This window comes from Pseudomonas sp. Soil_N_39 (assembly GCF_057655955.1).
This window is the reverse complement of sequence record NZ_JBDGLI010000003.1, coordinates 442,265-499,935: the sequence shown is the minus strand read 5'-3', so window position 1 is coordinate 499,935 and position 57,671 is coordinate 442,265. Positions and strand designations below refer to the sequence as shown.

The following is a 57,671-nucleotide window of genomic DNA, read 5'->3' as shown; positions in this document are numbered from 1 at the left end:
ACCATCGCCATATTGTTCGTCCCCGAACAATGCGTTGGGATCGGATTTCATGGTCCGGACTTCAAAGTTATTTGGGGTCAGAATACCGTTCATATCGCCCTCAAGCCGTCCCAGAGGAAACCATGACAATTTAGTCCCCAATGACTTGATGAATTCTTCAAAACGTTTCCCTACGTCGGCCATTGCCAGTTCACCGACCACAAAGTTGGCCTTGAAGTTATCGGCATCGCGCAAGTCGATGAAGACGTCGCCCAATCCAGTGACCCTCGCCTTGGTCACTGGCTGATCCATCCACAGTTGCGGACCGCCTACCGGCATTACCTTTAATATCCGGGAAACGAAAAGTCTGTTTCCCGAGAATTTTTTTGTGCTGACTATCATTCCGCCGATCATGTCCATGGTCAGGCGCGTCTTTGCCACCGGCAAGTCGGGATCGGAGATTTCGAACGACAGCCGCGGCGCCCCCAGTTTAAGATTAAACATATGCTCGGTATAAGAACCGTCTCCCCATCTGCCCTCCATGGTAACCGGTTCGATATAACCATCTTCGCTATTGAAACGCTCGACATACAATTGAAACAGCAACTCATTGGTCTTGCGTTGATCGTAAAGCGTTATCGCGTCCCAGCCATAAGTCAGGGACTTGCCTTGCATCTGGTTGACCAACTGCGTCAGCGTCAATTTACTCATGACTGTTCACTCCCATCACCAATAAAGTTACGTCTGCCTGTCGAGTGATGCCAAACCCAGGGCGCACGATGCCAGGCGTGTCATATGACAGACCGCGATATAAACATCACCACCAATAAATCCTGCAGTAGCTGAAGCCGTTCAACTACTTGCCGAGCTAGCGCGCTCTAACTGCTATTTCCCTCCTGCTCGCTCGATAAATAACCGGGCGGATAGAAGTAGACATAGGGCGTTCGTTCAGACAACAGTCCGTTTGCACTAACTGCCCGTAGGTGAAAACGGTTATAGCCCTGTACGTTGGCTGCTACATATTCTGTTCCGGTAATATCGGCGATTGGCACCCACCATCGATAAAGCCTGTACTTCGCGACGTGGTTGGAAGCATTCCATTGGAACTGGATGGGGTAATAATTATTGTGCGTCAGTCGAAAACCGGTTGGCATCGCCGGTCTCTCGAGTCCCGGATCAAGGGGAGGCGCATCCTCCTGCAGTATGTCCATCAGCTCTGCATACTTGCTCAGTGGCAATGGAATCGCGGCGAGGGCCTGTACATCCTGGAGTTCACCGGGGATCGTACCCGACACCACGATAAAACTGCTCGGCGCCACGGACGCCGGCTCCTGATAAACCCCGGTACGCTCGTCAAAAGTGCCTGGCCCGCCCAGCAGTTTCCAGATTACCCGGGAAGGATCGACCGGCTCCCCCCTGGGCCGTAGCTCAAACTGCACCGTGCCACTGGCCGGTTCACTCGCCTCGGAAATCCACAAGGGGGTGCTGACCGCCTGGTTGTGGATCAGGATATGGATGTGGCTCACCTGGCCATTGGACGTTTGCTTGACCTCGATCTTGTCCAGGGAAAACGGCACGTCATCGTCCGAGCTACCGCCAGCGGTATACGTTCTTTTGGTCGGTTCACCCTCTACCGGGGTCAATGTCGAGCCCCATTGCGGGGTCAGGATATTCCACGTCAGTGTGCCGTCGTCCAGGGATTGGGCAGACAATGTCCTGCTTTCGCCAGGGTTACAACTGTCGTACAGGGGGTTGGTCAGGATCATGCTGTCGAGTACCGACACCAGTGCCGAACTTTGCACGGGTTTGCCGTCCAAGGTGCCCCGCGCGGTCACCACAATGGCAAGGAAACCCTCGGGCAACTGGTCCAGGGGGGGCGCGGTAAAGTAGCCACTGGAGCTGATGACATGCGGCAGGGATACCCGGCTATCGATATCCCGTGCCGACCAAGTAATATTGGCCGGCGTCGGCGTCAAGCGGAATTGAAAGCCACTACCGGCCGCGACCGTCGAGTTGACCGGAGTGAGTTGAGTGTTGGTGCGCAGGGGTTCGATCTGACCAAATACCGCCAGATCGCCGGGAACGAACGCCTCGCTCAAGTGCAAGGCGTGATGGCTAGGAAACAGCAGATTACCCAGCAGGAAAGTCTCGATCGATGGAATGTCAATTTTGTTGACCACACCATGAAGTACCGACTTGACCCTGTCTTGAATATGGTTTCGGGTAACGGACTCCCCTTCCATGTTCCAATAATGACCGGCACTCCCGCTGAGGCCGGTATCGACCCCAAATAAAAAAACCTCTGGTTTGTTCAGCTCTACGTGTTGGCGCGCCTGATCCAGCGAGGCCTCGAGCTTCATCCCCATCTCGAAATTGCAGTGATAGCCAAAGTTGTACCGGTCATTGGTCGCCGGCACTTTGCATTGCCCGGCGACTTGGCCTCTCCAATAAATCGTCAGGCTTGCGCCCGTGCCATAAATGACCTGCAACCCTTTCCTGGCGCTGGCCTGCCAACTGAACTCATAGGCGAAGGGGTCCAGTTTGCTGTTGGTAAAACCATCGCGCTGGAAGGCGGCATCCCAATACAGATACGTCGCAGTATTAAAACCAATGCTGCTGCCACCGGCGATCGCTTCCAGCGTCGTGGCAATCTCATGGCTCTGATAAACGACCCGCAAGGCCAGCCCCTTGCCAATGGAACTCTCCAGTGCAGGCTTAAGGATTTTTTCCGCCAATACCTTGCTGGACAACAACAGTGTCCCGGTGTACTTGCTGCCGCTTTGGTCGGCCGGAATCAGGTAGGGCGTTTCGGAACCAGGATAACGATCACCGTCGTGCCCGCCCTGCAAGGTAATGAAAAGCATCAGCGCCCCCTCGCCATAGTGCTCGTCACCCAACAGGGCAAGCGGGTCAGCCTTCATCGCCCTGACCTCGAAGTTTTGCGGGGTCAATATCCCGTTCGAGTGCCCCTCCAGACGCCCCAACGGAAAGACCTTCAGCTCAGCGGGAATATTGTCATCGAAGTATTGCTTGAATCGGCTGCCGACATCTTTCATCGCCAACGGACCGAGCACGAAGTTCGCCATGAAGTTCTCGGCATTCTTCAGGTCGATCAGCACGTCTCCCAGCCCGTCGACCGTGGCCTTGGTCACCGGCTGGTCCATCCACAGTTGCGGACCGCCCACGGGGAGTACCTTGAGCAACCTCGATATGAAAAAGGGACCGCCAGGTTCCTTCTTGGCGCTGACAATCATGCCGCCGATCATGTCCAGGGTCAGCCGCGCCTTGGCCGGTAGCTTGGGGTCGGCATTTTCAAACGACAGGCGCGGCGCACTGAGCCTCAAGTCATAGATATATTCCTTGTACGGTGCCCCCTCCCCCCAGCCAATAATCATGGACATCGGTTCGATATAACCGTTTTCGCTGTTGATCCGCTCGATGTACAGCTGCATGAGCAATTCATTGGTCTTACGTTGGTCGTAGAGCACCACGGCGTCCCAACCACAGGTCAGGGACTTGCCTTGCATCTCGGCGACCAACTGCGTCAATGACATCTTGCTCATGATTCAATCTTCCCAGGCCCGTGAAAGGCAATGTGCGAAGTCAATCCAACAGTTTCAGTTGCAGCGGATTCTTGAACACGACGGTGGAATGCCCACCATCGAAACTGACACTGGCGCGCAAGGTGAACACCGAATTCGCCGCGATACCCGTCAGGTGCGTGGTCATCAGCCGAGCCGTGACACCGGTGCTCGTCTCGGCGGGCAAGACCGGACGAAGGGGAATGATGTCGCGCTCGGTAACGCTGCTGGCCGTCAGCCATAGCCGTACCGTTTGCTCGGTGGAAATGAATGACCAGCGACTGAGACTCAACAGGGCCCCGCCCGGCGGAATATCGGACAACTTCAAGGTCGCCGGCGACCCCACCTGCGCGCCTTCACAGGTGATATCCGGGTGGCTGGCCAGCTCGCGGATATACAGCTGCAAGGGCGGTTGGGCCTCCTGGCCGGAAACGCTATAGGTCACCTCGACCGTCTTGCCGAAGTTCGGTGGCAATACCGTCGACGGGACTTTGAACTTCAACGGGTTCGACGGCTCGGCCTCTTGCGCGTCATACGAGCCACTGGCACCAAAGCCTTTCCAATGGGCAATCACCACATCGTCGTCACCAATGGTGGCGGCCGAGGGAATGGTGATATAGGCACCGCTGATGGCCTGGATCGGGTTCAGCTCATCGCGGCCTTCGGTGACCACGCTGTTATCGACGGTCGGGGTCGGCAAGACCAGGGGCTCGCGGATCGTCAGTGCCAAGGGCACGCCGGAGCCGGCGGCATCGTCGCGCCCATACTGGTAACGCACGCTCACGGAACCACCCTGATTGTCGTGCAACCACTGGACGGGGATCGGCACCTCGATCCGACCACTGTCGATCATCGCCTGGTCGATCTTCAGGTACTGGATGGTGTTCTTGTTCGGCCCGCTGCCCAAACCGGTGCGCGTGCCATACACCAGCAAATCGTCTCCCGCGCGAATCCCCGGATAAGGCGTCACCACCACCCGGATGCCTTCAGGGAACTGACCGGGGTTGATGACGCTACCGGTCAGATCCTTGATGGTGGGCGCGGCAAGCTCAGCGGCACTGGGCGGGATGACCTGGATGATGCGTTGCGCCGACTCGCTATCGACCTGGGTGCCTGGGGCTGCATGGGTGATCTCGTAGTGCAGACTGATCGAGCCTCCACGCACCGCTACGGCGTTGGTTTTCAATACAGACCAGTTCAGTACCGAACCGGGGTTGTTGCTGGGGTCGGTATCGCTGTCGCTCAAGGTCTTGATCGGCAAATTGACCGTGGGGCCGGGATTACCATCGGCCCGGGTGCCCACCCACAGCAAGCGGACCACATCCCCATTGGCCATACCACCATAGGGCACGACGGCGACGGTCATGCTGCCATCGATCGTGTCGGGATCCAGTTGCAGGTCATGGGATTCCTTGATCTGCGGGGCGGGTAACAGGCCATCCCGGCCAGGGCCGGCCGGCGTATTGTTCGCCGTTTGCTCGTTGCTATTGGTCATATCGCCACCTTTCGAAACCATGCCGATACGTGAACGATTCATCCACGCAACTACCTGAGTTTTTTTATTTATACGCCTGCGCCATCCACTCAGGTACTAGCAGAACTACTAGGTTCCAAAGGTGCCGACCGGTGCTAGATTCGACCAGAAGGCAACCGTACAACCGCCCTTCAAGCCGCTCCGGTCAATAGAGGTATCCGACAATGAACTCGCGTAAATCAGTGTTGAGAGCGTGTGCCTGGATAACGCTTATTAGTTTCAGTGGTCTCGCCACCGTTGCGTGCGTTGCGCCCGAACGGGACAACTCTACATCTACAAAATCCTCCTTCGGGACCATCCATTTTCAGAATGATAAGGGCGAGGAAAAGTGCACGTTGCCCATACCAGAAACCGAGAAGAGGTTCCATTTCAACGACCCCGACGAATATTGCGAAAACAATATGGTTTCATATTTCTGGCTGGAAAACGTGCCCTCGGCAACCAAGATTCAATTCTATGAAAACGAATCCTGCTCGGATGGAATAACTGACCAAGACAGTTTTTACTTCAAGCTGAAAACCGTCAAGCAACCCACACACTGGGCTGGCGTGACGCTTTCCATCGATGCCTTGCGCAACCTGCGTCCGGGAGAGCTGATTGCGGGAAAAAATCTGCGCGTCGATCCCAACCCGCCCCTACCCGCCCCCCCGTCCGTTTTCGTGGGTACTGGCCTCGCCCACAAGAATCTCAACGAACGGCTTAGCTGCGTTCATATCGAACGCTCACAACCCGCCAACTGATCACCACCGTGGACTGACCGGCACCGCCATTGCTCTGTTTTCAACGAGGACAAGTTCATGACCACTCCGACCTCCGTACCTTCCAATGCTTTCAACTTCCTGAACTTTATCCTCAGCCAGGTCGACCCACGGACCGGACAATACACGTGCGCCATCTCCTTGCCCGAACTCAAGGCGAATAATCTCTGTGGCCCGACGGTGCCATTGCCTTTGAACTTCAATCCGCTCAACCGTACCGACAGCGGTTTCGGCAAGGGCTGGAGCCTGCAACTTTCGCACTATGATCCCAACCGCCGGATCATCTCGCTGTATACCGGGGAAAACTTCAAGGTCAACTCGGGACCGGATGGGATCGAGATTCCGGAGAAGAAACTCGACTCCTTTCATTTCCATGACTTGGGCAATAAGCGCTACCGGATCGAGCATAAGTCCGGGCTGGTGGAGATTCTCGAGGTCGGCCAGGGCCAGTTCGCCATGCCGGTGGAAATGCGCTCGCCCCAGGGGTATAGCGTGACGCTGGAATACGCCGCGTTCGGCACGACCCCGCTACTGAGCAAGATCCTTAACAGCGACGACACGGAACTGCTGAGCCTGACGCGCAACGGCAACCTGGAGATCAAGCTGTACCCCGGAAGCACGCAGGAAGCCGTGTTCGTATTGAACATCCTCGGCGGTGAAACCAGGAGCATCGACTTGCCCATCGAAGACGAGGGCCTGCCTACCGAGAACAAGGGTTCCTGGCGTTTTGAATACATCCCCCTGAGCGGCCTGACCCTGCTCAAGAAAGTCCATACCCCCTCCGGCGGCCATGAAACCGTCACCTACTCAGGCACCCACCATGCCTTTCCCGGCATGAGCGACCTCACCCTGCCGCGGGTACAGTCGCACAAGCTCGACCCGGGCTTTGACCAACCCGTCATCGAAACCCGCTACGAGTACGACCGCACCGGCAATAACTTCCTCGGCCATGGCAGTGGCGTCACTTGGAGTGACAATGGCCTGGACAACCTTTTCCGCGATGGTGTGGTGCGCAACTACCGGTATGAAACCAAAGAGATTCTCTGGGACGCCGTCAGCGACAAACCGGCGCGTACCACCCGTCGAGTGTTCAATCGCTACCATCTATTGGTGCTCGAAGAAATTTCGCAGAAAGCCAACCTCCCGGACAAGGATGACACCCTGCTGGTCACCGAGACCGAATACTACGCCAACCCGCTGGATGACTTCAGCGATCAACCGGCGTATTACCAACTGCCGAAAAGCATCACCCAGACCTGGCGCAACGCAAGCACGACGCTCCCTCGGTATAGCGAGGTGGTGACGCGTACCTACGATGATTTCGGCAACCTGCTGGTACAGGTCAATGCCAATGGCGTGACTGAAACCAGCACCTGGTACGGCTCTGAAGAGGAGGACGGTTGCCCGGCGGATCCGCAAGGCTTCGTGCGCCATATCAAGAGCAAGACCGTCACCCCGGCGCCTTCCGACTACGGCGATGCACCGACCCTGCAAACCCAGTATCGCTACGTCGAATACCCCGGCGTCGGCGGCATCGGACGCTGGCTGGCCTTGAACGACGAAACCCTGTTCCAAGTGGTGGATGAGCAGCCGCAAACCGAGTTGCGGTGTATCACCCATGAGTACATCAACACCCCGACAGAGCAGTGGCACGGCCTGCTCAGCAAAATGCTGCAAACCCTGCATGGCCAGGCCGATACCCTGACCACCACCGAATATGCCTATAGCATCGCCCCGGGCACCCGGACCGGGGGGATGGTCATGCACACGCAAACCACCCTGATTGGCTATGACGACCAACCCGATGCGCCGATTCGCAAAGTGATCCACGAAGAATACGCCTTGCCCAACGGCAGCAAATCCCTCAGCACCGATGACGTCGGTGCCGAAGTGCTCTACCGATACGATCACCTGGGCCGGGTCATCGAAGAAACCGCAGCGCCGAATACCCCCTACCAGGCCAGTCGTACCTATGGCTATACACTGGCCAACGGGCCGGAGCAGCAGGCGCACCAACGACTGCTGGACGTCAACGGCGTCGAGACCGTGACCTGGCTGGATGGGTTGAACCGCGTATTGAAAGTCGAACGCCAGGATGCCGATGGCTGGGGGGGCGATTCAACGGCGTTTCGCGAAACTTATCGAGCGACGTACAACCACTTGGGGCAACTGACCAGCGAAACCCGTACGGACTGGGAAGGCGCCAAGGACGTTGCCCTGACCACCCTCTTCGAGTACGACACCTGGGGCGAGCAATACAAGGTGATCGGTGCCGATGGCGTGGCGCAGGTCACCGAAAACGACCCACCCACGCAGACCCTGTGCAGCTGGAGCCAAAGTACCGAAACGCCGCCGAAGATCACCGGCAAGACCCGTATGACCCTCAACCGGTTTGGCAAGGAAGATAAAATCGAGGCCCTGGACGCTGGGGACGGGCTGGTCAGCGAAGTGCAGTTTCTTTATGACGGCCTGGGCAACTGTGTCGAACAAATCGATCCGATGGGTGAATCCACTCGCTTTGATTACGACCTGTTTGGTCGGGTCCAGACCACCACCCTGCCCGACTACACCGAGCTCAAGCGCACCTATGCCCGGCACAGCGGCGACGAACTGCCCGTGGGCCTGGACGTGATCGCCAACGGCACCACCACCTGCATGGGCCTGCAGATGTTCGATGGGCTGGATCGCCGGACCACCCTGAAAGTCGGCCCGCGCGTGCAGCAATTCCACTACAAGGGCGGGCAACTCCAGGTCGACACCCAGATCACCGCCAGCCAACAATCCATCAGCTACGAATACCAGTTGGGCCTGACCGGCAGCCCCGTGTCCAGCATCGCCCCGGACGAGCAATCGAGCTTCAACTACAACCCCCGGAGCGCACAACTGACGCTTTCGGAAAACACCCAGGGCCAGCACAGCTTCGACTACAGCTCCACCGGCCAACTGCGCCACGAGAGCTGGACGGAGAAACGCTCGGGCAAGTTATGGGAAACCCACTACACCCATACCCGGGAGGGTCGTCCGCTGTCCCGGGCGAATAACGACGGTTTGCCCTGCACCTACAGCTACGATGAAAAAGCCCGGCCCAAGACGGTGACACAGGGCCAGATCAGCGCCACCTTCGAATACGACAGCCTGGGCCAGATCAGCCTGATCACCACGCGCAATGCCCATAGCCGGCAGGAGTTGCAGACGCGGCTGACCTTTGACGACCAGGGCCGGGAAACCATGCGCCAGATGAGCTTGAGCGGTGGCCACCCGGACCGCACCATCAGCCAAACTTACCGGGCCGATAGCAAGCTGCAAAGCCGCCACCTGCAAGCAGGCGATGCAACCGAATTGCTGGAAACCTTCGACTACGACCCGCGCGGACGCCTGGTGCAATACAACTGCGAAGGCACCGAGTTGCCCAAGGACCGTTATGGCAATGCCATCGTTGAACAGCTTTTCGCCTTCGATGCCCTGGACAATATCACCGAGGTCTACACCCGTTTTGAAGACGGTAGCCGTGACGATATCGAGCGTTTTTTTGCAGGCGACGACGATCCCTGCCAACTGGTCAGGATCACCCATACCCATGAGGATTACCCCCGCAGCGTCGAACTGGAGTACGACGAGGACGGCCGCCTGAAACATGATGAAAACGGCCAACGCCTGAACTACGACAGTCAGGGGCGTTTACTGCGTGTCACTGACAGCGGCGGTAACACCGTCAGCCAGTACCGTTACGACGCGCACAACCACTTGCTGGGCGTCACGCGCCAATCCCAAGCGGAAACCTTGCGGTTCTACGATGACGACAGCCTGACCCGGACGGAACAAGGCGAGCGGAAAATTCACGTGCTCAGCGCCGCCGACCAAACGCTGGGCCAACAGCTGCAGGATGATCCCGAGCAGACATTGCTGCTGCTGACCGACGCGAAAAACAGCGTGCTGGCCGAGAGCGGCCAGGGTGAACTGCGCAAGGCCGTGTATGGCGCCTATGGCGAACGCCGCCCCGAAGACGACTTGCAATGCCTGTTGGGCTTTAACGGCGAAGTGCGCGACGAGCTCAGTGGCTGGTACCTGCTGGGCCGCGGCTACCGTGTCTACAACCCTGCGCTGATGTGCTTTCACAGCCCGGATTCACTCAGCCCATTCGATGCCGGAGGGATCAATCCCTACATGTATACGGCGGGCGACCCGATCAATTTTGTCGACCCCACCGGACATGCCAATCGTAAGATGAATTGGTTGGGTTTTTTGGGGGCGACGCTTTCAGCGATAGGCATCGCCCTTTCAATCGCGGCGGTGGTTATCGCCCCGCCGGTTGGCGCACTTGCCATTGGGGTCACGAGCACCTTCACCTTGGTGGGGGTCGGGTTCGGTGCGTACGGCGTCTATGAAGGCATCGCGGCCACCCATGCCACCCGACTGAAGGATCGGGAAAAGCATGCGTTGAGTTCGGTGATTTCTGGCGGGGTGGATGTGGCGTTTGGTTTGTGGGGGCTCTGGCGGGCCGTAGGCGCAGCGGCGAAAGCTGCGGAAGCAGCGGCTGCCCAGGCGAGTTGGCATGCCCAAGTGAAGAAAAGCTTTACAAACATACAAGACATAACGGGAGTCATAAACAAGATGAAACCTGATGACGGGGCCGGGGCTGCAGCCGCGGCCGTTGGTGCAGCCAATGAAGGATCAGGAAATACGGGGCTAATACTCAATCGTTTCAAAAAGCCCGCATCTCGGCAGGCCACTGCTCCCAATCAACCAACCCTAACAAGAGCAAACTCACTCCCCCCTATACCGCCCCCCGATTATCCAGGCTCAGGCCCAAGGCCTGTGCCGCCTCCGAAACCTAAAAAAAGCGGCGCCGTGGTTACGAGTGATGCAGGGAACAGTAGCGGTGGTGGCGGTGGCGGTGGCATGACCGCAGTTCCTGGGACAGCCCAGGGCCCCGACATAGGACGAAGGGGAGTTTTTGCTCCAATCCAAGGTGCAGATCTTTCTTACAAAACAGCAGGTATGCCATCCCAAGGAGTTGGAACACTCACAAAGCAATTTGAAAAATTGAGAACTATCATAAGAGCTCTCGGAGCGTAACCAACCCTGAGCACTCAATCCATTTCTGAAAAATCACCCGCGAAGCTACCTTCCGGGTGATTTTTTGTGCTGCAACTACGCAACCACTTTCAACGCCAAACTCTTAAAAGCAATATAACCCTGCCCCTGATCAAAACTCACACTGGCATAAAGCGTAAACGTGGAGTTAAGCGCCTGCCTGTCCACAAAGTCCTTGGCTATCTTGGTACTGAAAGTCCCGTCGACACCATGGGGTTCTCCTCGCAAAAAATCCGTACGCACGCCCCCCGCCATGGCCCACACATTCATGCGCTGGCCCCGGGCCTGGTAGATCCATTTTTCGATCTCCAGGTCCGCGCCCTCTGTGGGTACCTGCTGCTTGGAGATCGTCGCCGGCGAGCCCACCTGCGCCTGGCGGCATTGCACCTGCCCCAGCGCGTCGGCGGCGAAGGGGTTGATGGTCAGGGTGTAGATCGCCGAATGCTGGGGGGCATTGCCGACCCAGTAATAGGCTTCCACCGTGCGCCGGTCGGCGGCATCCACGCGGATATTCGCCGCGACCACCGCCGCGGGAATGGCAAACTCCAACCCACCGGCGCTGATCGGCCGTACCCCTTTGATGGAGCCGATACCGTCCTCGCCGCCCAGGCCGATGAAGTCCACGGTCACCTCGTCGCCGGGGTCGACCTCGGAGGCCTGCACCACCACGGTCACCCCTGAGCCGCCATTGAATGGGTTCAATATGCCGGTGCCGGTGGGCGAATTCGTCGCTTCCTTGACCGTGGGAAATTTGCGCGGGGTCGGTGGGCGAATGTTGACATCCAGACTCTTCTCGCGAGAAATGGAGACATTGCCTGCCCGATCGCTGACTTCATATATCGCGTACAGTTGACCATTGCCACTATCACGAATGACCCTGCCAGGAAATTCAACCGGCGCCGGCTGGCCGCTTTCGCCGCGATACAGCGTCCGCGAATCGACTTTATCGGCGGGCGTTACCGGAAACGAAACCTTGCTCCAGTACCAGGAGATGACATCACCAGGCGCTCCACCACCATATGCTGGAACATCCCCCATTAACTTGTCTTCGTTGGCATCCAGATACTGGCTGGTCACTTGGGTGGTGTCGAAAATCAGCCTGGGGTCACTGCCCAGGTCGGGGGGGATTTCGTCAATGGTAACCGTGAGTGCCTCAGAGGGATCCCAGTTTCCATTGAACAACGTCACCTCATAACGCAATTCATGCACACCATGTATGACGTGCTGCGCCTCCAGATCGAAAAACAAATCAGCGGGAGGCGGTTTGTCATCACTCCCAAATTCGCTCGGTGCCCATACCTTTTCATAAACCGGCCGGCTGCCGTTATTCCAATAGACGCGCAAATAGCAACGATCTGTTTCATCTTTCGGAATAGAGACCCAGGCAGGAATCTCAACCGTCAATGGTTTATTCGCCAAGTTAGCAGGCAACAAACCCGTTTCATCCCAGTCAGAACTATCAGGCAACAATACAGACACGATCGGCTTGTTCAAGAGCCGAGCGCGAGGATGGTTATCAGCCATTGCCGTTCTCCTTCGAGCAGGAAAGATCAGGTCGATGAAGAGACCATTTTATCCATTAGCCGTCACACAACGAGACACGTTTAACACTTCCCCCTGCAAATGTGTACTAACAGAACTACTAGGTTGACAAACAAGTTTTGACCCAGCCAACAAAGACGAAACGTCCTACAAAAAAAGTCTTACATTCCGATATCGACCTGTAAGAAAAATCCATAGAGTCCCGCCCCGCAAACTCATCACGGCTTATGGCAAAACCCTAAGCTCTGAGCTTGCCCGTTAAAGCCTGCTGCAGTTGCCCCAAGCACATAGCCGGTTTGGCAAAACATTCGCGGACAGTGCAGTTAATACCGGCTGTCCCACAAAAAATCCTACTTCCCTTTCAGGTCGAATCTCTTTATGAAGCAATCCTTTTACGCACTTCCATTGGGCATGCTGCTGGCCATGGCCGCCACTTCTGCCTCTGCCACCACCGGCACCATCAACTTCGAAGGGATGATCACCGACATCACCTGCCCGATTGAAATCATCAACCCGGAAACCGGCGCCCCAGGCAACCTGGTGCGTCTGGGACGCGTTGCCAGCAGTCAGTTCGCGACCATCGGTGACGAAGGCGGGCATCGCGATTTCGCCATGCGCGTAACCCCGGGTGCGGGCTGCACCTCGCCCACCAGCGCCACCGTCAAATTCACTGGCGTACACGGCGCGACGGGTACCGGCAACACCCTTCACGCTCTGCGTTCAGGCGGCGGTTATGCCAGCGGGCTGGGTCTGGCGATCAAGGACAACAAGGGTGTGCTGATCGGCTATGGCACGGAATCCGCCGACTATACGCTGGATGACACCAATCCGACCGACATGCGCTTTACCGCCGCCTATAAATCCACCGCTACAGCGGTGGGCACCGGTGCGGCCCAGGTTGAAGTGGCGTTTATCGTCAACATCACCTAACCCGCAATCCCCCGGCGCAAGCCGGGGACCTCGGCACGCGTCAGCTCCCTACTCGGGTGGCTAGGCCCAAGGTATCCGTTTTATGCAAAGCCCGAAAACTTCCTCTATTTACGCCAAAGCACGCACCGCTGGCCTGCTGGTTCTCGGGCTGTTCGCCCAGATCCCCAGCAGCCAGGCGGCCTTGAGCATCAATGGCACGCGGGTAGTCGTTACCAGCGACCAACGCAGCGCCGCGCTGATCGTCAGCAATCCCAGCCAGCAAACCTATGCCGTGCAAACCTGGGTCAATACCGAAAGCGACGACACCACCACCGCCGTACCTTTTATGGCTTCGCCGCCTCTGTTTCGCCTGGATCCAGGCAAGGAGCAACAGGTGCAAATCAATCGCCTTCCAAATGACTTGCCCACGGATCGCGAATCGCTGTTCTTCTTTAATGTTCAGGAAATCCCCCAAGCTGACAGCACCGAAACCAACGTGCTGAATATCGCCCTGCGCACGCGGATCAAAGTGTTCCATCGCCCCGTGCAACTCAAGGAAAACCCCAGCCTGCGCCTGAAGGATTTGCGATGGTCGCTCAGACAGGTCGACGGCCAAGCCTATCTGGCCGTCGCCAACCCGAGCCCGTTCCATGTGTCCTTCCTGCGTATTGAAGTCAGCGGCAAGGGCCAGCGGCAAGTCTTCAACAGCCCGGCCATGGCTTACCCGATGTCGAGCCAGACCTATAAGTTGGAGGAGATCAAACCGGCCACCGACCTGCAGGTGAGTTTCTCCGCAGTGGACGATTACGGCGCGCGTATCAGTCCAGCGCCCATGGCCATTGAACTGCACCCCTGACACCCCGCGCCTTTATCGCTGGAAGACCACCATGATCCATGCACCTGCACGCCGCCGGCCTTTGCGCCAGCGGCTCGCCCCCCTATTTGTCATTGGTAGCGCGGTTGGCTTATCCGAAGCGCGGCCAACGCTTGCCAGCCAAACGCTCGAATTCCAGTCCGGCTTCATGCACCAGAGTGGCGCTGCCAGCACACTGGCGCTGGACGTTCTCGGCCAAGGACAGGCATTCGTTCCGGGACGTTATCGGGTAGCCATCCAGATCAATCGCCATTACTTCGGTGAACGTGAATTGGACTTCCATGTCGATCCCGACCGGCAAAGCCTTTCGCCCTGCCTGGACGCCGGACTGCTGGAGCAATTGGGGATCAAGCTCGAGAGTTTTGCCTCGTCCCTGGAGGCAGCCTGCGTCGATCTGCCTGCATTGATCGCCGATTCTAAAATCGAGTTCGATGCCAGCACGCTGCTGCTGTCGCTCGCGGTGCCACAGATCGCCATGCGCCGTGACAGAGTTGGACAAGTCGATCCCGAGCAATGGGATGCCGGCATCAACGCCGCCTTCGTCAATTACCAAGTATCGGCCCAACAAGGCACCAGCCGTTATCGGGGCTCCACCAGCAGCGACGACTTGTACCTCAACAGCGGTCTCAACCTGGGTGCCTGGCGCTTGCGCAGTAACCATGCGCTGCACCAGAACACCGACGGTCAACGCGAATGGACCCAGGCTTACACGTATGCCCAGCGCGATTTGCCCGGCACCCGCGCCAATCTGACCTTGGGCAAGACCTTTACCGGTGGCGAAGTGTTTCGCAGCTTGCCGATCCAGGGACTGGTCATCGCCTCGGACATGGGCATGCTGCCCGACCTTCAGCAAAGCTATGCGCCGATCGTTCGCGGTGTGGCCCAGGCACGTTCCAAATTGGAGATCAAGCAGAACGGCTACCCAATCTATTCCACCTATGTCAGCGCCGGTCCCTATGAGATCGACGACCTGAGTACCGCCGGGGGTAGCGGTGAATTGGAGGTGGTGCTGACGACGGACGATGGCCAGGTCCAACGCTTTATTCAACCTTATGCAAGCCTTGGCAACCTGCTGCGCGAAGGGGTCTGGCGCTACAGCGCGACCATGGGGCGCTATTCGGCCGCTAGCGGCCTGGACGCCCCCTTGCTCTGGCAGGGCACCCTGGCAATGGGCAGCGCCTGGAGCACGACGTGGTATGGCGGGGCAATGGGCAGTGATTTCTATCGGGCCGGCAACCTGGGCCTCGCCCGGGATTGGGGCAGCCTCGGGGCGCTGGCCTTCGACCTCACCCATTCCAGCGCCGAGTCGGGGCGCGGTGAAAGTGTGCAGGGCATGAGCTATGCGCTGAAATACAGCAAGGCCTTCCAGACCAGCACCAGCCTGCGTTTCGCCGGTTATCGCTACTCCACGCAGGGCTACCGGGACTTCGACGAAAGCGTGCGTGAACGTAGCCGCGATGGCAAGTTCGCCGGTAGCCGCCGCAGTCGTCTTGAAGCGGCGCTGTTTCAGGACCTGGGGCCGGCCAGCTCGGTTAACTTGACGTTATCGCAAGACGACTACTGGGGCGCCAACGCACAACAACGCCAATTCCAGTTCAACTTCAATACTCAACACCGCAAGATCAGCTACAACCTGTTCGCCTCGCAGTCCCTGAGCGATGAGCGCAATGGCAGTCGTCGGCAGGCCGGCTTGAGCATTTCTTTTCCCTTGGACCTTGGCCATTCAAACACTGCGACCCTGGGTTTCCAGGACAATGCCGGGCGCTACAGCCAGACCGCACGCCTGACCGGCAGCGCCGATCAGAACCGACTCAGCTACAGCACCGCACTGAGCAACAGCGATGATGACCAGCGCTCGGCGACCTTGGCCCTCGGTTATCAAGCGCCCTTCGGCAGCGTGGGCGGTGGCTACACCCAGGGCAATGGCTATCGCAGCCTTTCATTGAATGCCAGCGGTGCACTCCTGCTGCACGGCGATGGCCTTGAATGGGGTCCCTACCTGGGCGAAACCATGGGCCTGGTGGTGGTGCCCGATACCCCAGGCATTGGCGTACTCAATGCCACCGGCGTGCGCACCAACGCCCAGGGCTACGCCTTGGCTCCGCATCTGCGTCCTTACCGGCAGAATCAGGTGGTGCTGCAAACCGACCAGTTGGACCCGGAGGTGGAGATCGACAATGGCGTCACCCATGTGGTGCCCCGGCGCGGGGCCGTGGTCAAGGCGGCCTTTACCGCGCGCAAGGTCAACCGACTGGTGCTGACGAGCCACACGCCAGCAGGCCAGCCCGTGCCGTTCGGCGCCCAGGTCAGCGATGCCCAGGGAGAACGGCTCGGCGTGGTTGGCCAGGCCGGACAAGTCCTGCTGACCACCACGGCCGAACCGCAAACCCTGGATGTGCGCTGGGGCAAGGAAGCCGGACAGCACTGCCAGTTGCAGATCGCGCCGCAAAGCATGGAACAGGCGCAAGGCTATCGGCTGCAGACACTCACCTGCACCGAGCCCATGACGCATTAATTCCCTTGTCGGGCGCCGCGACGCTGCGCGCGCCCTGACTCTTCAGGATTCGACAGATGAAATCAGCATCACGACGTTTGGCCGGGACCTTTGCCTTGGTCGCCGCCTGCCAGATTGAGGTGGCCGCGGGCGCCAGTTTCTGCCGCTGGGTGACTTCAGCCACCAGCATGACCTTCCGCCTCGACGCGGGCAGCGTCTATGTACCCCGGGACGCAGCGCCGGGGCATGTGATCGGGGAGTTCGACCGCGGCTTTTCGATGCCCAGTACCGAAGGCCAGATCATTCACTGCGAGAACGACCTGGGCTCGACCTTGACCTTCAACGCCGTCGCCAGCGCCCCCCTCTTTCCCGGCACCTTGCCGCCGGTCAATGGTGAGGACGTCAACGGCAAGGTCTTCATGACCGGGATCGATGGGATCGGTGCGCGCATCAAGCTGCAGCATCCCTTCGATGGCATCGCCGCCGATGCCTTTGTGCCGAGTACCGAGCCCACCGTTCCGTTCAACGCCTTGCTCCACGCCGCCGTTCCCGCTAGCGCCCCACTGCGCATCGACCGGCTCCAAGGCAAACTCACGCTGATCAAGACCGGGCCCATCGCCCCTGGTCCGCATACTTTCGACAAAGCTCTGTTCGGTACGCGCTTTTCCAACATCGGCAACGGTTTCGATTTCCAGTTGAGCGGTACCGTGCTCCAGGCACAGTGCGGCATTTCCAGCGTCAGTGCCAACCCGGTGCCTCTGGGTGACTGGCGCACCTCGGACTTCGGCGCAGTGGGCCCGGGCACCCCGGCGGTGCCGTTCAATATCACACTGGGTAATTGCGACGCCGACCCCGGCGACATCAACATCGCCTGGGCCAATATTCGTCTGGAGCCCACCAACGGCTCGGTGCCGATCCCTGGGGTGGAGGGCGGCTTTACCCTGGGCGCTGGTTCGGGGGCTACTGGCGTTGGGATCCAGATCCTCAAGGCTGACGGCGTGACACCGGTGCCCTTGCAACGTGAAGTGCCCTTGGCGACCATTTCACCCGGAACGACGGTACTGGACCTGAGTGCACGGCTGTATCAGACCGCTCCCAAGGTGGATGCGGGGGCGGTGAAAGGGTCGCTGAACTTTACCGTCAGCTTTCATTGAGCACATACGCTGCGCCGGCAAGCGGCTTGATCGGCCGTTGTCGGTGAGGTGTTGTAGCGTACGGATAGAGTCACTGGATTGAATAAAAACTAATCGAACGCACATAAAAAGGGCTGGAAAATCCAGCCCTTTTTTATTACTCAGCCCTATTACCAAGCATACGTAGCGCCGAAGTTGACGCCCCAGGGCTGCTTGATCTTATCGCCATGGCTATAGTCAAGATCGGCATGCAGCTGGACTTTGTCCGAGACTTTCATCGCCACCCCGCCACCCAATGCCAGGCGCGAACCGGACAGGTCATTATCGAAGGTAGTGTTGTTGACCTTGACGTCATTGCTCTTGGCAAACTCATGCACCACGGCTGCTTTCAGGTACGGCTGGAGGATTTGCCCACCGCCCAGGTCGATGTCGCGACCTACGGTGGCACCCGCAGTGCCCAGCAACGAATGGCTGCGGCTGCCATCGGCGCTCATGCCATTGTCCAGCGAGTAGTCCTTACCTTGTACCACCAGCGCAGCGGCCTGGACGAAGGGTTCGACAAAATAACCGTCGTCGAGCTTGATATGCCGACCAAATTCCAGCGTGGTACCCAGGCCATGGGTGTCATAGCGGCCCTTGGCCTTGGCGCCATCGCTGAGGGCGACATCGGACTGGTTCTGGAAGCGGTTGAGCTTGAGCACTCCGTCGAAGTAGTAACCGGTATCGGCATCCAGCCAGGTGGCGTAGGTACCGACATAAAAGCTGTCGACCTCACCCGAGGTACCGTGCTTCATTTGCAGATCCGAACGGCTGTAGCCGGCCAGAAGTCCGATCACCCACTGGCCATCGCCCAATGCCGGCACCGGGGTATCCACGCCCAGGGACAAACCCTGCTGGCTCTGTTTGTAAGCCATGCCGGAATCGGCGGAAACATCAAAGCGATTGCCATAGGCGCGCATCCAGCCGCCAGTCTGGCCACTGTTCATGCGCACTTCGCCCATGCGACTGCGCAGGGTGCTCAGTTCGCCATACCAGGCCGAACGCGAAGCATCGAACAATGCCAGCACCGAGGCGGTGCCCGGGCTGATCACTTTGCTGGCGGCGTCCAGGTACCAGTCATTGCCGCCGACCTGAAGCAGGTCATAGGAATAGGTACCCAGGTCAACCCGACCATTGAGCAGCGAAAACGAGGCATCGCCGCTGGCGGTATGCACCACATGGATCTGCTTATCCGACAGGGGGTCGTTGCCGCTGCTGGAGACATCCAGGGTGTGGCTGCCGGTGGCCGCTCCGGTTACGTCAAGAAAGTCGGTCTGGCCGGTGGCGAAATCGGTATGCATGATGAAATTGCCATTGCCGCTGAGGTTGTCTACCGACAGGCGCAGGTACTCGCCGGGTTGGCCAAACTGCACCGAGCCGCCGGCCATGCTCAGGTTCTGTAGCTGACCGTCGTCGACCATGATCCACTTGCCTTGGCTATTGAGAGCCAGGGTCTCGACATTCTGCAAACGTCCGGTCAGGGTCGCGAAGTTCTGCAGGGTGACATTGCCGGTGCTCCCGGCTTCGACGATCACATCGCCAACCAGATCGCTGTTGTCCACGGTTGCATTGGCGGTAGCACCGCCCGCCACATTGAGTAATACGCCATTGCCTCCGACCAGGGTCGAACCGTTCCCGATGAGGATCTTCGCCGCTTCTGCAGTCTGGCCAAAGTCATTGATTTCGATCGCCGCGCCGCTCAAACCCTCTACTCGGGTGCCATCCAGTTCCAAAGTACGCGGCGCAACTTCGGCGCCGCTGGCAATGATCCGGATACCGTTAACGCCGCCACTGATATTGCTGTCGCGTGCCACGACGGAGGCTTCGCTCATATTCAAGCCGACGCCACTGGCATTGACGGCGGTGACAGCGGTTCGCGACAACTCGAGCACACCCAGGCTGCTGACGCTGACGCCCATATTGCCACCGGTGATTGCACTGTCGGCAACCACGGCCCGGGAGCCTGCGCCTGAACCCGCGACGTAACCCACCGCCAGACCAGTATTTCCGCTGGTGATATTGCTGCCGTTGATGGTTGCGCTGCTCGCCAATAGCTGTACACCATCATTGGAACCCGTGGCGGTGACTGCTGAGCCATTGAGTGCAAGCTGGGAGCCACTCTGGACCAGGATCTGATTGGTCGTGGCGCCATTGGCCGTGAGTTGGGCATTGTTGCGCAAGGTGTAGCTTTCCGGCGGGTTTGTGCCGTCGATCACTACCGGGCTGCCACCGTCAATGATCAATCCAAAAGTGTGTTGACTGAACACCAGCAAGGGCGTGATGGAGAGAAGCTTCAAGGCCTGCGACAGCGGTCGCAACACAAAGGGTTTTACACAAGTCATGGCAAGCACCGTTGAGACATTTCGGTTTAACACCAGCGTCGTAGGCAACTTCCAACAACTACGTACGACACGGTTGAATAGGTGCCGCAGACTACAGATCGAACCCGACGATCTATGTAGGAAAAACCCTATTGCCATTGGGATTATTCCTTAAACCTTCTTTCATTCACCTGCCCACTGCCCTTCCATTGCCCCAGGACTATTTTTCTGTCCCGGGGCAATGGCTCTGTCAAGGTGTTGGGATATTCGTCAGATCGCACGTGGCCCCAATTGTGCCCAGGGCAATGGACATGATTTGATTAGTTTTCGCAGAGGGCTTTGGCACACCCTCGACCGGCGTGGTGTAGTCGATTTCCGCATAACTATACGGGCTCGATACTGCGTCGGCGGGCAGGACATGCCGATCATAGTCAATGAACCATTGGATGCCGGCCGTCTGCGCATTATCCGGAATGACTAGGGGTGTGTCCTTGCTCACAGAAGGAATCAGGGTCGTACCATCCGCCTGATAAACTCTCCAGCGCAACTGGATCGTTTCACCCGGCTCAAGATAGGTCGAGGGTGGAACGGTTACGCGATAACCGATCACTCCATTGACGGTGCGCAACATACTGCAATTGAGAAAGGTACCTGCGCCCAAGTCGGTGAAGAACGGCGCAGAGGGAATAACCCGAATAGCCTCGACCTTGACGGGGGTAATCAGGGACTCCCGATCATTGTTCGGAAAGTTGGCGTGACTCATCACATAGTAAACAGGCAACTGCGGATGGGCTCCGCCGGCAAGAATTTCGTCCCAGGTGATATTGATGGTGATGTCATCGCCAGGGTCGATCGAGCCATCGGACGTATACGTATGAGCTACTGCGACCCCCTTCCAATACAAGGTAAAGGTATCGCCATCGACAACCGGATCCGGCGCCTTGAACTTGGCCCTTGCTGGCGCATTGAAGTCCTGCTCGGGCAGTACATTATCTTCGGTGCCTGTAGCGCTATAGACTGTCACCTGATCCAGGAGCGGAGTGACCGGATTGGGATCTGGATCGTCAGGGTCGATCGGGCCGGTCATGGAAAAATCGACATTGATATTGATCGTCCGAGGATTCGGCCAGTAGTCAACCTGTGGCGCACGTTCGACCCGGTAACCGACCGGGACGACCTGCACCCCCCCGGCGGTAGAATTGTACTCGGCTTTTAAACGTGCCCAATTCACGGGAATCGAAATGACCGGCGGCAGATGCTCCCCCACGGGATAACCCTGCAGCTTCGCGCTGCCCCACTCGACGAAGATCTCGTCCTCGGGCATAGGATTGTCGTAGAGGGGAATCTCTACCCTGACCCCGGCCCAGGCATCCGCGCGATTGATCAGCGAATCAGCATGCAAAGGTACCGTATGGGGTTGCAGATTGGTTGGCAGCGCACCCAAGGCTACAGGCACATTCTGTACCCGCGATAAATTGCTGACATTGCCGGCAGGATCCATCAGGACGTAGGTCACATAATGAGTCCCCGAGCCGAAAGGCTCGATTTTGTCCCTCGTAACGGTTACTTTTCGACCCGGTGGCAACAGTCCAGAGAAGGCGGGGACAATAGTTTCACCAGGGTCCGGCGGCACGTCGCTCCAACCCACCGCAACGATGATCCGTGCTTTATCAGGATCACTGAAATCATCGATTTCACATTCAACGCCGTTTTCAGCAGCCAGGGTCGCGTCTGTAATGGGGCTCGAAGTGAACCTTATAGGCGGCGGAACGTCATCCGGATGATTATATTGCCTGTAGGGTGCGGTTTTATCCAAACGAATGGGGACTTCTATTGACCAGTCATGATTGGTGTAATACATCCTGACGTAATAACGAAAAAAGAACTTCCCTTCTTGCCCCTCAAATTTATCCAAGGCAATTTCTCGATTTAGCGGAAATGTAACACCGGTCAAATTCGAGAGCAGTTCCATGTCGCTGATGTCGTGGAACTCCGCCTCACTTTCACGTCGCCATTGCAATGTCAACTCCGAGAAAAACTCTGTGTTTGACGGGTTTGGTACGGGCCCCAATGGAAACTCTGGAATTTGCACGCGTATCGGCGCATCGAGCCTGGCTCTCGGAAGCAGCCCATCCGGATCGCCGGGGATCGCATCGGTAATGGTGGGCGGGGTCATGTCCCCGACACGCTGCCGCTCTGCCAATACCCGGCCATAAGCATGCCGAGCCTCTTCACCTTGACGTTTTCTATATACCTGGGTCATCGCCTGTTCTCACTCTTGAGTCAAATCAGGTTCAGCCATGGGCAGAGCCATGGTCGGGAATCGATTCAGCCACTTGATCGAGACAACAGCTCGCAGACACTTCGATAGTCGGGACCTTGAACAAATTAAGCGCCAGATTTTAACGAGGCGATACTGTCAGAGTTGACAGGTAGGCAGGGCAAATTCAGCTCAATACCACCCCCACCAACACCGCCACCTCCAGCAACTCCAGCAACGCCCCAGCCGTATCCCCGGTGCATCCCCCGAGCCGGCGCAGCATCATCCGCCGCAAGCCAACGAACACCGCCAAGGTCACGGCCAACGCACAGACACCCGCCCAACCCGCCACCAGCACGCCCCCCAGCGCGCACACCAACAACACCCACCACGCTGCACGCCGGGGCAGATGATCGGCAAGGGCCTGGCCCAACCCGCCGGCCCGCACGTAAGGCGTGGTCAGGAACAAGCCCAGCAACGCCGCACGCCCCAGCACCGGCACGATGATCAAGGCCAACATTTGCCCCTGTTCGATCAACGCCAGCAACGCGGTGAATTTGAGCAGCAGCACCAACACCAGAGTGATCACCGCGATGGGCCCACTGCGCGGATCCTTCATGATCAGCAGCGTGCGGTCGCGGTCGCCAAAGCCGCCCAGCCAGGCGTCGGCGCTGTCGGCCAGGCCGTCGAGGTGCAGGCCGCCGCTGAGCAACACCCACGCTGTCAGCAACAGGGCGGCGTGCAGCAACGGCGGCGCCCCCAACAGCAGTGCATTGAGCAACCACAGCACGCCGCCGAACAACAGCCCCACCAATGGGTAGAACAACAGTGAACGACCCAGTTGCTCGGGCTCGGGCATGCCGGGCAGGCGCACCGGTAGGCTGCTGAGAAATTGCAGGGCGATCCAGAAAGGCAACATCGTCAAACCGCCTCTTCGAGCACTGAACCTGCCGACACTGTCAGGGAAAACAGCGCGCCATGAGCGACTTCGACATTGAGCAACTGCTCCCGAGGCAGACCGCGGGCCTGGGCCAGCAGCAGGCGCATCACGCCGCCATGGCTGACCAGCAAGACCCGCTGACCGGCATAGGCCGCGTGCAGGCGTTCGATTGCCGTCAGGACGCGGCTGGAAAACGCCAGCACCGGCTCGCCTTCGGGGGGCGTGAAGGCATAGGGGTCAGCCCAGAACCGGCCCAGTGCCTCGGCGTCGGTATCCATCAGTGCCGCCGCGCTGCGACCTTCCCAGGCGCCAAAATGCAACTCTTGCAGGTCTTTGTCCAAATGCACTGGCAGGTTGAGACGGGCGCCGAGTTGCTCGGCGAAACGGGCGCAGCGCTGCAGCGGTGAACTGACCAGGCGATCCCAGGGCCCGCCTTGAGCGACAGCCGTGTGCATCTGCTCCCAGCCCTTGGTCGTCAAGGCGTCGTCGAGGCTGCCGCGCAGGCCGCCGCCCAGTTCGGTTTCGCCGTGACGCAGCAGGTCCAGGCGCAAGATCATGCCGGGCGATCCGCCACGGCCGCTTCGGCAAACGTCGCCATCTGCCCGTGAAGGTCACAGGCCAGGCGCAACAGTGGCACCGCCAACGCCGCGCCACTGCCCTCGCCCAGGCGCAGGCCGAGCTCCAGCAGCGGTTCGGCGCCGAGGGTTTCCAGCACATGGCGATGGCCCGGTTCGGCGCCGCGATGGGCGAACAGCAACCACGGCTGGCACGCGGGATTGAGCCGTGTGGCCACCAGGGCCGCGACGCTGCAGATGAAGCCATCCACCAGCACGGCGACGCCCTGCTGGGCACAGGCCAGGTACGCACCGACCAACGCGGCGATTTCAAAACCGCCGAGGTTGAACAGGGTCTGCAACGGGTCGTTGCCTTGGGCAGCGTGCAACGCCAGGGCCCGCTGGATCACCTGGGTCTTGTGGCTGACACCCGCGGCGTCCAACCCCGTGCCCGGCCCCACCAGATGCACCACCGGGCATTCGAGCAAGGCGCAGGCCAAGGCGCTGGCGGCGGTGGTGTTGCCGATGCCCATCTCGCCACCGATGAACAATTGCGTCCCAGCCGCGACCGCGCGCAGCACACTGTCGCGCCCGGCGTGCAAGGCCTGCTCGCCCTGGCTCACCGTCATGGCCGGGCCCTGGGCGAAATTCGCCGTGCCCGGCCCGAGGTTCAGATGCCGCACACCGGGCAGGTCCAACGATGGCGTGACGGTGCCCAGGTCGACCACTTCCAGGGACGCGCCCAGTTGTCGCGCCAGGACGCTGATGGCTGCACCGCCACTGACGAAGTTGAGCAGCATCTGCCCGGTGACCGCTTGGGGATAGGCCGATACGCCTTCGGCGACCACGCCATGGTCACCGGCGAAAATCGCGATCCACAGTCGGTCCAGGCTTGGCTTGAGCTGCCCTTGCAGGCCCGCCAGTTGCACCGCCACCGATTCCAGTCGGCCCAACGAACCGGCGGGTTTGGTCAGCTGTTGTTGACGGGCCGCAGCCATTTCCAGCGCGTGGGTATCGACGGGCTTGCACGGGTCCAGCCACCAGCGATGATTCATAACGCAGTACCTTTGAGAGTCAGGGGCAGGCCCGCGACGGCCAGCACGACGCGCTGACAACGTTCGGCCAAGGCTTGATGCAGCCAACCGGCTTCATCGACGTAACGGCGAGTCAGCTCGCCCAGCGGCACGACACCCATGCCGGTCTCGTTGCTGACAAAAATGATCTCCCCGGGCAGCACGGCCAGGCTGTCCAGCAGCGCTTCGCGTTCGGCGTTCAGTTGCTCGGTATCGTCGAGCATCAGCAGGTTGGTCAGCCACAGGGTCAGGCAATCCACCAGCAGGCATTGCCCGTGGGCGGCGTTTTCCCGCAGCACCCGGGCCAGGGCCAAGGGCTCCTCCACCAGCGTCCATTCGGCCGGCCGTCGGGCGCGGTGCTGGGCGATGCGCTGGTTCATCTCGCCGTCCAGGGGTTGGCTGGTGGCGATGTAGGTCACTGGCAAGCCAGTGTCCGCCGCGAGTTTTTCAGCCAAGCGACTCTTGCCGGAGCGGGCGCCGCCGAGGATCAGTTGCAGCATGGATCATTACCTTTTATTTGGCGGTGTGGTGACTGGCGCCATCGCGAGCAAGCTCGCTCCCACAGGTAATGCTGTTCACTTAAGGCCATCGACAAACCCGTGGCGAGGGAGCTTGCTCCCGCTGGGCCGCGAAGCGGCCCCATAACCTGCCAAATGCGGAGCATCAAACCACCGCTCCCGCCGGTTTACGACTGCTTCGCAGCCGAGCGGGAGCAAGCTCCCTCGCCACAGGTCCATCATTTTTCTTAAGTGAACCGCATTGCGCCCCCACAGGGGATTTATGTGCCCCCGCAAATCCAATGCTGGGACATTGGCTACGTTGTATTAGCGGTGTTGATGCCGGCCTCATCGCGAGCAGGCTCGCTCCCACAGTTGATCCAGGGTGTACATGAATGCTGTGGTCATCAGAGATCCAATGTGGGAGCGAGCCCGCTCGCGATAAGGCCAGCCCAGCTACCCTACCCCCCACAGAGCCCACACCGAGCCTGCTGTGTACACAAATCCCCTGTGGGAGCGGGCTTGCTCGCGAAGGGGCCGCCCCTGCTACCCTACCCCCCACAGAGCCCACACCGTGCCTGCTGTGCACACAAATCCCCTGTGGGAGCGAGCTTGCTCGCGAAGGGGCCGGCCCTGCTACCCTACCCCCCACAGAGCCCACACCGAGCCTGCTGTGTACACAAATCCCCTGTGGGAGCGAGCTTGCTCGCGAAGGGGCCGGCCCTGCTACCCTAGATCCCACAGAGCTCACGCAACAATCCAGTATCCAGATGCCGCTCCACCAGATCCGCCAACCGCTCGATGTCCCGCTCGCGCAAGCCGTGGTAGTCCACCGCCTGCACCTCCTGCAACCCCGCCCAACGCAACAACGCGCAACTGGCCGCCGGTGATTCGAACAGCCCATGCAGGTAGGTGCCGAACACCTGTCCGTCGAGGCTCTGGGCACCGTCGCAACGGCCGTCTTCCAAGTGCACCGCGGCGTTTTCCAGGGCCGGGCCGCTGGTCACTCCCGCGTGGATCTCGTAACCGCTGACCTCGGCCGCTTCCAAGGCCAATCGCCCGCGCACATTACGCAATTGCTTCTCGTGCTCCAGGGTCGTTTCAAAATCCAGCAGGCCCAGCCCGGCACTGGAACCGGCCGCGCCTTCCAGGCCCAACGGGTCATGGACGTGCTGGCCGAGCATCTGCAAACCGCCGCAGATGCCCAGCAATTTGCCGCCGTAGCGCAGGTGACGATGGATCGCCGTCTCCCAACCGTTGGCGCGCAGGTAGGCCAGGTCGCTGCGCACGCTTTTCGAGCCGGGCAGGATAATCAGGTCGGCCGGCGGGATGGGCTGGCCGGGGCCGACGAATTGCAGGTCGACTTGCGGGTGCAGGCGCAGCGGATCGAAATCGGTGTGGTTGCTGATGCGCGGCAAGACCGGCACCACCACTTTCAGCACTTGCTCGGCCTTGTCGATCTGGCGTTGATCGAGGCCATCCTCGGCTTCCAGGTGCAGGTCTATCACGTAGGGCAATACGCCGATCACCGGTTTGCCGGTGCGCGCCTCCAACCAGTCCAGGCCCGGTTGCAGCAAAGCGATGTCGCCACGAAAACGGTTGATGATGAAGCCTTTGACCCGCGCCTGTTCGCTGGGGGAAAGCAACTCCAGCGTGCCGACCAGATGGGCGAACACCCCGCCGCGATTGATATCGGCGATCAGCAACACCGGGCAGTCCACCGCCTCGGCAAAGCCCATGTTGGCGATGTCACCGGCGCGCAGGTTGATCTCGGCCGGCGAGCCAGCGCCTTCCACCATGACCACCGGATAGGCCGCGCTCAAGCGCGCGTGGGAGGCCAGCACCGCTTGCATGGCGATGGCTTTGTAATCGTGATAAGCCACGGCGTTCATGGTGGTGACGGCGCGGCCATGGATGATCACCTGGGCGCCGGTGTCGCTGTTGGGCTTGAGCAGCACCGGGTTCATGTCGGTGTGCGGCTCGAGTCCGGCGGCCTGGGCCTGCACCGCCTGGGCGCGACCGATTTCGCCGCCGTCGGCCGTCACGGCACTGTTGAGGGCCATGTTCTGTGGCTTGAACGGTACCACGCCCACATCCTGGCGCCGGACCCAGCGGCACAAAGCCGTGACCAGGGTACTTTTGCCGGCATCGGACGTGGTGCCCTGCACCATCACTGTGGTCATTGGGTGTCCTTGGCGTAGGCCTCGAAGGCCTGTTCGAGGCGCAGGAATTCGCTGTCGTCGGCCGGCAGCCCGAAACGCAGGCTGCTGGTGTTCACGAACAGGCGCAGGAGAATGCCGCGCTGGGCCATGAAATCGTGCAGCCCCTGGGCGTGCTCGGTGACCAGCCATTGGAACAATCCGCAGCCGCCCTGCGGCTTGAAACCGTGGCGTTCAAGCAACAGCGCCAGGCGTTGGCTCGTGGCTTGGCAGCGTTGGCGCTGGTCTGCGTGGGCGGCGCTGTCCAGCAGGCAGGCCTGGCCCAGTACCCGGGTCGGCCCGCTGACGACCCACGGCCCGACTTGTTCGGCGAGCAACTTGAGCAAGCGGCGCTCGGCCAAAACAAAGCCCAGGCGAACCCCGGCGAGGCCAAAGAACTTGCCGAACGAACGCAGCACGATCAGCCCGACCAGATGGGTGTGCGCCGCCAGGCTCAGCGCCGGCGTGACGTCCATGAAGGCTTCATCCACCACCAGCCAGCCACCGCGCTGGGCCAGGCGGGCATGCCAGTCCAACAAGCGCTCGGGCGCCAGGCTCAAGCCCGTGGGGTTGTTCGGATTGACCACCACCAACACGTCGAGGCTGTCGAGAAAGAAATCCACTTCCGCTTCCAGTACTTCGCGCACGATATAGCCACTGCGGCGCCAGGCTTCGGCGTGCTCGGCATAACAGGGCGACAAGACGCCGACCTTGCCGCTGCGACGCAGGCGCGGCAACAGCTGGATGGCCATCTGCGAACCGGCCACCGGCAGCACATCTAATGCACCGTAGTAGTCGCAGGCGGCCTGCTCCAATCCATCATCGGTTTCCGGCAGGCGCGCCCAGGCCCGCAGGGGAATGGCCGGAACGTCGAACGGCCAAGGCGCGAGGCCGCTGGACAAATCGAGCCAATCGGCCTCGGCAACGCCGTATTGCCGGGCCGCATTGCGCAAGCGTCCGCCGTGCTCAAGCATAGAACTCAGCTCCCAGGCAGAGAATCAGCAACCACAACCATACCCCGCGCTGGACCAATTGCCAGCCGCGATCAATGGAATCGGCACTCGCCGGCACGCCTTCGCCCAAGGGCGGACGTTGGTGCAGTTCGCCGTGGTAAACCGCCGCCCCGCCCAGCTCCACACCCAGCGCTCCGGCCCCGGCGGCCATCACCGGCCCGGCGTTGGGGCTGTTCCAGGTCGGGCCCTGGGTGCGCCAGCACTTGAGCGCCAGACGGGTTTTGCCGAGCAGCGCGTAGGTCAACGCCACCAGGCGTGCCGGAATGTAGTTGAGCACGTCGTCGATCTTCGCAGCCGCCCAGCCAAAGCGCTCGAAGCGCTCGTTGCGGTAGCCCCACATGGCGTCGAGGGTATTGCTCAGGCGGTACAGCACCACACCGGGCGCGCCGGCCACGGCGAACCAGAACAACGCGGCGAACACCGCGTCGCTGCCGTTTTCCAGCACCGACTCGGTGGCGGCGCGGGCCACGGCGGTTTCATCCAGTTCAGCCGTCTCGCGACTGACCAGGTAGCCGACACGTTGGCGCGCCTGCTCCAGGTCACCGCTGCGCAGCGCCCGCGCCACCGGCTCGACATGCTCGCCGAGGCTGCGCAGGCCGAGGGCACAGTACAACGCCAGGATCTCCACCAACCAGCCCACCATCGGCGCCCAGGACAGGGCCGTGGCCAGCAGGGTCAACGGCACCACCGCGATCACCCACGCTGTCACCCCGTGACTGCGCCAGCCACGCCCACCGGCGTTGAAGCGCTGTTCGATGCGATCGGCGAAACGACCGAACGCCACCAGCGGATGCCAGCGCCGGGGCTCGCCCAACAGCGCATCCAGCGCCACCGCGGCGGCACTGAGCAACGCCACACTCATGGGCTCACTCCCCAACGGTTTTCATACAGCAGTTCATGGAGCGGACGCGGTTGCGCCCAACCTTCCAGGGCGAGCATCGGTGCCGGGTAAAAGCCCTCGACCGGGCCCAGGCAGAGGATCGCCAGCGGTTTGGCCCCGGCGGGCAGGCCCAGCAGATCGGCCAGGGCCTGGGGTTCGAACAACGACACCCAGCCCATCCCCAACCCTTCGACGCGGGAGGCCAGCCACAGATTCTGGATCGCGCAGGACAGCGAGGCCAGGTCCATTTCCGGCAAGGTCCGGCGGCCGAAGATGTGTCGCTCGCGATCCTCCATCAACGCCGCCACCAGCACCTCGGCGCAGTCGTCGATGCCTTCGACCTTGAGTGTCATGAACTCATCGCTGCGCTCGCCCAGGGCCTCGGCGGTGCGAATGCGCTCCTGCTCCACCAGTTCGCGGATCTGTCCACGCAAGGCGCGGTCGCTGATGCGGATGAATCGCCACGGTTGCATCAAGCCAACGCTGGGCGCCTGGTGCGCGGCTTCCAGCAGACGACGCAGCAAGGCCGGCTCCACCGTGCCGCCGCTGAAATGGCGCATGTCGCGGCGCTCGGCAATGGCGCGGTAGACCGCTTCGCGTTCGGCCTGGGAGAAAGCGGTGTCTGTCATGGCCGCTTCGCGAGCAAGCTCGCTCCCACACTGGCAGGCGTTGTACTTGAGATCACACAATCCCCTGTGGGAGCGAGCTTGCTCGCGATATCGGCCTCAAGCCCGGGCGCAAACAACGCGGCAATCGCCCTGGGATTGGACGGAAAATAAAAGTGCACATAGGAAGCCGTCATCCGCCCCTGTCGGAAAACCGCCTCCGCCCCTCGCCCGCCATTCGGGCTATGACCACGGGCAATCGGTTCAACCTCGGTGCTGGTCAGGGAGTGATGATAGGTATGCCCACGCAGGTTGCCTTCCGGCAAATCCACCGATTGCAGCGCCAGGGCCGCCAGGCGCTTTTGCATCTGCGCATCGCCGGCCAGCAATCCCAGCAGTTCGGCGCGCACGCCGTCGACATCGGTCAATGAATCGAGCAGATACAACATGCCGCCGCATTCGGCGAGCAACGGTTTATCGGCTGCGTGGTGGGCACGGATCGCGGCCAGCATCGGGGTATTGCGGGCCAGCGCAACGTGGTGCAGCTCCGGATAACCGCCAGGCAGATAAAGGCTGTCCGCCTCGGGCAGTTCGCTGTCATGGATCGGCGAAAAGAAGCTCAACTGCGCGCCCATGGCCCGCAGCAGATCAAGGCTGGCGCCATAGGTGAAGGCGAACGCTTCGTCACGGGCCACGGCGATGCGCACCCCAGCGAGCCACGGCTCCACGGCGATCACCTCGGGCGCGGCGAACGCCACGGCGGGCGGCAACGCCACTTCACAACTGCTGGCCAGGGCCTCGGCCGCTGCGTCGAGGCGCAGGTCGAGGTCGTTCAATTCACTGGCCTGGACCAACCCGAGATGACGGCTGGGCAATTCGATGCCGGTTTCCCGGGACAACGCGCCATACCAACGCAGGCCTTCGGTCAGGCTGCCTTCGAGCAATTGTGCATGACGCAAGGTGCCGACCCGGTTGGCCAAGACCCCGGCGAACGGCAGATCCGGTTGATAACGGGCCAGGCCCAGGGCCAGGGCGCCGAATGTCTGGGCCATGGCCGTGCCGTCGATCACCGCCAGCACCGGCACACCGAAATGTCGCGCCAGGTCGGCGCTGGACGGCGTGCCATCGAACAGCCCCATCACCCCTTCGATCAGGATCAGGTCCGCTTCGGCGGCGGCTTCCCACAACAGCCGCCGGCTTTCCTGCTCGCCGACCATCCACATGTCCAATTGATAGACCGGCGCGCCGCTGGCCCGCTCCAGGATCATCGGGTCGAGAAAGTCCGGGCCGCACTTGAAGACGCGCACCTTGCGTCCCTGGTTGCGATGCAACCGGGCCAGCGCCGCAGTGACGGTGGTCTTGCCTTGGCCCGAGGCCGGAGCGGCGATCAGCACCGCCGGGCAGTGGCGAGCATCACTCACAGCTCGACGCCTTTCTGCGCCTTGATGCCGGCCTGGAACGCGTGCTTGATCATGCCCATTTCCGTCACGGTATCGGCCAGCTCGATCATCTCCGGCTTGGCGCCACGCCCGGTCACCACCACATGCTGCATCGGTGGACGGGCCTGCAGATCGCTCAGCACCTGGTCGAGGTCGAGGTAGCCGTGCTTGAGGGCGATGTTCAGTTCGTCGAGCACCACCAGGCCAATGGACGGATCGCTGAGCAACTGACGCGATACGGCCCAGGCGGCTTCGGCGGCGGCGATGTCGCGCTGACGGTCCTGGGTTTCCCAGGTGAAACCTTCACCCATGACATGAAAACGCACCTGCTCCGGGAAGCGGCGGAAAAACAGCTCTTCACCGGTGCTGTTGCGCCCCTTGATGAACTGCACCACACCGCATTGCATGCCATGGCCCATGGACCGGGCCAGCATGCCGAACGCCGAGCTGCTCTTGCCCTTGCCGTTACCGGTCAGCACCAGCAGCAAGCCGCATTCATTCGGCGAGTTGGCGATGCGCTCGTCGATCACGGCTTTCTTGCGCTGCATGCGCGCCAGATGGCGTTCGTCGCGATCAGACGTGTCGGTGCTGAGGGAGTCAGTCATGGGAGCTCTCCGTTGGGATTGGATAACGGCGGGCGGGCAGAAAAAAGACGGCAACAAGCCTGGCATCGCCCACCGTGATGCCGTTGGATGAATCAGGCCGGTCTCCGGGCTCATGAGCGGCGTAATGCCGGTCCGTGCGCCTTCCCATGTCGGCGACACAGTGGCTTAAGCACAGCGTTGACTCATTTACCGTTGCGGGGGCAGCGCCGGGTTCGTGTGCACTCACCGGCTTCCCTGTTTCACTCTGTCGAACACCGTCACAGAGCACCTGAAACAAGCGGCGAAGGTTAGAGGGTTGGGGGTGGAGCGTCAATTAAAGCCGCCACGGGTCATGCACCGAGCATTGGCCTCGATCAATAAAATGACGCCAATCTTGTGCCACGCTACGGCAAGTGATATCAAATAGGCATCACGACCCGATATCACAAGAACAAGAGGGCAAAACATGCAAGGCATGCTCATCAGCAATCCAAAACTGGAATTCCTGCGCCCGGTGCTGGAACGCTGGTTTGATTGTATCGACCGCTACAACGCCGTACGCGGCGATAACGACACGCCCTATTGGTTCGATGAACGGGCCAACCTCAGCTTGTTGTCGGCCGCCGCCTGGATGGCCGAGATGGTCACGCTGCAGAACGCGCCGACCCGCAAGCAGAATGAAGAAGGCGAACGCAACGTCAGCGCCGACCTGTTCATCGCCAGCACCGAGGAGCGGGCCTTCATCCAGGCCACCCAACGCTGGCCCAAGGTCAACAACTTGAACCTGACCCAACCGCTGTCGGAAGCTACCAGCGATGCCAAGCGCATCAGCTACGCCAGCGACCTGAAGCTGGGCTGCCTGTTCGTCTCGCCGCAAAAAGCCCAGCAAAGCGCGACCCCCGAAGAACTGCAGGACATGATCGACGACCTGCAGAAGGAAAACACCTGCGCCGTGGCCTGGTACTTCCCTTACGCCTATCGCAAGTTGCGCAACGAAGCCGGGCATTATCACCCGGGTATCGCCGTGTTGTTCAAACAGGCCCACGGCTGACTCAATCCACGCCAAAACTGTGGGGAAACTGTGGGAGAAACTGTGGGAGCGAGCTTGCTCGCGATAGCGGCGGGCCAGTCAGACCGCTATCGCGAGCAAGCTCGCTCCCCCCAGTGGGCTTATCTGCTGACACTCGTCCTGCAGTTGAACCATCGCGTGCCTACGCTTCTCTATGAATAACTACATGCATTCATAGGGAAGCCAGCATGCTCAAGCCACCGCACCTTCTGATCGTCGCCCTTGCCGCCGGGCTTGTCGCTTGTGGCGAGTCTTCCACCCTGCAAGTGTCCGATGGCACCGGCCCTGCGCCGAAACTGCCTGAACCAAACAAGACCCTGGTCCCGACCGTCAACATCGCCGAAGCCATCGGCTGGCCGCAAGGCGCCAAGCCAACCCCGGCCCAGGGTCTGCAAGTGGGCGCGTTCGCCGAAGGACTGGACCATCCGCGCTGGCTCTACGTGCTGCCCAATGGCGATGTGCTGGTAGCCGAAACCAATGCCCCGCCCAAGCCGGATGATGCCAAGGGCATCCGTGGCTGGGTGATGAAAAAAGTCATGGGCCGCGCCGGTGCCGGGGTGCCCAGCCCCAATCGCATCACGTTGTTGCGCGACGCCAATCACGACGGCATCGCCGAAACCCGCACGGTGTTCCTGGAAAACCTCAACTCGCCGTTCGGCATGACCCTGGTCGGCAATGACCTGTACGTGGCCGATACCGACCGGCTGATCCGTTTTCCCTACAAGGACGGGGATACGCAAATCAAGGCCCAACCGATCAAGGTCGTCGACCTGCCCGGGGGCACGCTCAACCATCACTGGACCAAGAACGTGATTGCCAGCCGTGACGGCACCAAGCTGTACGTCACCACCGGCTCGAACAGCAACGTCGCGGAAAATGGCATGGAGGCCGAAGAAGGTCGCGCCGCCATCTGGGAAGTGGACCGTGCCAGCGGCAATCACCGGATCTTCGCCTCAGGCCTGCGCAACCCCAACGGCCTGGCCTGGGAACCGCGCAGCGGCGCGCTCTGGACAGCGGTGAACGAACGGGATGAGATCGGTAGCGACCTGGTACCGGACTACATCACATCGGTCAAGGACGGTGCCTTCTACGGCTGGCCCTACAGCTATTATGGGCAGCACGTTGATACTCGGGTCGAACCACAAAACCCGGCCCTGGTAGCCAAGGCCATCGCCCCGGACTACGCCGTCGGCCCCCACACCGCCTCACTGGGCCTGACCTTCGCCGAAGGCAGCGCCTTGCCTGCACCGTTTACCGAAGGGGCTTTCGTCGGTCAGCACGGCTCCTGGAACCGTAAGCCCCACAGTGGCTATAAAGTGATTTTCGTACCGTTCAATGGCGGCAAACCGGTGGGGCAGCCGGTGGATGTGCTGTCCGGTTTCCTGAACGCCGACGAAAAAGCCCAGGGCCGGCCAGTGGGCGTGGTGATCGACAAGCAGGGTGGGTTGTTGGTGGCTGATGATGTGGGGAACAAGATTTGGCGGGTGTCAGGCAAATAAGGCCGACACACCTTTGTGAGCGACGCCCGAACTGTGGGAGCAAGGCTTGCCCGCGACGGAAGCGATGCGGTCTGTCAGAGATCGAGGCGCCTGTTTCGCGAGCAAGCTTTGCTCCCACAGATCAGGGCAACAACAACTCAGGGATTACGCGCCAGGTGCTCCGGTTGCAGCACACGCTTGGCACCCAGATAGGCCTTCTGCCAATAAGCCTTGGACAGGCTGTCGAGCTTGACCGTGCCACCCGTGGCCGGCGCGTGGACGAAGCGCCCCTCGCCGACATAGATCCCGGCATGGCTGACCTGGGAACCGCCGTTGGTGGCGAAGAAAACCAGGTCACCGCTCTGCAACGCATCCTTACCCACCTCAGGCGCCCGCATGCTGATCATTTCCCGCGTGGAACGTGGCAACGCGATACCGGCGGCGTCGCGGTACACATAACCGATCAAGCCACTGCAATCGAAGCCTGAATCCGGCGTGTTGCCGCCCCAACGATAAGGCGTACCCACCAGACCCAGCGCCCGGAAGAGCACATCTTCAGCGGCCGGGGAAAAGGGTTGCGAGGGTGCAAAGACCACCGGGGCCCGCACAACAGGTGCTGGCGGCGGGGTACGGCTGGCGCACGCACTGAGCAGTGCGGCGAGGAAGATGAGCGCGAGGCGGGCCGACGTCGACATATGCAGAACAATCCTGATCTGGATGCGGCTTTTCTGCCGTGGGCATGAAAACAAATCCGCCTGCGTAGTACGCAGGCGGATTGCCATCAATCAATGATCAAGGATTCTAGCGGCTATGCAGCAAACTTCAAGTAAGACTTTAAGTTTGCCTTACAAACTGTGTGCTTACTTACGAGCAGTGACCACAGTCGGTGCCATGGCGAGGGCTCGCTTGGCTTCGATGAAGGTCTTGCTCCAGTAGCTGTCGCCCAGGCTGTCGATCCGCACACCACCGCTGCGGCGGCTGCTGGAATGGATGAACTGGTTGTCGCCCAGGTAGATACCGGCATGGCTGACGCGACCGCGACGACCGTTGGTGCTGAAGAACAGCAGGTCACCGGGCTCCAACTGATTGCGCGCGACCAGTGGGGCATTCACGTTGATCATTTCGCGAGTGGAACGCGGCAGGTTCATGCCGGCCTCTTCGCGGAACAGATAACCGATGAACCCGCTGCAATCGAAGCCGGCTTCAGAAGTACCGCCAAAACGGTAGCGGGTGCCGATCAACGACATACCACGTTCCAGGATGCTGTCAGCCAGTACTGGAAGCTGGTAAGGCTTGCTGCCGGCGAAGGCTGCGAGCTCTTTGTCGGAGGCCATTTCTTCCTGGAACGCAACGGAGGAAGACTGAGCAGTAACGGAATTCTGGACCTGTGGTTGTGGCGCTTGCTGGGACACTGGAGAGTGGGCAGCGCAACCGAACAACAGGGTAACGAGTGCGAGAGGCACGAGGGGTGCGAAGCGATTTAGCATGGGCACGACCGTGGCTGAAGTAGTAAAGATGGCGAGACTATGCCCTCTATCAACCTCATTTGCAAATTCAATCGATGCAAATGTGACTTCTTGATTTCTCGTTTACATCTAAGCGCTTAAGCCCGGTTTGAGTGGGTTGCAGGCCTGCGACCCAGTAAAACCGCGGGCTTCGCCGCACCAAGAACAGGCCATGAGCCATCATCTGGCGACAGTTTTACCAGCCTAAAGTTTCTTTCAAGAAGGGAATGGTCAGCTTGCGCTGGGCCTGGAGTGAGGCCTGGTCGAGACGTTCGAGCAATTCGAACAAGGCGCTCATGCTGCGGGTGCCACGGGTGAGGATGAAATGCCCGACTTCATCGGTCAGGTGCAGGCCACGGCGAGAAGCGCGCAACTGCAATGCACGGAGTTTGTCTTCGTCGGACAGCGGTCGCATCTGGAAAATCAGCGCCAAGGTGAGACGAGACTTGAGGTCCGCCAGTTTCACCGGCAGCTCTCGCGGCGATGTCGAGGCGGCGATCAGCAAGCGCCGGCCACTGTCGCGCAACCGATTGAACAGATGAAACAGTGCCTCTTCCCAATCAGCCTTGCCGGCCACGGCCTGGAGATCGTCCAGGCAGACCAGTTCGTACTGTTCCAGGTTGTCGAGGATTTCAACGCCGCGATCCAGCAACTCAGCCAACGGCAAGTACACCGCCGGTTCGCCCAGTTGCTCGAACCGCAGGCACGCGGCCTGCAACAAGTGCGTGCGCCCTACCCCGTCCTTGCCCCACAGATAAATCAGGCTCTCGGTCCAGCCGGCGTCGGCTTCGCAAAGCCGCTCGACATAGCCGAGTGCAGCGGCATTGGCGCCTGGGTAGTAATTGATAAAGGTGGCGTCATCACGCAGACGCACACCTAGGGGCAGCTGAATCGGTTTCATGCTGACTGAACAGTTCCCAAGGAACCGTTAGTGGCCTCTGTGTAAAGTGCGCAAAGTTTATACCCGTGGCGCGGACCGCACAATGCGCCGGACCACGAGCAAAATCAAAGGTTTGCAGCGGCAAGGCCGTGGAGCGTCAGTTTCCCTGACACCCCGCCGGCCATTTGCCCTACAGATCAGGGTCTTCGGCGCCGCTGTAGATGTCCGAATCCTTGTACAGATCGTGCATATGGCGCACCAGCACCATGATCACCGCCGCCACCGGCAGCGCCAGCAGGATCCCGGTGAAACCGAACAACTCGCCACCGGCCAGGATCGCGAAGATCACCGCCACCGGATGCAGGCCAATCCGATCACCCACCAACAGCGGAGTCAGCACCATGCCCTCCAAGGCCTGCCCGACCATGAACACCGCCACGATGCCGACCATCGGGTACAAGTCGCCGCCGAACTGGAACAGCCCGGCAACCAGCGCCGCGCCAATCCCGATCACGAACCCCATGTAGGGCACGATGGCCGCCAGCCCGGCGATCAAGCCGATCAACAGCCCCAGCTCCAGCCCCACCAGCATCAGCCCGGCCGCATAGATGAAACCCAGGGCCACCATCACCAGCAACTGCCCGCGCACGAACGCCCCCAACACTTCATGGCATTCACCGGTCAGGGTCATGATGCGTTCTTCGCGATGACGCGGCAGCAGGCTGCGGATCTTGGCCATCATCAGGTCCCAGTCCCGCAGCAGATAGAAGGCCACCACCGGAATCAGCACCAGGTTCGCCAGCCAACCCATCAACGCCAAACCCGAGGCCGTGGCCTGGCTCAACACCACGCCGACAATGTCGGTGGTCTGGCCCATGTGCTCGCTGATGGCGGCCTTGACCTTGTCGAACTTCCAGAAACCGTCGGCCAAGCCCAATTTCGACTGCACCCACGGCACCGCGCTGTGCTGCAACCAGTCGAGCATCTGCGGCGCCAATTCGTACAGGCGCACCAGTTGCTTGGCGAGCATCGGTATCAGCACCAGTAACAGAGCGCTCACAATCAGTGTGAACAGCGCAAACACCGCCACCACGCCCCAGGTCCGCGACAGGCCGAGTTTTTCCAGGCGATCCACCACCGGATCGAACAGATAGGCCAACAACAAGGCAACCAGGAACGGCGTGAGGATCGGGTGCAACAAATAGATAAGCGCGAACAGCAGGGCAACCCCGCCCAACCAGAACCAACGCCGCGTATCGCCCATGAACCACTCCTAGCTATATAAAGAAAGACAACCTACCAGCGGAACCGCAAGTTGGCGGCCGGTGCTGGCGCTGGTGCCGCAACCGGGGTCGAGCCATCGGTGGCGGGCGGCGCCACCGGCACCGGCGCGAGGGCCTCACCGGCTGGAACTTCCTGCAGTTTTGCCAGGGCCAACTGCGCCTTCAATTGTTCGGCGCTGCCGTTGACCCGATAGACGATCCGGTCCCCTTCAACCCGCTGCAACTGCCCAGCGAACGGTTCGAGTAGACGCCCTAGCGCCGCATAACGCTCCAGGTTCATGCCCTGCACCTCCAACAGTTGCTCGGTGGCCACGCCCGGCTTGGCAACGAAACGCGGCGCCAGTCGCTGACTCACCGCGAGCATGACCGCATCGGCCAAGGCCGCAGGATCGGCGCCCTGGGCCGTGCCCTGCTCGCGCTGATCCCCCAGCCACAGGCGCCAGGTGCCATGCCACTGGCCGCCCTCTTCCTTGGCATGCACCGCCAGCAAGGCATCCGTCGCGTAGCGCTCCGAGGCATCGCGCAACGGCGCCGGGTCGCTGCCTTCCAGGTTCGGCGCGGTGGCGACGATCTGCTCGCTCAAATCCGCCAGCGGCAGGTGCAGTGCCAGGCCCCGATGCTGCGCGGCACGCCGCAGCGGCGTGGCGCTGGCCTGGCCGTCGCCCACCAGGCTGGAGCCCTCGGCCGAATCGTTCAGCCACCAGCCCAGGATCGATGGCCGGTTCGCGCTCCACAACGACAAGCCTGCCGAGCGCAATGCCCGATCGGTGCTCGCCGGGTCGAAGTCCACCTTGAGGCTTTCCGGCGGGCCGGCGTCGTAGCCATATTGAAGAATGATCTGTTGCGGGTCCTGGCGAATGGCCGCCAACCCGGGGTTCTGGGCCGCCTTGGCGTCGCCGGTCAGGCGCAGCACCAGCGTGTCCAGGGCGCGCAGCGTCGCCTGGTTGCGCTCCTCCGGCGTCTGGCTGGTGACCGGTTCGAGCACTTGATAGAGGCCATTGACGGTTTCGGCATGGCTCGCCAGGCTGATCAACGACAAGCAGGCCACGGACAAGAATTTCAACAAACGCATGGAAGATTCCCGGACATAACGGCTGGAACAGGCCGTGTGAAGAAGATTGAGCATGGCTGTGACCACAGCACCCGGCAAAACATTCACACCCCGGTGGAAGTTTCGCACGGTCATCACCATAACCGGTTACCGCTACACCTTATACAGAGGCGTTGCGCAGTACCAATATAAGAAATATCGGTTTTTTTCCGTGGATTATGTCCCTGCCCGTCGGCGCGAGGATGGCCGCTGCCCCTCAAGCCTGATAAAATCGCGCGCCTTCGCAGACCGGCAATGGCTGGGCTCCCGGAATAATTCGTACAACGGTTATTCAATGGCCCCGGCGTCGGTCGTTACCCAGAAATCCCCCCTAAAGGCCTGGATCATGAGCAAGCAACCCTCCCTGAGCTACAAGGACGCCGGTGTAGACATCGACGCCGGTGAAGCATTGGTCGAACGCATCAAGAGCGTCGCCAAGCGCACTGCGCGTCCGGAAGTCATGGGCGGCCTGGGCGGTTTCGGCGCCCTCTGCGAGATCCCGGCCGGCTACAAGCAACCGGTCCTGGTCTCGGGCACCGACGGCGTCGGCACCAAGCTGCGCCTGGCCCTGAACCTGAACAAGCACGACAGCATCGGCATCGACCTGGTGGCCATGTGCGTGAACGACCTGGTGGTCTGCGGTGCCGAGCCACTGTTCTTCCTTGACTACTACGCCACTGGCAAACTGAACGTCGACACCGCCGCCCAAGTGGTGACCGGCATCGGCGCTGGCTGCGAATTGTCCGGCTGCTCCCTGGTCGGCGGCGAAACCGCTGAAATGCCCGGCATGTACGAAGGCGAAGACTACGACCTGGCCGGCTTCTGCGTCGGCGTCGTGGAAAAAGCCGAGATCATCGACGGTTCGAAAGTCGCTGCCGGCGATGCCCTGCTCGCCCTGCCGTCCTCTGGCCCGCACTCCAACGGCTACTCGCTGATCCGCAAGATCATCGAAGTCTCGGGTGCCGACATTGAAAACACCCAGCTCGACGGCAAGCCACTGGCCGACCTGCTGATGGCCCCGACCCGCATCTACGTCAAGCCGCTGCTCAAGCTGATCAAGGACACCGGCGCCGTCAAGGCCATGGCCCACATCACCGGTGGTGGCCTGTTGGACAACATCCCGCGCGTGCTGCCAAAAGGCGCCCAGGCCGTGGTCGACGTGGCGAGCTGGACCCGCCCGGCGGTGTTCGACTGGTTGCAAGAGAAAGGCAATGTCGATGAAACCGAAATGCACCGCGTGCTGAACTGCGGCGTGGGCATGGTCATCTGCGTAGCCCAGGAGCACGTCGAGACCGCCCTGAACGTGCTGCGTGAAGCCGGCGAGCAGCCTTGGGTCATCGGCCAGATCGCCACCGCGGCCGAAGGCGCTGCACAGGTCGAGCTGAAAAACCTTAAGGCGCACTGATGTCCGCAACCTGTGACGTGGTGGTGCTGCTGTCCGGCACCGGCAGCAACTTGCAGGCCTTGATCGACAGCACGCGGACCGGCGACAGCCTGGTCCGTATCCGCGCGGTGATTTCCAACCGCGCCGATGCCTACGGCCTGCAACGCGCCAGGGACGCAGGGATTGACACCCGCGTCCTCGATCACAAGGCGTTCGAGGGCCGCGAAGCCTTTGACGCCGCGCTGATGGAACAGATCGACACCTTCAATCCGCAACTGGTCGTACTCGCTGGCTTCATGCGCATCCTCAGCGCTGACTTCGTGCGTCACTACCAGGGTCGCCTGTTCAATATCCACCCCTCGCTGCTACCCAAATACAAAGGGTTACACACTCACCAGCGTGCGTTGGAGGCCGGAGACACCGAGCATGGCTGCTCCGTGCACTTTGTCACCGAGGAACTCGATGGCGGACCACTGGTCGTACAGGCAGTAATACCGGTAGAGTTGCACGACACGCCGCAAAGCCTGGCGCAACGGGTTCACGCCCGCGAGCACCAGATCTACCCGATGGCCGTGCGTTGGTTTGCCGAAGGACGGTTGACCCTCGACGATCGCGGTGCCTCACTGGACGGCCAGTTACTCGCCGCCAGCGGCCATTTGATTCGATACTAGGAGATTTTATGCGTCGCGCCCTGCTCTTCGCTTGCGCTCTGCTTGCCTTGCCCCTGGCACAGGCCGCAGAACTTCAACCGTTCTCCGCCAGCTACACCGCCGACTGGAAACAGTTGCCCATGAGCGGCACCGCCGAGCGCAACCTGACCAAGGAAGCCAACGGCACCTGGAAGCTGAGCTTCAAGGCTTCGATGATGATCGCCAGCCTGACCGAAGAAAGCACCCTGACCCTGGACAAGGACACTCTGCTGCCACAGTCCTACCACTTCGAACGGGGTGGCCTGGGCAAGGCCAAGAAGGCCGACCTGGACTTCGACTGGAACACCAAGATGGTCACCGGCACCGATCGCGGTGACGCGGTCAAGCTGCCGCTCAACCGGGGTATGGTCGATAAATCCACTTACCAGTTGGCCCTGCAACATGACGTGGCGGCTGGCAAGAAAAGCATGAGCTATCAGGTCGTGGACGATGGCGAAATCGATACCTATGACTTCCGTGTCCTGGGCTCGGAGAAGGTCGACACCAAGGCCGGCCAGATCGATGCGATCAAGGTCGAGCGCGTGCGCGACCCGACACAAAGCAAGCGCATCACCGTGCTCTGGTTCGCCAAGGACTGGGATTACCTGCTGGTGCGCCTGCAACAGGTCGAGACCGACGGCAAGGAGTACAACATCATGCTCCAGGACGGCACGGTCAACGGCAAGGCTGTGAAAGGCAGCTGATCCAAGCCGATAACAAGAAGCCCCGCACATGCGGGGCTTTTTGTTGCCCGAGTTTCAAACCCACCACCTACCCCCTGTGGGAGCGAGCTTGCTCGCGATGACGGCTTCACAGTCAACATCACCACCAACTGATACACCGCTATCGCGAGCAAGCTCGCTCCCACAGGGGGGGGTTTGCTTTCAATCAAGGACTGCGCTGCAACATGAAAACTTCTTCATGCACGCCACCTGCGACCGAATGCCGCGCACTGCCTGGCCTGCAGGATTGTTGTGCTTTGCATGAAAACTTCTTAACGAACCGAGGCATTTACTTAGCACGCTATCCAAACCTATAACAAAGTCCTGCACACGCCTTGCTGCAGATAACAGAGATTGGAGCTTGCAAGATGACTGTGAAAGTAACTGAACGCGACGACGCTCATATGTCCCACGAAGGCATTGCCGCCGGCATTCGGATTTGGGACGTGCATCAACAGGATCTACTGGTGGGGATGTTCCACTCCGAAACGGACGCCCATAGCTACAAGGCTGAGCTGGAGCGTGAGGAACGACTGCGCTCGCGTGAAATGGCAGAATCCTGAACGACAGAACCCCCATGAACCTGTGGGAGCAAAGCTTGCTCGCGATAGCACTGTGTCAGACAGAAAAATATTGCCTGATACTCAGCTATCGCGAGCAAGCTTTGCTCCCACAGTTTTCCTAGAGATTTCTGCTGATGTTCCAGGTTTTGCGTTTAGCTTGCTGTCCGGCTTACCACATCAAATCATCCGGAATCTGATACGCCGCGTACGGATCATCGGCATCCACTTCTTCAGTCTGGGTGTTGAGCTGGACGATGCGCTTGGGGTCGCGTTCCTGGATCTTCAGGGCGGCCTCGCGCGGGATCACTTCGTAGCCGCCGGCGTGGTGGACGATCGCCAGGGAGCCACTGCTCAACTTGTTACGCATCAGGGTATTGACCGAGATGCGCTTGACCTTCTTGTCGTCAACGAAGTTGTAATAGTCCTCGGTGGTCAGCTTCGGCAGGCGCGAGACTTCGATCAATTGCTTGATCTGCGCGGCCCGGGCCTTCTGCTCGACCTTTTCCTGCTGCTGTCGGTTGAGTTCCTGGTCGCGCTTGACCTTTTCGGCCATCGCTTCCTGGGCGGCGCGCTGCTGGGAATCATCCAGTTCGATCTGGCCTTTATGGGCCAGGCGTTGCTGCTTCTGTTTCTCTTTGCCGACCTGCTTGGCCTGCTTTTGGTTGACCAGCCCTGCTTTGAGCAACTGGTCGCGAAGGGAAAGGCTCATGGTGCTTACTCACTTAGGCAACGGCCTCAGCCACAGCTGGGCAAATTCTTTTCCTGACGTTTGGCTTCGCCCCACAAGGCGTCCAACTCTTCGAGGGTGCAATCTTCCATGGGACGGTGGGTGTCGCGCAATGCCTGTTCGATAAATCGGAACCGCCGCTCGAATTTCCCGTTGGCGTCGCGCAGCGCGGTTTCCGGGTCGACCTTGAGGTGGCGCGCCAGGTTCACCACGCTGAACAGCAGATCGCCGATCTCTTCGCTGATGGCCACCGGATCGTTGTCGGCCATGGCTTCGAGCACTTCGTCCAGTTCCTCGCGGACTTTGTCGAGCACCGGCAACGGGCCTGGCCAGTCGAAACCGACCTGGCCGGCACGCTTCTGCAGCTTCGCCGAGCGGGACAACGCCGGCAGCGCCCCCGGTACATCGTCAAGTAGCGACAATTGCTCGGGCGCCGAGGCTTTCTCGGCCCGTTCCTCAGACTTGATTTCTTCCCAGCGCTGCTTGACCTGTTCTTCGCTCAGGCGCGGGATATCCACGGGCGCATACAGGTCACCGGTAGGAAATACATGAGGATGGCGGCGGATCAGCTTGCGGGTGATGCTGTCGACCACGCCAGCGAATTCGAAGCGGTTTTCTTCCCGGGCCAACTGGCTGTAATACACCACCTGGAACAACAGATCGCCCAACTCGCCCTGCAAGTGATCGAAATCGCCGCGCTCGATCGCATCGGCCACCTCGTAGGCTTCTTCAAGCGTATGGGGAACGATGGTGGCGTAGGTTTGCTTGATGTCCCACGGGCAGCCGTACTGCGGGTCCCGCAGGCGGTTCATCAGGTGGAGCAGGTCTTCGAGGCTGTACATCAATCCATCCCATTACAAAAAAGCCCTGTGGGAAATAATTCAATGAGCGCACGCCTGTGGGAGCACGTCTGTGAGAGCAGGCCTGTGGGAGCAAAGCTTGCTCGCGATATCGGTGAGTCAGTCTCCAGATAGGCTGGGGCCACTACCACAATCGCGAGCAAGCTTTGCTCCCACAGGCTTTGCTCCCACAGGCTTGTTCCCACATTTTTGGACTGCGCTTAACCCGGCGTCCGGTTACGCCGGGTCTCGATGATGTTCGGCAACTGGGAAATCCGCCCCAGCAACCTCCCCAGCGCATCCAACCCCGGAATCTCGATGGTCAGGGACATCAGCGCGGTGTTGTCTTCCTTGTTCGAACGGGTGTTGACCGCCAGCACGTTGATCCGCTCGTTCAGCAACACCTGGGACACGTCACGCAGCAGACCGGATCGGTCGTAGGCGCGGATGACGATGTCCACCGGATAGGTGAGCACCGGCACCGGGCCCCAGCTGACCTGGATGATCCGCTCCGGCTCGCGACCGGCCAGTTGCAGCACCGATGCACAGTCCTGACGGTGGATGCTCACGCCGCGGCCCTGGGTGATGTAGCCGACGATCGCATCCCCTGGCAACGGCTGGCAGCAGCCGGCCATCTGGGTCATCAGGTTGCCCACGCCCTGGATCTGGATATCGCCGCGCTTGCCCGGCTTGTAGCCGGTGGCCTTGCGCGGGATCAACTCCAGTTGCTCGTTGCCCCGCTCCGGCTCCACCAGTTGCTGGGCCAGGTTGACCAACTGCGCCAGGCGCAGATCGCCGGCACCGAGGGCGGCAAACATGTCCTCGGCGGTTTTCATGTTGGCTTTTTCGGCCAGCTTGTCGAAGTCAACCTGCGGCAAGCCCAGGCGACCGAGTTCACGCTCGAGCAAGGTCTTGCCGGCGGCGACGTTCTGGTCGCGGGCCTGCAACTTGAACCAGTGAACGATTTTCGCCCGCGCCCGGGAGGTGGTGATGTAGCCCAGGTTCGGGTTCAGCCAGTCGCGGCTCGGCGTGCCGTGCTTGCTGGTGATGATCTCGACCTGTTCACCGGTCTGCAGGCTGTAGTTGAGTGGCACGATCCGCCCGTTGATCTTGGCACCGCGGCAGTTGTGGCCGATCTCGGTGTGGACCCGGTAGGCGAAGTCCAGCGGTGTCGCGCCCTTGGGCAGGTCGATCGCGTGGCCGTCGGGGGTGAAGATGTAGACCCGGTCCGGTTCGATGTCGACGCGCAGCTGTTCGGCCAGGCCGCCGATGTCACCCAGTTCCTCATGCCACTCGAGCACCTGACGCAGCCAGGAGATTTTCTCTTCGTAGTGGTTGGACCCGGACTTGACGTCGGTGCCCTTGTATTTCCAGTGGGCGCAGACGCCCAACTCGGCTTCCTCGTGCATGGAGTGGGTGCGGATCTGCACTTCCAGCACCTTGCCCTCGGGGCCGATCACCGCGGTGTGCAACGAGCGATAGCCGTTTTCCTTAGGGTTGGCGATGTAGTCGTCGAACTCCTTGGGAATGTGTCGCCACAAGGTGTGGACGATCCCCAGGGCGGTGTAGCAGTCGCGCATTTCCGGGACCAGTACACGAACGGCGCGAACGTCGTAGATCTGGCTGAACTCCAGGCCCTTGCGCTGCATTTTTCGCCAGATCGAGTAGATGTGCTTGGCCCGGCCACTGATGTCGGCTTCCACGCCCGTGGCCTGCAATTCTTCGCGCAACTGGGTCATCACATCGGTGATGAAGCGCTCGCGATCCAGGCGCCGTTCATGCAACAGCTTGGCGATCTGCTTGTATTGATCGGGTTCCAGGTAGCGGAAGGACAAATCCTCCAGCTCCCACTTGATGTGACCGATGCCGAGACGATGGGCCAGGGGCGCATAGATGTCGAACACCTCCCGGGCGACGCGATTGCGCTTTTCGTCATCGGCGGACTTCACGGCGCGGATCGCACAGGTGCGCTCGGCCAGCTTGATCAGCGCGACGCGCACGTCGTCGACCATCGCTACCAGCATCTTGCGCAGGTTTTCCACCTGGCCCTGGGTGCCCAGCACCATGGACTGGCGCGGGCTGAGGCTGGCGCTGATGGCGGCCATGCGCAGCACGCCGTCGATCAGCTTGGCCACCACGGTGCCAAAGCGCTGGCTGACCACCGGTAGCTGGATCTGCCCTTCGCGCACGCCGCGGTACAGCACCGCCGCTACCAGGGAATCCTGGTCGAGCTTGAGGTCAGCAAGAATTTCGGCGATTTCCAGGCCCGTCTGGAAACTCGAGGTGCCTTCGGACCACAGGTTTTTCGCCGCGTTGTGTTGCTGCTCCGCCTCGCGAGCGAACTCGCAGGCGGCCTTCAAGGCCTCGCGATCCAGTGCCATGTCGACGCTGACCGCATGATCGAGCCAAGCCTCGAGATTGATACTGCCGTCGGTGTTGATCGGCTGGTGTGCTCTCACCTGTACCATCTTTACTTACCTTCCCTACGACGCAGATTCAATGCGTCAACTTCGCTGACCTTTATGCCCGTGTTTGCGCCCAGGACTGTGGCGGATTGGCACGAGCGGGTCAGTCGGACAAGCCATCCTGGCTCGCTTCAAATAACGCCATGGCCTCGACATGCGCCGTTTGAGGAAACATATCGAGAATCCCGGCACGTTTTAACCGGTAGCCCTGCTTGATCAGTTCGACCGTATCCCGGGCCAAAGTTGCCGGGTTGCACGAAACATAAACCAACCGCTTGGCACCCAGGGACGACAGCTTGCGCACCACCTCGAAAGCACCGTCACGGGGTGGGTCCAAGAGTACCGCAGAAAAGCCTTCGCCGATCCATTCGGCATCCGCCAGAGGCTGGGATAAATCGGCCTGAAAAAAGGCAGTGTTATTCAAATTGTTGCTGACGGCATTGGCCGCCGCACGCTCCACCATGGTTTGCACGCCTTCGACGGCCACCACTTGGCGCACGCTTTTGGCCAGCGGCAAGGCAAAGTTGCCCAGGCCGCAGAACAGATCCAGCACCCGTTCCTCGGCTCGCGGCGCCAGCCATTGCAGGGCCTGGGCGATCATCGCCTCGTTGACCCCGGCGTTCACCTGGATGAAATCCCCAGGCCGGTACGCCAGCTCAAGGTCCCAGGCGTCCAAGCGAAACCCCAGGGCCTGCCCGGGCTCGACCGGTTGCGGTCCACCTTCACCGTGCAACCACAACTGGGCTTCATGAAACGCGCAGAAATCCTTGAGGATCGTCAGGTCGGCCTCCGACAGCAGCGCCATGTGGCGCAGCAATACCGCGATAGCCGAGCCGGCGAACAATTCCACATGCCCCAACGCCTGGGGTTTGCTCAAACGTCGAAGCATCTCCGGCAGGCGACTCATGATCGGCTGCAAGGGCTGTACCAGCACCGGGCAATCACCTATGGCGACGATGTCCTGGGTGCCAGCGGCGCGGAAACCCACTTCGAGCTTTTTCGCCTTCTGGTCCCAACGCACTGCCACCCGGGCGCGACGTCGATAACCAAACTCCGGCCCGCTCAACGGCGCGGCCCATTCATCCGGCTCGACCCCGGCCACCCGCGACAACTGCTCGGCGAGCATGCGCTGTTTCAGGGCGAGTTGTTCGTCATGGGGCAAATGTTGGACGCTGCAACCGCCGCAACGACCGGCATGGATGCACGGCGCCGGGCGACGCAGTTCACTGGACACGAACACCCGCTCGGTGCGGGCCTCAACCACTTTGCCGTGGGCACCGAGCACCCGCGCCTCGACCTCTTCACCGGCCAGGGCGCCGATGACGAACCAGGTCCGGCCATCGACGAACGCAATGCCTCGGCCATCGTTGGCCAGGCGTTCAATGGTCAAGCGCTGCTTTTTACCGGTGGGCACCTGCGGGGCCCGGCTTCCGCCGCTGGGCTGGAAGCGCAAGCCTCTTTCTTGCTTGGCCATCAGTTGGGCGCGTCGAAAATGCCGGTCGACAGGTAACGGTCGCCACGGTCACAGATGATCGCGACGATCACCGCATTCTCCACTTCCTTGGACAAGCGCAGCATCCCCGCCACGGCACCGCCCGAAGACACGCCACAAAAGATGCCTTCTTCGCGCGCCAGGCGACGGGTCACGTCCTCGGCTTCGCTCTGGGCCATGTCGATGATGCGGTCCACGCGGTCGGCCTGGTAGATCTTTGGCAGATACTCTTCGGGCCAGCGGCGGATGCCGGGGATGGCCGAGCCTTCCATCGGTTGCAGACCAATGATCTGCACGTTCGGGTTCTGTTCTTTCAGGTAGCGCGAGGTGCCCATGATGGTACCGGTGGTGCCCATCGAGCTGACGAAATGAGTGATCGTGCCGTCGGTCTGGCGCCAGATCTCAGGGCCGGTGGTGGTGTAGTGGGCCTCGGGATTGTCGCCGTTGGCGAATTGATCCAGCACTTTGCCACGCCCCTCGGCCTGCATGCGCTCAGCCAGGTCCCGGGCGCCTTCCATGCCCTGCTCCTGAGTCACCAGGATCAACTCGGCGCCGTAGGCCGTCATCGCCGCCTTGCGCTCGGCGCTGGAGTTGTCGGGCATGATCAGGATCATCTTGTAGCCCTTGATCGCCGCCGCCATCGCCAAGGCAATACCGGTGTTGCCGGAGGTCGCCTCGATCAGCGTATCGCCGGGTCGGATCTGCCCACGCAATTCACCACGGGTGATCATCGACAACGCCGGCCGGTCCTTGACCGAACCCGCCGGGTTATTCCCTTCGAGCTTGAGCAAAAGCGTATTGGTGGTCTCGCCGGGCAAGCGCTGCAAGCGGACCAGCGGAGTGTTGCCGACGCAATCGGCGATGGTGGGGTACTGCAAAGTCATGGCGTATTCGCAATCCGGGCTGCGGGGGCGCCTATCATACCGGCAAACCCGGCGAGGCCATATCACGCAAAGTAAGGGGGTTATGGCTTATGGGAATAAGCGAGGCGAAAGCCGGGGGCGCTGCTGGATGGAGGAGCTTGTCCCCCGCCACCAAATCCGCGCTCGCGCACGTGATGCTCAGGCCTATGTGGTCGATTCCGTACTCCACACAACCTTTTTCCTACAGGCCTGAGCGCTCAAATCATGCATGTATCTCTGTTGTAAGTACCGTCCGTAGGCACTCTTCCTGTCTGTTTGTGGGCTCGTTCCTTTTATATCGACGACCAGGCGTTTAAAGCTATCTGGCTTTGCACCGTGTTCTTTACAGTCGTACCGCTAAACGTATTAGTAGGTGTTGAGCAATAACGATGGTCGACGCGAAACAAAAAGATCCACACCCCAGCGCTCGGCGCGCTTGCGGGCCACGCTTGCGCAACCTATTGGAAGAGTACGACATCTCTCCCTCAGGATTTGCCGAGGTGCTCGGTATCAGCCCTCAATGCCTGACTAACTGGAGCGCGCGGGGCATACCTCGGCTGCGGGTGGAGCAATTGGCGCGTTTGCTGAGTGTCAGTGAAGTGTGGCTGGTGACTGGGGAGGGTGAGCGGGCACGTGACCTAAATCGGCAGGTAGAACAGGATCAAACTGGTTCGGGGGGGTGACTGGAGTGCATTTCCGACGAAGACACCCTCCTCCACTTGCGTCGCCTGTTTGGAAAACATGAATTGGCTGTCGGCATCCTGGTTGTGATCAATGGCTATTGGGTGACCGGATCTCATCAGCAGACAGCCAGTTGAGCGAATATTCAAGATCGCCTCATGGGAGGCTATCACTGCAGATCGCAGTGCTAGACCCGGCAGGCGCAAATGCGGGCAGCGAGGTGAGTCTGGCCGGGGACCGCATACCTGGAACCGGCCCCTATCTGCCACTCAAATCTATATAACCCGAACGTAAAATACCCCCTCAATTTTCTGGTCGTCGATAGTTATGACATTAAAACTACCTTTGTATTTTTTTTGCATCCAGAATATCTCAAGAATTAAAACTCCGTTTTCGCGATATCCTCAAACCCGTTAAAATCCAGTTCTATCCGAATGTTATGTTGCTCAATGTCATAGGTACCAGGTTCTACCACGAAGTGGAACTGCATTATAATTGCACCTTGACCCTTCTTTATATACGCCACGAAGCCTTCAGGCTTACTCAGAATATACATATTCTCGGCCGTAATAGTGACCTGCCCATTAATTGTCGCCGTCATTAAGCCGCTCGCATTAGGCTACAGGAGCAGCCTTTTTCACTTTTATCTTTTCTTTGTCGCTCCGGGTGTTCATGTTTTTCTCCCGATGTCGTTATATAACTCAACGACACCGAGCTTAAGCAACAGAAAAAAACAACACCTGTCAAGGTTGACAGTCCCGACCGATGGTCAATGGGCGAGCCTGAGCCGACACATGCTCGGATGTTGCCTACGGTCAACTACGAGATTGACTTCAGACGTCACCGCCGCCTTTCACTGTGGGCATTGCCCAGCACTACCGATGCACAGCGGACATAAATTTTACAAAGATCCCCCGCCCGCAAATCGCTACACTGCGCAGGTGGTGCGTGCCGGATGCGCGCACAGTTCAATCAGACGCTGGATGCAGGAGACAAGTGTGCTCAAGAAACTGGGAATCAAAGGCCGTGTGCTGTTGCTCACCCTGTTGCCGACCAGCCTGATGGCGCTGGTCCTGGGCGGCTATTTCACCTGGATGCAGCAAGCGGACCTGCACGCCCAATTGCTGCAACGGGGCGAGATGATCGCCGAGCAACTGGCCCCGCTGGTCGCCCCGGCCATGAGCCGCCAGGACACCGATCTGTTGGAGCGCATCGCCACCCAGTCTCTCGAACAGACGGACGTGCGCGCCGTGACCTTCCTCGCCCCCGACCGCGCGCCGCTGGCCCACGCCGGCCCGACCATGCTCAACCGGGCACCGGAGGGCAACAGTGCGCAGTTGCTGCAACGCACCGGCAACGACGCTACGCGTTATCTATTGCCGGTATTCGGCAAGCACCGCAACCTGGCGGGCGAACTGATTCCCGAAGAAACCGACCGCCTGCTGGGCTGGGTCGAGTTGGAGTTGTCCCACAGCGGCATGTTGCTAAGCGGTTATCGCAGTATGTTCGCCAGCCTGCTGTTGATCGCCGCCTGCCTGGGCCTGACCGCGCTGCTGGCCCTGCGCATGGGGCGCACGATCAACCGTCCGCTGAGCCAGATCAAGCATGCCGTGGCGCAACTCAAGGACGGCCACCTGGAAACCCGCCTGCCACCGCTGGGCAGCCAGGAGCTGGACGAGCTGGCCTCGGGCATCAATCGCATGGCCAGCACTTTGCAGAACGCCCAGGAAGAACTGCAGCACAGCATCGACCAAGCCACTGAAGACGTGCGCCAGAACCTGGAAACCATCGAGATCCAGAACATCGAGCTGGACCTTGCCCGCAAGGAAGCCCTGGAAGCGAGCCGGATCAAATCCGAGTTCCTGGCAAACATGAGCCATGAAATTCGCACACCGCTCAACGGCATTCTCGGTTTTACCCACCTGTTGCAGAAAAGCGAACTGACCCCGCGCCAGCTCGACTACTTGGGCACCATCGAGAAATCCGCCGACAGCCTGCTGGGGATCATCAATGAAATCCTCGACTTTTCGAAGATCGAGGCCGGCAAGCTGGTGCTCGACAGTATTCCGTTCAATCTGCGGGACCTGTTGCAGGACACCCTGACCATCCTTGCCCCAGCCGCCCACGCCAAGCAGTTGGAACTGGTGAGCCTGGTCTATCGGGACACGCCGCTGTCGCTGGTGGGCGATCCACTGCGCCTCAAGCAGATCCTCACCAACCTGGTGAGCAACGCCATCAAGTTTACCCGCGAGGGCACCATCGTCGCTCGGGCCATGCTCGAGGACGAGCACGAAGACAGCGTGCAGTTGCGCATCAGCATCCAGGACACCGGCATCGGCCTGTCCAGCCAGGACGTGCGGGCGCTGTTCCAAGCGTTCAGCCAGGCTGACAACTCACTGTCGCGGCAACCGGGTGGCACCGGCTTGGGCCTGGTGATTTCCAAGCGCCTGGTGGAACAGATGGGTGGCGAGATCGGCGTCGATAGCACACCGGGGGAAGGCTCGGAGTTCTGGATCAGCCTGCGCCTGCCCAAGACCCGTGACGATGCCGAAGACCTGCCCGGCCCGCCGTTGCTGGGCCGGCGCGTGGCGGTACTGGAGAACCATGAACTGGCCCGCCAGGCCTTGCAGCACCAGCTCGAAGACTGCGGCCTGCAAGTGACGCCGTTCAACACCCTGGAGAGCCTGACCAACGGCATCACCGTCGCCCACCAGACCGACCAGGCGATCGATCTGGCCGTGCTGGGCATCACCAGCAACGACATGCCGCCGGAGCGCCTCAACCAGCACATCTGGGACCTTGAACACCTGGGCTGCAAAGTGCTCGTGCTGTGCCCCACCACCGAACAGACCCTGTACCACCTCTCGGTGCCCAACCCGCACAGTCAGTTGCAGGCCAAGCCGGCCTGCACCCGCAAGTTGCGCCGCTCGCTGTCCGACCTGGTCAACCCGCGCCCGACCCGCAGCGAACCCAGCGAGCCGGTTGCCAGCCGTGCCCCGAAAGTGCTGTGCGTGGACGACAACCCGGCCAACCTGCTGCTGGTGCAGACCCTGCTCGAAGACATGGGCGCCAAGGTGCTGGCGGTGGAAAGCGGCTACGCAGCGGTCAAGGCCGTGCAGAAGGAAACCTTCGACCTGGTGTTGATGGACGTGCAGATGCCCGGCATGGACGGTCGCCAGAGCACCGAGGCGATCCGCCAGTGGGAAAGCGAGCGACACTGCACACCGCTGCCCATCGTCGCCCTCACCGCCCACGCCATGGCCAACGAAAAACGCGCCCTGCTGCAAAGCGGCATGGACGACTACCTGACCAAACCCATCAGCGAACGGCAACTGGCCCAGGTGGTGCTCAAATGGACTGGCCTGGCCCTGCGCAACCAGTCGCCGGAGCGCAGCAGCGATGCCCAGGGTGGCAGCGAACTGTTGGTGCTCGATCACGAAGAAGGCTTGCGCCTGGCCGCTGGCAAGGCTGACCTGGCAGCGGACATGCTGGCGATGCTGCTGGCGTCCCTGGAAGCCGACCGTGAGGCGATCCGCCAGGCCTGCGAGGCCAACGATCACAACGCCCTGATCGAACGGGTCCACCGCCTGCACGGTGCCACTCGCTACTGCGGCGTGCCGCAATTGCGGGCGGCCTGCCAGCGCAGCGAAACCCTGCTCAAGCAGCAGGACCCCAAGGCTGCCGTCGCCCTGGAAGAATTGGAGCGTGCCATCAACCGCCTGGCCAGCGAGGCGCGTATCAGTGCCTGATCCAGGGCAATACCCCTGGACCCGGAATCGCTGAAAATCCATGCTCCTACCCCGGACTGTAGGAGCTGACGAGTGCAACGAGGCTGCGATCTTACCCCTGGCGATTGAATCGCAAGCGAAAGATCGCAGCCTCGCTTCGCTCGACAGCTCCTACGGGTTTGTTTTTTGCCAGGAGGCCGCCATGCGCGTGATTTTTTTCAGCAGCCAGACCTACGACCGCGACAGTTTCACCCAGGCCCCGACGCCCGCGGGCCTTCAATTGCACTTCCAGCCCGCCCGCCTGAACCTGGACACCGTGGCCCTGGCCGAACGGCATGAAGGGGTGTGCGCCTTCATCAACGACGACCTCAGCGCCCCGGTGCTGGAGCGGTTGGCCGCAGGCGGTACGCGGCTGATCGCCCTGCGCTCGGCCGGCTACAACCATGTCGACCTGCTCGCCGCCAAGCGCCTTGGCTTGAGCATCGTCCGAGTCCCGGCCTACTCGCCCCATGCCGTGGCCGAACATGCCGTGGCGTTGATCATGGCCCTCAATCGCTGCCTGCACCGTGCCTACAACCGCACCCGGGACGGCAATTTCAGCCTCCATGGGTTGACCGGGTTCGACCTGGTGGGCAAGACCGTCGGCGTGATCGGCACCGGGCAGATCGGCGCCACGTTCGCGCGGATCATGGCCGGCTTCGGCTGTCAGCTGCTGGCCTACGACCCCTACCCCAACCCAAAGGTCGAAGCTTTGGGCGCCCGCTACTTGCCCTTGGTCGATCTGCTCGCGCAGGCGCAAATCATCAGCCTGCATTGCCCGCTGAACGAACAGAGCCGCCATCTGATCAACGCCCAAACCCTGGCCGCGATGCAACGCGGCGCCATGCTGATCAATACCGGGCGTGGCGGCCTGGTGGACACACCGGCCCTGATCGAAGCCTTGAAAAGCGGCCAGTTGGGCTACCTGGGCCTGGATGTGTATGAGGAAGAAGCCCAGTTGTTTTTCAAGGACCGCTCCGACCTGCCCCTGCAGGATGACGTGTTGGCACGGCTGCTGACCTTTCCCAACGTGATCGTCACCGCCCACCAGGCGTTCCTGACCCATGAAGCGTTGGCCGCCATTGCCATGACCACCCTGGACAACATCGCCGCCTGGGCGGCTGGCACGCCACAGAACCTGGTAGACAGCTAAACCTTGAGCTAGCACACCCCCTGTGGGAGCGAGCTTGCTCGCGATAGCGGTGCATTAGCCGGCCTCAATGTTGACTGACACACTGCCATCGCGAGCAAGCTCGCTCCCACAGGGGATGGAGTTTCGTCGGCCTGATCTCCAGATCTCCACCATCGAGACCATCCCCAGCCATGCCCCGTGCTAGCATGTCGCGCCTATTTGGAGGACCCATGGCCGAACACGATTTCCGCTACACCCTGATGAACCCGCAGCACACCTTGACCGAAGTCCGTGCCCTGGCGCCGGGCCGCTACCAGGTCACCGGCAATGGCGGTTCGATCCAGGCCAACGATGTATTGCTCGTCACGCTCAAGGGCAGCAAGGACTTGTCCATGCGCCTGACCGTGGACACCGTGCGGCACCTGCTCAAGCCCATGGGCCAATGGACGGCCATGACCACCGGTCCGGTGTTCGGCGAACTGGCGATCCACACTTGGCAGGTCAACTGCGACGGCTGCGCCAAGACGCTGAGCTTCGAATTCGCCGTCGATGCCAAGCTCGGCGTCAAGGCCGAGAAAACGGCCGCCACCGCACGAATCGCCGAACTGGGCTGGACCACCGTGGGTGAAAAACACCTGTGCCCGACCTGCCAGGAAGCCGCCTGATGAAACGTTTGGCCCTGTCCGCGTCGATCGGCATGAGCCTGATGGGGTGTGCCGCTGAACCTGTGCAGTTGCAACACAACCGCAGCTATATCCTGGAATGGATCGGCGAACGGCCCTTGATGGACTACAGCCACCTGACCATCACCCTTGGGGATGACGGCCGGGCCTATGGCAACGGCGGCTGCAACCACTGGTTCGCGCCCTACACCTTGGAAGGCCATCGCTTGAGCTTCGGCAAGATCGGCAGCACCCGCAAGCTCTGCGCCCCGGCGTTGATGGAGCAGGAGACGCGCTTCTTGCAGGCACTGGAAAAGGTCGAACGCTGGGACATCTCGCCCATCGAACAGATGCGCTTCTGGCCGGCCCAGGGCAAGCCGCTGCGGTGGTGGCTGGAAGAGGGCTGAGGCTATTCCCGAGTGTGCCAAAGCCCCCTGTGGCGAGGGGATTTATCCCCGCTGGGCTGCGTAGCAGCCCCCCTGCGCTCCGTCTGACACACCGCAGTGGCAAATAGATCTTGGGGCCGCTTCGCGCCCCAGCGGGGATAAATCCCCTCGCCACAAAGTGTCCGCTCCAATAGGGGAGGCCTGCTCCCTCGCCACCATCTGCTATTTAAGCGCTTGCAACGCCTCAAGCCTGGCCATCACCCCCGCCGCCGTCTGCTCCCCCAGCAACTGTTCGCGCACCTTGCCCTGGTTGTCGATGATGTAAGTCACCGGCAGCCCTTCGCTGCGCGGCAGGTCGAAGATCTCGGCCGGATCCCTCGCCAATACCGTGAAGCGAATCCCCATCTTGTCGCTGGCACTCTTGAGCTCTTCGCCCTGCACCTGGTCGAAGTTGACCCCGAACACGCCGACGTTGCGCCCCTTGAGCTGTTCGACCAAGGCATTGAATTCCGGGATTTCGGTGCGGCACGGCGCGCACCATTCCGCCCAGTAGTTGAGCACCAGCCATTGTTTGTCCAGCCGCTGCGAAGCGATGGCCTGACCGTTCTGGTCCACCCCGTAGTCGTTTCCGCAACCGGCGAGCAACAGGATGCCCATGAATGTCAGTGCCGCCATCAATCGCCTTGTCATGTGCCAATCCTTGTCTGAATGTGAACGCCGCTGCGACCCGTCGCCTCTCTAAGGTGCTAGGGTCTTCGCGGCACAGTAGAATAGCCGCCACCTTACGCAAGATGCGACCCGCTCATGACCGATCTGACGCTTTATCACAACCCGCGCTGCTCGAAATCCCGCGGTGCGCTGGAACTGTTGGAGGCCCGCGGCCTGACGCCCACCGTGGTCCGCTACCTGGAAACCCCGCTCGACGCCACGCAATTGGAACGCCTGCTGGGCAAGCTCGGTATCAGCGCCCGGCAGCTGCTGCGCACCGGCGAGGACGAATACAAAGACTTGAACCTGGCCGACGAAAGCCTGAGCCAGGCCCAGTTGATCGCAGCCATCGCCGCGCACCCGAAACTCATGGAGCGGCCGATTCTGGAAACCGGTGAAAAGGCCATGATCGGTCGTCCGCCGGAGAAGATCCTGGAGATCCTGCCGTGAGCACGCCATACATCCTGGTGCTGTATTACAGCCGCAGCGGCTCCACCAACGAAATGGCCCGGCAGATCGCCCGTGGTGTCGAACAGGCCGGGCTGGAAGCCAGGCTGCGTACGGTGCCGGCGATTTCCGCCGAGTGCGAAGCGGTGTCCCCGGACATTCCTGAGCAAGGGCCGTTGTACGCCAGCCTCGATGACCTGAAAAACTGCGCCGGCCTGGCCTTGGGCAGCCCGACCCGGTTCGGCAACATGGCCGCGCCGCTCAAGTACTTTCTCGACGGCACCAGCAACCTGTGGCTGACCGGCGCGCTGGTGGGTAAACCGGCCGGGGTATTCACCTCCACCGCGAGCCTGCACGGCGGCCAGGAAACCACCCTGCTGTCGATGATGCTGCCGCTGTTGCACCACGGCATGCTGATCACCGGCCTGCCCTACAGCGAATCGGCCCTTATCGACACCCTGGGCGGCGGTACGCCCTATGGCCCGAGCCATCATGCCGG

At 60.8% G+C, this 57,671-nt stretch carries 45 protein-coding genes and 1 riboswitch (2 of these 46 running past the window's edge); of the genes, 18 read left to right on the top strand and 27 right to left on the bottom strand.

All coding sequences use genetic code 11. The features are described 5' to 3' along the window. From AC3A5O_RS07010 to AC3A5O_RS07000, 3 genes are all read right to left on the bottom strand, one after another. Nucleotides 1-690: the 5' end (the start) of a hypothetical protein gene (locus AC3A5O_RS07010; protein WP_487753005.1), read on the bottom strand. The gene continues 1,719 nt to the left of window position 1, outside the view; 690 of the gene's 2,409 nt are visible here — the first part of the coding sequence; the start codon lies at nucleotides 688-690; the stop codon falls past the left edge of the window. A 167-nt stretch (nucleotides 691-857) separates the two neighbouring features. Next, nucleotides 858-3,542: a hypothetical protein gene (locus tag AC3A5O_RS07005; protein ID WP_487753004.1), complete on the bottom strand. Its 2,685-nt coding sequence runs from the start codon at nucleotides 3,540-3,542 to the stop codon at nucleotides 858-860. Nucleotides 3,543-3,582: 40 nt separating this feature from the next. Continuing rightward, on the bottom strand, nucleotides 3,583-5,097 hold the full coding sequence (locus AC3A5O_RS07000; protein WP_487753003.1) for a hypothetical protein: 1,515 nt from the start codon (nucleotides 5,095-5,097) through the stop codon (nucleotides 3,583-3,585). A 161-nt stretch (nucleotides 5,098-5,258) separates the two neighbouring features. Between AC3A5O_RS07000 and AC3A5O_RS06995 the strand changes: the two genes are divergently transcribed. Further along, a complete protein-coding gene (locus tag AC3A5O_RS06995; RefSeq protein ID WP_487753002.1) occupies nucleotides 5,259-5,834 on the top strand; it encodes a hypothetical protein in 576 nt (191 codons plus the stop codon). Between the two features lie 57 nt (nucleotides 5,835-5,891). Beyond that, nucleotides 5,892-10,928: an RHS repeat domain-containing protein gene (locus tag AC3A5O_RS06990; RefSeq protein ID WP_487753001.1), complete on the top strand. Its 5,037-nt coding sequence runs from the start codon at nucleotides 5,892-5,894 to the stop codon at nucleotides 10,926-10,928. 75 nt (nucleotides 10,929-11,003) lie between these two features. Here the strand turns inward: AC3A5O_RS06990 and AC3A5O_RS06985 are convergent, their stop codons facing one another. After that, the gene (locus AC3A5O_RS06985; protein ID WP_487753000.1) at nucleotides 11,004-12,470 is read right to left on the bottom strand and encodes a hypothetical protein; all 1,467 of its coding nucleotides are present in this window, start codon (nucleotides 12,468-12,470) and stop codon (nucleotides 11,004-11,006) included. Between the two features lie 396 nt (nucleotides 12,471-12,866). Here AC3A5O_RS06985 and AC3A5O_RS06980 point away from each other — a divergent pair, with 396 nt between their 5' ends. The 4 genes from AC3A5O_RS06980 (at nucleotide 12,867) to AC3A5O_RS06965 (ending at nucleotide 17,919) form a co-directional block, all read left to right on the top strand. Then, nucleotides 12,867-13,418, top strand: a complete 552-nt coding sequence (locus tag AC3A5O_RS06980) for a fimbrial protein (RefSeq protein WP_122569208.1) — start codon at nucleotides 12,867-12,869, stop codon at nucleotides 13,416-13,418. A gap of 82 nt (nucleotides 13,419-13,500) precedes the next feature. Further along, nucleotides 13,501-14,253: a fimbrial biogenesis chaperone gene (locus AC3A5O_RS06975; protein ID WP_487752999.1), complete on the top strand. Its 753-nt coding sequence runs from the start codon at nucleotides 13,501-13,503 to the stop codon at nucleotides 14,251-14,253. A 31-nt stretch (nucleotides 14,254-14,284) separates the two neighbouring features. After that, nucleotides 14,285-16,786, top strand: coding sequence for a fimbria/pilus outer membrane usher protein (locus AC3A5O_RS06970; protein WP_487752998.1), 2,502 nt, complete (start codon nucleotides 14,285-14,287; stop codon nucleotides 16,784-16,786). A gap of 56 nt (nucleotides 16,787-16,842) precedes the next feature. Continuing rightward, nucleotides 16,843-17,919 (top strand): fimbrial protein, encoded by a 1,077-nt coding sequence (locus AC3A5O_RS06965; RefSeq protein WP_487752997.1) that lies wholly within the window; start codon nucleotides 16,843-16,845, stop codon nucleotides 17,917-17,919. Nucleotides 17,920-18,068: 149 nt separating this feature from the next. Here AC3A5O_RS06965 and AC3A5O_RS06960 read toward each other — a convergent pair whose 3' ends face one another. The 12 genes from AC3A5O_RS06960 to cobO form a co-directional block, all read right to left on the bottom strand. Continuing rightward, on the bottom strand, nucleotides 18,069-20,279 hold the full coding sequence (locus tag AC3A5O_RS06960) for an autotransporter outer membrane beta-barrel domain-containing protein (protein WP_487752996.1): 2,211 nt from the start codon (nucleotides 20,277-20,279) through the stop codon (nucleotides 18,069-18,071). A 229-nt stretch (nucleotides 20,280-20,508) separates the two neighbouring features. Beyond that, nucleotides 20,509-22,521: a hypothetical protein gene (locus tag AC3A5O_RS06955; RefSeq protein ID WP_305468088.1), complete on the bottom strand. Its 2,013-nt coding sequence runs from the start codon at nucleotides 22,519-22,521 to the stop codon at nucleotides 20,509-20,511. 184 nt (nucleotides 22,522-22,705) lie between these two features. Then, on the bottom strand, nucleotides 22,706-23,437 hold the full coding sequence (locus AC3A5O_RS06950) for an adenosylcobinamide-GDP ribazoletransferase (protein ID WP_487752995.1): 732 nt from the start codon (nucleotides 23,435-23,437) through the stop codon (nucleotides 22,706-22,708). A 2-nt stretch (nucleotides 23,438-23,439) separates the two neighbouring features. Further along, the gene (cobC, locus tag AC3A5O_RS06945) at nucleotides 23,440-24,015 is read right to left on the bottom strand and encodes an alpha-ribazole phosphatase family protein (RefSeq protein ID WP_122569215.1); all 576 of its coding nucleotides are present in this window, start codon (nucleotides 24,013-24,015) and stop codon (nucleotides 23,440-23,442) included. Beyond that, complete coding sequence (cobT, locus tag AC3A5O_RS06940; protein WP_487752994.1) at nucleotides 24,012-25,067, bottom strand: nicotinate-nucleotide--dimethylbenzimidazole phosphoribosyltransferase; 1,056 nt, start codon at nucleotides 25,065-25,067, stop codon at nucleotides 24,012-24,014. The genes cobC and cobT overlap by 4 nt, the downstream gene beginning before the upstream one ends. Further along, nucleotides 25,064-25,585, bottom strand: a complete 522-nt coding sequence (gene cobU, locus AC3A5O_RS06935; RefSeq protein WP_305490950.1) for a bifunctional adenosylcobinamide kinase/adenosylcobinamide-phosphate guanylyltransferase — start codon at nucleotides 25,583-25,585, stop codon at nucleotides 25,064-25,066. The genes cobT and cobU overlap by 4 nt, the downstream gene beginning before the upstream one ends. 728 nt (nucleotides 25,586-26,313) lie before the next feature. Continuing rightward, entirely contained in the window at nucleotides 26,314-27,765 is a 1,452-nt protein-coding gene (locus tag AC3A5O_RS06930) for a cobyric acid synthase (RefSeq protein WP_487752993.1), read from the bottom strand. Then, nucleotides 27,762-28,754 (bottom strand): threonine-phosphate decarboxylase CobD, encoded by a 993-nt coding sequence (cobD, locus tag AC3A5O_RS06925; protein ID WP_122569219.1) that lies wholly within the window; start codon nucleotides 28,752-28,754, stop codon nucleotides 27,762-27,764. The genes AC3A5O_RS06930 and cobD overlap by 4 nt, the downstream gene beginning before the upstream one ends. After that, nucleotides 28,747-29,655, bottom strand: coding sequence for an adenosylcobinamide-phosphate synthase CbiB (gene cbiB / locus AC3A5O_RS06920; protein WP_487752992.1), 909 nt, complete (start codon nucleotides 29,653-29,655; stop codon nucleotides 28,747-28,749). Before cbiB ends, cobD begins: the two co-directional genes overlap by 8 nt. Further along, entirely contained in the window at nucleotides 29,652-30,302 is a 651-nt protein-coding gene (gene bluB / locus AC3A5O_RS06915; protein WP_122569221.1) for a 5,6-dimethylbenzimidazole synthase, read from the bottom strand. Before bluB ends, cbiB begins: the two co-directional genes overlap by 4 nt. Beyond that, on the bottom strand, nucleotides 30,299-31,699 hold the full coding sequence (locus AC3A5O_RS06910) for a cobyrinic acid a,c-diamide synthase CobB (protein WP_487752991.1): 1,401 nt from the start codon (nucleotides 31,697-31,699) through the stop codon (nucleotides 30,299-30,301). The genes bluB and AC3A5O_RS06910 overlap by 4 nt, the downstream gene beginning before the upstream one ends. Continuing rightward, nucleotides 31,696-32,322: a cob(I)yrinic acid a,c-diamide adenosyltransferase gene (gene cobO / locus AC3A5O_RS06905; RefSeq protein ID WP_305468098.1), complete on the bottom strand. Its 627-nt coding sequence runs from the start codon at nucleotides 32,320-32,322 to the stop codon at nucleotides 31,696-31,698. Before cobO ends, AC3A5O_RS06910 begins: the two co-directional genes overlap by 4 nt. Nucleotides 32,323-32,400: 78 nt before the next feature. Then, nucleotides 32,401-32,609: riboswitch (cobalamin riboswitch) on the bottom strand. A gap of 158 nt (nucleotides 32,610-32,767) precedes the next feature. On the opposite strand from cobO, the gene AC3A5O_RS06900 reads away from it, so the two are divergent. Both AC3A5O_RS06900 and AC3A5O_RS06895 read left to right on the top strand, forming a co-directional pair. Beyond that, complete coding sequence (locus AC3A5O_RS06900; protein ID WP_122569224.1) at nucleotides 32,768-33,352, top strand: hypothetical protein; 585 nt, start codon at nucleotides 32,768-32,770, stop codon at nucleotides 33,350-33,352. Nucleotides 33,353-33,558: 206 nt separating this feature from the next. Beyond that, nucleotides 33,559-34,869 carry a PQQ-dependent sugar dehydrogenase gene (locus AC3A5O_RS06895; RefSeq protein WP_487752990.1) on the top strand — a complete coding sequence of 437 codons (1,311 nt, stop codon included), beginning with the start codon at nucleotides 33,559-33,561 and terminating at the stop codon, nucleotides 34,867-34,869. Nucleotides 34,870-35,006: 137 nt separating this feature from the next. On the opposite strand, the gene AC3A5O_RS06890 is transcribed toward AC3A5O_RS06895, so the two are convergent. The 5 genes from AC3A5O_RS06890 to AC3A5O_RS06870 all read right to left on the bottom strand — a co-directional run bounded on the left by AC3A5O_RS06890 (nucleotide 35,007) and on the right by AC3A5O_RS06870 (nucleotide 39,588). After that, entirely contained in the window at nucleotides 35,007-35,543 is a 537-nt protein-coding gene (locus tag AC3A5O_RS06890) for a C40 family peptidase (protein ID WP_305482288.1), read from the bottom strand. A 165-nt stretch (nucleotides 35,544-35,708) separates the two neighbouring features. Then, nucleotides 35,709-36,335 carry a C40 family peptidase gene (locus AC3A5O_RS06885; protein ID WP_072411813.1) on the bottom strand — a complete coding sequence of 209 codons (627 nt, stop codon included), beginning with the start codon at nucleotides 36,333-36,335 and terminating at the stop codon, nucleotides 35,709-35,711. Nucleotides 36,336-36,549: 214 nt separating this feature from the next. Next, on the bottom strand, nucleotides 36,550-37,254 hold the full coding sequence (gene hda, locus AC3A5O_RS06880; protein ID WP_003178999.1) for a DnaA regulatory inactivator Hda: 705 nt from the start codon (nucleotides 37,252-37,254) through the stop codon (nucleotides 36,550-36,552). A gap of 169 nt (nucleotides 37,255-37,423) precedes the next feature. Then, nucleotides 37,424-38,497, bottom strand: a complete 1,074-nt coding sequence (locus AC3A5O_RS06875) for an AI-2E family transporter (RefSeq protein WP_122569227.1) — start codon at nucleotides 38,495-38,497, stop codon at nucleotides 37,424-37,426. Nucleotides 38,498-38,529: 32 nt separating this feature from the next. After that, nucleotides 38,530-39,588 (bottom strand): DUF2066 domain-containing protein, encoded by a 1,059-nt coding sequence (locus tag AC3A5O_RS06870; protein WP_487752989.1) that lies wholly within the window; start codon nucleotides 39,586-39,588, stop codon nucleotides 38,530-38,532. Between the two features lie 364 nt (nucleotides 39,589-39,952). Between AC3A5O_RS06870 and purM the strand changes: the two genes are divergently transcribed. From purM to AC3A5O_RS06850, 4 genes are all read left to right on the top strand, one after another. After that, nucleotides 39,953-41,011, top strand: a complete 1,059-nt coding sequence (gene purM / locus AC3A5O_RS06865; protein ID WP_003204658.1) for a phosphoribosylformylglycinamidine cyclo-ligase — start codon at nucleotides 39,953-39,955, stop codon at nucleotides 41,009-41,011. Next, entirely contained in the window at nucleotides 41,011-41,661 is a 651-nt protein-coding gene (gene purN / locus AC3A5O_RS06860; RefSeq protein ID WP_487752988.1) for a phosphoribosylglycinamide formyltransferase, read from the top strand. The genes purM and purN overlap by 1 nt, the downstream gene beginning before the upstream one ends. A gap of 8 nt (nucleotides 41,662-41,669) precedes the next feature. Then, nucleotides 41,670-42,383 carry a DUF3108 domain-containing protein gene (locus tag AC3A5O_RS06855; protein WP_122569231.1) on the top strand — a complete coding sequence of 238 codons (714 nt, stop codon included), beginning with the start codon at nucleotides 41,670-41,672 and terminating at the stop codon, nucleotides 42,381-42,383. A gap of 386 nt (nucleotides 42,384-42,769) precedes the next feature. Continuing rightward, nucleotides 42,770-42,964 (top strand): hypothetical protein, encoded by a 195-nt coding sequence (locus AC3A5O_RS06850; RefSeq protein WP_025215049.1) that lies wholly within the window; start codon nucleotides 42,770-42,772, stop codon nucleotides 42,962-42,964. 169 nt (nucleotides 42,965-43,133) lie between these two features. Here the strand turns inward: AC3A5O_RS06850 and AC3A5O_RS06845 are convergent, their stop codons facing one another. The 5 genes from AC3A5O_RS06845 to cysM all read right to left on the bottom strand — a co-directional run bounded on the left by AC3A5O_RS06845 (nucleotide 43,134) and on the right by cysM (nucleotide 49,371). After that, nucleotides 43,134-43,673 carry a DUF2058 domain-containing protein gene (locus AC3A5O_RS06845; RefSeq protein WP_053124301.1) on the bottom strand — a complete coding sequence of 180 codons (540 nt, stop codon included), beginning with the start codon at nucleotides 43,671-43,673 and terminating at the stop codon, nucleotides 43,134-43,136. A gap of 26 nt (nucleotides 43,674-43,699) precedes the next feature. Next, nucleotides 43,700-44,533, bottom strand: a complete 834-nt coding sequence (gene mazG / locus AC3A5O_RS06840) for a nucleoside triphosphate pyrophosphohydrolase (RefSeq protein WP_487752987.1) — start codon at nucleotides 44,531-44,533, stop codon at nucleotides 43,700-43,702. Between the two features lie 218 nt (nucleotides 44,534-44,751). Further along, nucleotides 44,752-46,998 carry a GTP diphosphokinase gene (relA, locus tag AC3A5O_RS06835; protein WP_122569234.1) on the bottom strand — a complete coding sequence of 749 codons (2,247 nt, stop codon included), beginning with the start codon at nucleotides 46,996-46,998 and terminating at the stop codon, nucleotides 44,752-44,754. A gap of 100 nt (nucleotides 46,999-47,098) precedes the next feature. Further along, nucleotides 47,099-48,469, bottom strand: a complete 1,371-nt coding sequence (gene rlmD, locus AC3A5O_RS06830; protein ID WP_487752986.1) for a 23S rRNA (uracil(1939)-C(5))-methyltransferase RlmD — start codon at nucleotides 48,467-48,469, stop codon at nucleotides 47,099-47,101. Beyond that, nucleotides 48,469-49,371, bottom strand: coding sequence for a cysteine synthase CysM (gene cysM, locus AC3A5O_RS06825; RefSeq protein ID WP_305490956.1), 903 nt, complete (start codon nucleotides 49,369-49,371; stop codon nucleotides 48,469-48,471). The genes rlmD and cysM overlap by 1 nt, the downstream gene beginning before the upstream one ends. Nucleotides 49,372-51,068: 1,697 nt before the next feature. Between cysM and AC3A5O_RS06820 the strand changes: the two genes are divergently transcribed. The 4 genes from AC3A5O_RS06820 (at nucleotide 51,069) to AC3A5O_RS06805 (ending at nucleotide 56,038) form a co-directional block, all read left to right on the top strand. Beyond that, complete coding sequence (locus AC3A5O_RS06820) at nucleotides 51,069-53,819, top strand: response regulator (protein WP_122569238.1); 2,751 nt, start codon at nucleotides 51,069-51,071, stop codon at nucleotides 53,817-53,819. A gap of 181 nt (nucleotides 53,820-54,000) precedes the next feature. Continuing rightward, complete coding sequence (locus AC3A5O_RS06815) at nucleotides 54,001-54,990, top strand: 2-hydroxyacid dehydrogenase (RefSeq protein ID WP_305468107.1); 990 nt, start codon at nucleotides 54,001-54,003, stop codon at nucleotides 54,988-54,990. 209 nt (nucleotides 54,991-55,199) lie between these two features. Continuing rightward, entirely contained in the window at nucleotides 55,200-55,634 is a 435-nt protein-coding gene (locus tag AC3A5O_RS06810) for a hypothetical protein (RefSeq protein ID WP_122569240.1), read from the top strand. Then, nucleotides 55,634-56,038 carry an META domain-containing protein gene (locus AC3A5O_RS06805; protein ID WP_060741057.1) on the top strand — a complete coding sequence of 135 codons (405 nt, stop codon included), beginning with the start codon at nucleotides 55,634-55,636 and terminating at the stop codon, nucleotides 56,036-56,038. The genes AC3A5O_RS06810 and AC3A5O_RS06805 overlap by 1 nt, the downstream gene beginning before the upstream one ends. A gap of 201 nt (nucleotides 56,039-56,239) precedes the next feature. On the opposite strand, the gene AC3A5O_RS06800 is transcribed toward AC3A5O_RS06805, so the two are convergent. Continuing rightward, nucleotides 56,240-56,707, bottom strand: a complete 468-nt coding sequence (locus AC3A5O_RS06800; protein ID WP_487752985.1) for a TlpA family protein disulfide reductase — start codon at nucleotides 56,705-56,707, stop codon at nucleotides 56,240-56,242. Nucleotides 56,708-56,821: 114 nt separating this feature from the next. On the opposite strand from AC3A5O_RS06800, the gene arsC reads away from it, so the two are divergent. After that, on the top strand, nucleotides 56,822-57,175 hold the full coding sequence (gene arsC, locus AC3A5O_RS06795) for an arsenate reductase (glutaredoxin) (RefSeq protein WP_487752984.1): 354 nt from the start codon (nucleotides 56,822-56,824) through the stop codon (nucleotides 57,173-57,175). Continuing rightward, nucleotides 57,172-57,671 carry the 5' portion of an NAD(P)H:quinone oxidoreductase gene (gene wrbA / locus AC3A5O_RS06790; RefSeq protein ID WP_122569243.1) on the top strand. 106 nt of this gene lie beyond the right edge of the window, so the window shows 500 of its 606 coding nt (coding positions 1-500); the start codon lies at nucleotides 57,172-57,174; the stop codon falls past the right edge of the window. Before arsC ends, wrbA begins: the two co-directional genes overlap by 4 nt.

Excerpts from the sequence above, each read along its gene's own strand:
- AC3A5O_RS07005 (WP_487753004.1), bottom strand. The coding sequence starts at position 3,542 with ATGAGCAAGATGTCATTGACGCAGTTGGTCGCCGAGATGCAAGGCAAG.
- AC3A5O_RS07000 (WP_487753003.1), bottom strand. The coding sequence starts at position 5,097 with ATGAATCGTTCACGTATCGGCATGGTTTCGAAAGGTGGCGATATGACC.
- AC3A5O_RS06995 (WP_487753002.1), top strand. The coding sequence starts at position 5,259 with ATGAACTCGCGTAAATCAGTGTTGAGAGCGTGTGCCTGGATAACGCTT.
- AC3A5O_RS06990 (WP_487753001.1), top strand. The coding sequence starts at position 5,892 with ATGACCACTCCGACCTCCGTACCTTCCAATGCTTTCAACTTCCTGAAC.
- AC3A5O_RS06985 (WP_487753000.1), bottom strand. The coding sequence starts at position 12,470 with ATGGCTGATAACCATCCTCGCGCTCGGCTCTTGAACAAGCCGATCGTG.
- AC3A5O_RS06980 (WP_122569208.1), top strand. The coding sequence starts at position 12,867 with ATGAAGCAATCCTTTTACGCACTTCCATTGGGCATGCTGCTGGCCATG.
- AC3A5O_RS06975 (WP_487752999.1), top strand. The coding sequence starts at position 13,501 with ATGCAAAGCCCGAAAACTTCCTCTATTTACGCCAAAGCACGCACCGCT.
- AC3A5O_RS06970 (WP_487752998.1), top strand. The coding sequence starts at position 14,285 with ATGATCCATGCACCTGCACGCCGCCGGCCTTTGCGCCAGCGGCTCGCC.
- AC3A5O_RS06965 (WP_487752997.1), top strand. The coding sequence starts at position 16,843 with ATGAAATCAGCATCACGACGTTTGGCCGGGACCTTTGCCTTGGTCGCC.
- AC3A5O_RS06960 (WP_487752996.1), bottom strand. The coding sequence starts at position 20,279 with ATGACTTGTGTAAAACCCTTTGTGTTGCGACCGCTGTCGCAGGCCTTG.
- AC3A5O_RS06955 (WP_305468088.1), bottom strand. The coding sequence starts at position 22,521 with ATGACCCAGGTATATAGAAAACGTCAAGGTGAAGAGGCTCGGCATGCT.
- AC3A5O_RS06950 (WP_487752995.1), bottom strand. The coding sequence starts at position 23,437 with ATGTTGCCTTTCTGGATCGCCCTGCAATTTCTCAGCAGCCTACCGGTG.
- cobC (WP_122569215.1), bottom strand. The coding sequence starts at position 24,015 with ATGATCTTGCGCCTGGACCTGCTGCGTCACGGCGAAACCGAACTGGGC.
- cobT (WP_487752994.1), bottom strand. The coding sequence starts at position 25,067 with ATGAATCATCGCTGGTGGCTGGACCCGTGCAAGCCCGTCGATACCCAC.
- cobU (WP_305490950.1), bottom strand. The coding sequence starts at position 25,585 with ATGCTGCAACTGATCCTCGGCGGCGCCCGCTCCGGCAAGAGTCGCTTG.
- AC3A5O_RS06930 (WP_487752993.1), bottom strand. The coding sequence starts at position 27,765 with ATGACCACAGTGATGGTGCAGGGCACCACGTCCGATGCCGGCAAAAGT.
- cobD (WP_122569219.1), bottom strand. The coding sequence starts at position 28,754 with ATGCTTGAGCACGGCGGACGCTTGCGCAATGCGGCCCGGCAATACGGC.
- cbiB (WP_487752992.1), bottom strand. The coding sequence starts at position 29,655 with ATGAGTGTGGCGTTGCTCAGTGCCGCCGCGGTGGCGCTGGATGCGCTG.
- bluB (WP_122569221.1), bottom strand. The coding sequence starts at position 30,302 with ATGACAGACACCGCTTTCTCCCAGGCCGAACGCGAAGCGGTCTACCGC.
- cobO (WP_305468098.1), bottom strand. The coding sequence starts at position 32,322 with ATGACTGACTCCCTCAGCACCGACACGTCTGATCGCGACGAACGCCAT.
- AC3A5O_RS06900 (WP_122569224.1), top strand. The coding sequence starts at position 32,768 with ATGCAAGGCATGCTCATCAGCAATCCAAAACTGGAATTCCTGCGCCCG.
- AC3A5O_RS06895 (WP_487752990.1), top strand. The coding sequence starts at position 33,559 with ATGCTCAAGCCACCGCACCTTCTGATCGTCGCCCTTGCCGCCGGGCTT.
- AC3A5O_RS06890 (WP_305482288.1), bottom strand. The coding sequence starts at position 35,543 with ATGTCGACGTCGGCCCGCCTCGCGCTCATCTTCCTCGCCGCACTGCTC.
- AC3A5O_RS06885 (WP_072411813.1), bottom strand. The coding sequence starts at position 36,335 with ATGCTAAATCGCTTCGCACCCCTCGTGCCTCTCGCACTCGTTACCCTG.
- hda (WP_003178999.1), bottom strand. The coding sequence starts at position 37,254 with ATGAAACCGATTCAGCTGCCCCTAGGTGTGCGTCTGCGTGATGACGCC.
- AC3A5O_RS06875 (WP_122569227.1), bottom strand. The coding sequence starts at position 38,497 with ATGGGCGATACGCGGCGTTGGTTCTGGTTGGGCGGGGTTGCCCTGCTG.
- AC3A5O_RS06870 (WP_487752989.1), bottom strand. The coding sequence starts at position 39,588 with ATGCGTTTGTTGAAATTCTTGTCCGTGGCCTGCTTGTCGTTGATCAGC.
- purM (WP_003204658.1), top strand. The coding sequence starts at position 39,953 with ATGAGCAAGCAACCCTCCCTGAGCTACAAGGACGCCGGTGTAGACATC.
- purN (WP_487752988.1), top strand. The coding sequence starts at position 41,011 with ATGTCCGCAACCTGTGACGTGGTGGTGCTGCTGTCCGGCACCGGCAGC.
- AC3A5O_RS06855 (WP_122569231.1), top strand. The coding sequence starts at position 41,670 with ATGCGTCGCGCCCTGCTCTTCGCTTGCGCTCTGCTTGCCTTGCCCCTG.
- AC3A5O_RS06850 (WP_025215049.1), top strand. The coding sequence starts at position 42,770 with ATGACTGTGAAAGTAACTGAACGCGACGACGCTCATATGTCCCACGAA.
- AC3A5O_RS06845 (WP_053124301.1), bottom strand. The coding sequence starts at position 43,673 with ATGAGCCTTTCCCTTCGCGACCAGTTGCTCAAAGCAGGGCTGGTCAAC.
- mazG (WP_487752987.1), bottom strand. The coding sequence starts at position 44,533 with ATGTACAGCCTCGAAGACCTGCTCCACCTGATGAACCGCCTGCGGGAC.
- relA (WP_122569234.1), bottom strand. The coding sequence starts at position 46,998 with ATGGTACAGGTGAGAGCACACCAGCCGATCAACACCGACGGCAGTATC.
- rlmD (WP_487752986.1), bottom strand. The coding sequence starts at position 48,469 with ATGGCCAAGCAAGAAAGAGGCTTGCGCTTCCAGCCCAGCGGCGGAAGC.
- cysM (WP_305490956.1), bottom strand. The coding sequence starts at position 49,371 with ATGACTTTGCAGTACCCCACCATCGCCGATTGCGTCGGCAACACTCCG.
- AC3A5O_RS06815 (WP_305468107.1), top strand. The coding sequence starts at position 54,001 with ATGCGCGTGATTTTTTTCAGCAGCCAGACCTACGACCGCGACAGTTTC.
- AC3A5O_RS06810 (WP_122569240.1), top strand. The coding sequence starts at position 55,200 with ATGGCCGAACACGATTTCCGCTACACCCTGATGAACCCGCAGCACACC.
- AC3A5O_RS06805 (WP_060741057.1), top strand. The coding sequence starts at position 55,634 with ATGAAACGTTTGGCCCTGTCCGCGTCGATCGGCATGAGCCTGATGGGG.
- AC3A5O_RS06800 (WP_487752985.1), bottom strand. The coding sequence starts at position 56,707 with ATGACAAGGCGATTGATGGCGGCACTGACATTCATGGGCATCCTGTTG.
- arsC (WP_487752984.1), top strand. The coding sequence starts at position 56,822 with ATGACCGATCTGACGCTTTATCACAACCCGCGCTGCTCGAAATCCCGC.